General features: G+C 43.3%; 52 protein-coding genes and 2 tRNA genes (1 of these 54 running past the window's edge). 27 read left to right on the forward strand and 27 right to left on the reverse strand.

The window, feature by feature from the left end; all coding sequences use genetic code 11:
* The first annotated feature begins 361 nt into the window (after positions 1 to 361).
* Positions 362 to 2,767 carry a bacteriohemerythrin gene (locus WHS38_08750; protein MEJ5301061.1) on the forward strand — a complete coding sequence of 802 codons (2,406 nt, stop codon included), beginning with the start codon at positions 362 to 364 and terminating at the stop codon, positions 2,765 to 2,767.
* A 662-nt stretch (positions 2,768 to 3,429) separates the two neighbouring features.
* On the opposite strand, the gene WHS38_08755 is transcribed toward WHS38_08750, so the two are convergent.
* From WHS38_08755 to WHS38_08770, 4 genes are all read right to left on the reverse strand, one after another.
* Complete coding sequence (locus WHS38_08755) at positions 3,430 to 3,984, reverse strand: Slp family lipoprotein (protein MEJ5301062.1); 555 nt, start codon at positions 3,982 to 3,984, stop codon at positions 3,430 to 3,432.
* An 86-nt stretch (positions 3,985 to 4,070) separates the two neighbouring features.
* Entirely contained in the window at positions 4,071 to 5,360 is a 1,290-nt protein-coding gene (locus tag WHS38_08760; GenBank protein ID MEJ5301063.1) for a nitrate/sulfonate/bicarbonate ABC transporter ATP-binding protein, read from the reverse strand.
* 3 nt (positions 5,361 to 5,363) lie between these two features.
* Positions 5,364 to 7,076, reverse strand: coding sequence for an ABC transporter permease subunit (locus WHS38_08765; protein MEJ5301064.1), 1,713 nt, complete (start codon positions 7,074 to 7,076; stop codon positions 5,364 to 5,366).
* 283 nt (positions 7,077 to 7,359) lie between these two features.
* A complete protein-coding gene (locus tag WHS38_08770; GenBank protein ID MEJ5301065.1) occupies positions 7,360 to 7,686 on the reverse strand; it encodes a multidrug efflux SMR transporter in 327 nt (108 codons plus the stop codon).
* A 508-nt stretch (positions 7,687 to 8,194) separates the two neighbouring features.
* On the opposite strand from WHS38_08770, the gene WHS38_08775 reads away from it, so the two are divergent.
* The 7 genes from WHS38_08775 to WHS38_08805 all read left to right on the forward strand — a co-directional run bounded on the left by WHS38_08775 (position 8,195) and on the right by WHS38_08805 (position 16,529).
* The gene (locus tag WHS38_08775) at positions 8,195 to 8,773 is read left to right on the forward strand and encodes a hypothetical protein (protein ID MEJ5301066.1); all 579 of its coding nucleotides are present in this window, start codon (positions 8,195 to 8,197) and stop codon (positions 8,771 to 8,773) included.
* Between the two features lie 101 nt (positions 8,774 to 8,874).
* The gene (locus WHS38_08780) at positions 8,875 to 10,836 is read left to right on the forward strand and encodes an acetoacetate--CoA ligase (protein ID MEJ5301067.1); all 1,962 of its coding nucleotides are present in this window, start codon (positions 8,875 to 8,877) and stop codon (positions 10,834 to 10,836) included.
* Between the two features lie 184 nt (positions 10,837 to 11,020).
* On the forward strand, positions 11,021 to 11,920 hold the full coding sequence (gene zupT, locus WHS38_08785; protein ID MEJ5301068.1) for a zinc transporter ZupT: 900 nt from the start codon (positions 11,021 to 11,023) through the stop codon (positions 11,918 to 11,920).
* An 82-nt stretch (positions 11,921 to 12,002) separates the two neighbouring features.
* A complete protein-coding gene (locus WHS38_08790; GenBank protein MEJ5301069.1) occupies positions 12,003 to 12,845 on the forward strand; it encodes a rhodanese-like domain-containing protein in 843 nt (280 codons plus the stop codon).
* 229 nt (positions 12,846 to 13,074) lie between these two features.
* Positions 13,075 to 13,863 carry a hypothetical protein gene (locus WHS38_08795; GenBank protein ID MEJ5301070.1) on the forward strand — a complete coding sequence of 263 codons (789 nt, stop codon included), beginning with the start codon at positions 13,075 to 13,077 and terminating at the stop codon, positions 13,861 to 13,863.
* A gap of 650 nt (positions 13,864 to 14,513) precedes the next feature.
* Entirely contained in the window at positions 14,514 to 15,299 is a 786-nt protein-coding gene (locus WHS38_08800) for an MCP four helix bundle domain-containing protein (GenBank protein MEJ5301071.1), read from the forward strand.
* 33 nt (positions 15,300 to 15,332) lie between these two features.
* Positions 15,333 to 16,529: a methyl-accepting chemotaxis protein gene (locus tag WHS38_08805; protein MEJ5301072.1), complete on the forward strand. Its 1,197-nt coding sequence runs from the start codon at positions 15,333 to 15,335 to the stop codon at positions 16,527 to 16,529.
* A 264-nt stretch (positions 16,530 to 16,793) separates the two neighbouring features.
* Here the strand turns inward: WHS38_08805 and WHS38_08810 are convergent, their stop codons facing one another.
* The 3 genes from WHS38_08810 to WHS38_08820 all read right to left on the reverse strand — a co-directional run bounded on the left by WHS38_08810 (position 16,794) and on the right by WHS38_08820 (position 19,563).
* Positions 16,794 to 17,474, reverse strand: a complete 681-nt coding sequence (locus tag WHS38_08810; protein MEJ5301073.1) for an MBL fold metallo-hydrolase — start codon at positions 17,472 to 17,474, stop codon at positions 16,794 to 16,796.
* Positions 17,475 to 17,477: 3 nt separating this feature from the next.
* Entirely contained in the window at positions 17,478 to 18,458 is a 981-nt protein-coding gene (locus WHS38_08815; GenBank protein MEJ5301074.1) for an NAD(P)H-binding protein, read from the reverse strand.
* 157 nt (positions 18,459 to 18,615) lie between these two features.
* A complete protein-coding gene (locus WHS38_08820) occupies positions 18,616 to 19,563 on the reverse strand; it encodes a DUF523 and DUF1722 domain-containing protein (GenBank protein MEJ5301075.1) in 948 nt (315 codons plus the stop codon).
* A gap of 861 nt (positions 19,564 to 20,424) precedes the next feature.
* Here WHS38_08820 and WHS38_08825 point away from each other — a divergent pair.
* Positions 20,425 to 21,195, forward strand: a complete 771-nt coding sequence (locus WHS38_08825) for an RNA methyltransferase (GenBank protein MEJ5301076.1) — start codon at positions 20,425 to 20,427, stop codon at positions 21,193 to 21,195.
* 99 nt (positions 21,196 to 21,294) lie between these two features.
* Positions 21,295 to 23,370 (forward strand): formate dehydrogenase subunit alpha, encoded by a 2,076-nt coding sequence (fdhF, locus tag WHS38_08830; GenBank protein ID MEJ5301077.1) that lies wholly within the window; start codon positions 21,295 to 21,297, stop codon positions 23,368 to 23,370.
* Positions 23,371 to 23,487: 117 nt separating this feature from the next.
* On the opposite strand, the gene rnhA is transcribed toward fdhF, so the two are convergent.
* From rnhA to WHS38_08850, 4 genes are all read right to left on the reverse strand, one after another.
* A complete protein-coding gene (gene rnhA / locus WHS38_08835; GenBank protein ID MEJ5301078.1) occupies positions 23,488 to 23,943 on the reverse strand; it encodes a ribonuclease HI in 456 nt (151 codons plus the stop codon).
* A 5-nt stretch (positions 23,944 to 23,948) separates the two neighbouring features.
* Positions 23,949 to 24,959 (reverse strand): DHH family phosphoesterase, encoded by a 1,011-nt coding sequence (locus tag WHS38_08840; GenBank protein ID MEJ5301079.1) that lies wholly within the window; start codon positions 24,957 to 24,959, stop codon positions 23,949 to 23,951.
* A 22-nt stretch (positions 24,960 to 24,981) separates the two neighbouring features.
* Positions 24,982 to 25,056: transfer RNA gene (locus WHS38_08845), tRNA-Gly, on the reverse strand.
* Positions 25,057 to 25,520: 464 nt separating this feature from the next.
* On the reverse strand, positions 25,521 to 26,351 hold the full coding sequence (locus WHS38_08850) for a class I SAM-dependent methyltransferase (protein ID MEJ5301080.1): 831 nt from the start codon (positions 26,349 to 26,351) through the stop codon (positions 25,521 to 25,523).
* A 100-nt stretch (positions 26,352 to 26,451) separates the two neighbouring features.
* Between WHS38_08850 and arsB the strand changes: the two genes are divergently transcribed.
* Positions 26,452 to 27,531: an ACR3 family arsenite efflux transporter gene (gene arsB / locus WHS38_08855; protein MEJ5301081.1), complete on the forward strand. Its 1,080-nt coding sequence runs from the start codon at positions 26,452 to 26,454 to the stop codon at positions 27,529 to 27,531.
* A gap of 34 nt (positions 27,532 to 27,565) precedes the next feature.
* Here the strand turns inward: arsB and WHS38_08860 are convergent.
* The 3 genes from WHS38_08860 to WHS38_08870 all read right to left on the reverse strand — a co-directional run bounded on the left by WHS38_08860 (position 27,566) and on the right by WHS38_08870 (position 29,739).
* Positions 27,566 to 27,642, reverse strand: a tRNA-Arg gene (locus WHS38_08860).
* Between the two features lie 106 nt (positions 27,643 to 27,748).
* On the reverse strand, positions 27,749 to 28,726 hold the full coding sequence (locus tag WHS38_08865) for an oligopeptide/dipeptide ABC transporter ATP-binding protein (protein MEJ5301082.1): 978 nt from the start codon (positions 28,724 to 28,726) through the stop codon (positions 27,749 to 27,751).
* 17 nt (positions 28,727 to 28,743) lie between these two features.
* Positions 28,744 to 29,739, reverse strand: coding sequence for an ABC transporter ATP-binding protein (locus WHS38_08870; protein ID MEJ5301083.1), 996 nt, complete (start codon positions 29,737 to 29,739; stop codon positions 28,744 to 28,746).
* Between the two features lie 469 nt (positions 29,740 to 30,208).
* Between WHS38_08870 and WHS38_08875 the strand changes: the two genes are divergently transcribed.
* Positions 30,209 to 31,573 (forward strand): hypothetical protein, encoded by a 1,365-nt coding sequence (locus WHS38_08875; protein MEJ5301084.1) that lies wholly within the window; start codon positions 30,209 to 30,211, stop codon positions 31,571 to 31,573.
* Positions 31,574 to 32,090: 517 nt separating this feature from the next.
* Positions 32,091 to 33,749 (forward strand): fatty acid--CoA ligase, encoded by a 1,659-nt coding sequence (locus WHS38_08880; protein ID MEJ5301085.1) that lies wholly within the window; start codon positions 32,091 to 32,093, stop codon positions 33,747 to 33,749.
* Positions 33,750 to 33,802: 53 nt separating this feature from the next.
* Here WHS38_08880 and glgA read toward each other — a convergent pair whose 3' ends face one another.
* On the reverse strand, positions 33,803 to 35,293 hold the full coding sequence (gene glgA, locus WHS38_08885; GenBank protein MEJ5301086.1) for a glycogen synthase GlgA: 1,491 nt from the start codon (positions 35,291 to 35,293) through the stop codon (positions 33,803 to 33,805).
* Positions 35,294 to 35,522: 229 nt separating this feature from the next.
* On the opposite strand from glgA, the gene ispG reads away from it, so the two are divergent.
* Entirely contained in the window at positions 35,523 to 36,599 is a 1,077-nt protein-coding gene (ispG, locus tag WHS38_08890; protein MEJ5301087.1) for a flavodoxin-dependent (E)-4-hydroxy-3-methylbut-2-enyl-diphosphate synthase, read from the forward strand.
* A complete protein-coding gene (locus WHS38_08895; GenBank protein MEJ5301088.1) occupies positions 36,596 to 38,911 on the forward strand; it encodes a bifunctional (p)ppGpp synthetase/guanosine-3',5'-bis(diphosphate) 3'-pyrophosphohydrolase in 2,316 nt (771 codons plus the stop codon). Before ispG ends, WHS38_08895 begins: the two co-directional genes overlap by 4 nt.
* Here the strand turns inward: WHS38_08895 and WHS38_08900 are convergent.
* Positions 38,887 to 39,861: a hypothetical protein gene (locus WHS38_08900; GenBank protein MEJ5301089.1), complete on the reverse strand. Its 975-nt coding sequence runs from the start codon at positions 39,859 to 39,861 to the stop codon at positions 38,887 to 38,889. The two genes, WHS38_08895 and WHS38_08900, sit on opposite strands and share 25 nt — an antisense overlap.
* 175 nt (positions 39,862 to 40,036) lie before the next feature.
* Here WHS38_08900 and WHS38_08905 point away from each other — a divergent pair, with 175 nt between their 5' ends.
* The 7 genes from WHS38_08905 to WHS38_08935 all read left to right on the forward strand — a co-directional run bounded on the left by WHS38_08905 (position 40,037) and on the right by WHS38_08935 (position 43,700).
* Positions 40,037 to 40,213: a hypothetical protein gene (locus WHS38_08905; protein ID MEJ5301090.1), complete on the forward strand. Its 177-nt coding sequence runs from the start codon at positions 40,037 to 40,039 to the stop codon at positions 40,211 to 40,213.
* Positions 40,214 to 40,400: 187 nt separating this feature from the next.
* Positions 40,401 to 41,096 (forward strand): Crp/Fnr family transcriptional regulator, encoded by a 696-nt coding sequence (locus WHS38_08910; GenBank protein MEJ5301091.1) that lies wholly within the window; start codon positions 40,401 to 40,403, stop codon positions 41,094 to 41,096.
* A 5-nt stretch (positions 41,097 to 41,101) separates the two neighbouring features.
* Positions 41,102 to 41,710, forward strand: a complete 609-nt coding sequence (locus WHS38_08915) for a flavodoxin family protein (GenBank protein MEJ5301092.1) — start codon at positions 41,102 to 41,104, stop codon at positions 41,708 to 41,710.
* Positions 41,707 to 42,486, forward strand: coding sequence for a TIGR02757 family protein (locus WHS38_08920; protein ID MEJ5301093.1), 780 nt, complete (start codon positions 41,707 to 41,709; stop codon positions 42,484 to 42,486). Before WHS38_08915 ends, WHS38_08920 begins: the two co-directional genes overlap by 4 nt.
* Before the next feature lie 86 nt (positions 42,487 to 42,572).
* Entirely contained in the window at positions 42,573 to 42,824 is a 252-nt protein-coding gene (locus WHS38_08925) for a glutaredoxin family protein (protein MEJ5301094.1), read from the forward strand.
* Positions 42,821 to 43,141, forward strand: a complete 321-nt coding sequence (locus WHS38_08930) for a ferredoxin-thioredoxin reductase catalytic domain-containing protein (GenBank protein ID MEJ5301095.1) — start codon at positions 42,821 to 42,823, stop codon at positions 43,139 to 43,141. Before WHS38_08925 ends, WHS38_08930 begins: the two co-directional genes overlap by 4 nt.
* Positions 43,142 to 43,238: 97 nt before the next feature.
* Complete coding sequence (locus WHS38_08935) at positions 43,239 to 43,700, forward strand: ferritin family protein (GenBank protein ID MEJ5301096.1); 462 nt, start codon at positions 43,239 to 43,241, stop codon at positions 43,698 to 43,700.
* 14 nt (positions 43,701 to 43,714) lie between these two features.
* Here the strand turns inward: WHS38_08935 and WHS38_08940 are convergent, their stop codons facing one another.
* Positions 43,715 to 44,377, reverse strand: a complete 663-nt coding sequence (locus WHS38_08940) for a DedA family protein (protein MEJ5301097.1) — start codon at positions 44,375 to 44,377, stop codon at positions 43,715 to 43,717.
* A gap of 207 nt (positions 44,378 to 44,584) precedes the next feature.
* Here WHS38_08940 and WHS38_08945 point away from each other — a divergent pair, with 207 nt between their 5' ends.
* The 5 genes from WHS38_08945 to WHS38_08965 all read left to right on the forward strand — a co-directional run bounded on the left by WHS38_08945 (position 44,585) and on the right by WHS38_08965 (position 49,140).
* Entirely contained in the window at positions 44,585 to 45,721 is a 1,137-nt protein-coding gene (locus tag WHS38_08945) for a branched-chain amino acid ABC transporter substrate-binding protein (GenBank protein MEJ5301098.1), read from the forward strand.
* A 73-nt stretch (positions 45,722 to 45,794) separates the two neighbouring features.
* A complete protein-coding gene (locus WHS38_08950) occupies positions 45,795 to 46,700 on the forward strand; it encodes a branched-chain amino acid ABC transporter permease (protein ID MEJ5301099.1) in 906 nt (301 codons plus the stop codon).
* Positions 46,697 to 47,662 carry a branched-chain amino acid ABC transporter permease gene (locus tag WHS38_08955; GenBank protein MEJ5301100.1) on the forward strand — a complete coding sequence of 322 codons (966 nt, stop codon included), beginning with the start codon at positions 46,697 to 46,699 and terminating at the stop codon, positions 47,660 to 47,662. Before WHS38_08950 ends, WHS38_08955 begins: the two co-directional genes overlap by 4 nt.
* Positions 47,659 to 48,429 carry an ABC transporter ATP-binding protein gene (locus WHS38_08960; GenBank protein ID MEJ5301101.1) on the forward strand — a complete coding sequence of 257 codons (771 nt, stop codon included), beginning with the start codon at positions 47,659 to 47,661 and terminating at the stop codon, positions 48,427 to 48,429. The genes WHS38_08955 and WHS38_08960 overlap by 4 nt, the downstream gene beginning before the upstream one ends.
* Before the next feature lie 6 nt (positions 48,430 to 48,435).
* Positions 48,436 to 49,140 (forward strand): ABC transporter ATP-binding protein, encoded by a 705-nt coding sequence (locus WHS38_08965; protein MEJ5301102.1) that lies wholly within the window; start codon positions 48,436 to 48,438, stop codon positions 49,138 to 49,140.
* Between the two features lie 6 nt (positions 49,141 to 49,146).
* Here WHS38_08965 and WHS38_08970 read toward each other — a convergent pair whose 3' ends face one another.
* The 10 genes from WHS38_08970 to tpx form a co-directional block, all read right to left on the reverse strand.
* Positions 49,147 to 50,298, reverse strand: a complete 1,152-nt coding sequence (locus WHS38_08970; protein MEJ5301103.1) for an ABC transporter permease — start codon at positions 50,296 to 50,298, stop codon at positions 49,147 to 49,149.
* Positions 50,299 to 50,317: 19 nt separating this feature from the next.
* Entirely contained in the window at positions 50,318 to 51,472 is a 1,155-nt protein-coding gene (locus WHS38_08975; protein ID MEJ5301104.1) for an ABC transporter permease, read from the reverse strand.
* Between the two features lie 48 nt (positions 51,473 to 51,520).
* A complete protein-coding gene (locus tag WHS38_08980) occupies positions 51,521 to 53,506 on the reverse strand; it encodes an ATP-binding cassette domain-containing protein (GenBank protein MEJ5301105.1) in 1,986 nt (661 codons plus the stop codon).
* Complete coding sequence (locus tag WHS38_08985; protein ID MEJ5301106.1) at positions 53,500 to 54,612, reverse strand: efflux RND transporter periplasmic adaptor subunit; 1,113 nt, start codon at positions 54,610 to 54,612, stop codon at positions 53,500 to 53,502. Before WHS38_08985 ends, WHS38_08980 begins: the two co-directional genes overlap by 7 nt.
* A gap of 400 nt (positions 54,613 to 55,012) precedes the next feature.
* Complete coding sequence (locus WHS38_08990; GenBank protein MEJ5301107.1) at positions 55,013 to 55,456, reverse strand: flavodoxin domain-containing protein; 444 nt, start codon at positions 55,454 to 55,456, stop codon at positions 55,013 to 55,015.
* Positions 55,457 to 55,459: 3 nt separating this feature from the next.
* Complete coding sequence (locus tag WHS38_08995) at positions 55,460 to 55,651, reverse strand: hypothetical protein (protein MEJ5301108.1); 192 nt, start codon at positions 55,649 to 55,651, stop codon at positions 55,460 to 55,462.
* A 30-nt stretch (positions 55,652 to 55,681) separates the two neighbouring features.
* Positions 55,682 to 56,215 carry a hypothetical protein gene (locus WHS38_09000; GenBank protein MEJ5301109.1) on the reverse strand — a complete coding sequence of 178 codons (534 nt, stop codon included), beginning with the start codon at positions 56,213 to 56,215 and terminating at the stop codon, positions 55,682 to 55,684.
* 76 nt (positions 56,216 to 56,291) lie between these two features.
* Positions 56,292 to 56,828 carry a ferritin gene (locus tag WHS38_09005; GenBank protein MEJ5301110.1) on the reverse strand — a complete coding sequence of 179 codons (537 nt, stop codon included), beginning with the start codon at positions 56,826 to 56,828 and terminating at the stop codon, positions 56,292 to 56,294.
* Positions 56,829 to 56,832: 4 nt separating this feature from the next.
* The gene (locus WHS38_09010; protein ID MEJ5301111.1) at positions 56,833 to 57,216 is read right to left on the reverse strand and encodes a desulfoferrodoxin; all 384 of its coding nucleotides are present in this window, start codon (positions 57,214 to 57,216) and stop codon (positions 56,833 to 56,835) included.
* A 31-nt stretch (positions 57,217 to 57,247) separates the two neighbouring features.
* On the reverse strand, positions 57,248 to 57,671 hold the 3' portion of the coding sequence (tpx, locus tag WHS38_09015; GenBank protein MEJ5301112.1) for a thiol peroxidase. It continues 95 nt past the right edge of the window; the window shows 424 of its 519 coding nt (coding positions 96-519); the start codon falls outside the window, past its right edge; its stop codon occupies positions 57,248 to 57,250.

A 57,671-nucleotide genomic window follows, 5' to 3' on the forward strand; every position in this document is an offset into this window, starting at 1 on the left:
TGCGCTTCCCTTCGCTCGCTGTGATCAACTCACGGGAGGACTTTCACCTCCAGGAGCACGCCCATGCCGGGCGCACCAATTGTAGGGGTGACGCATGCGTCGCCCCGCATTTATTTCGGTGAATCATATATTGCATCGTCTTTTAACTGCCAAAATCTGGAAAGGTCTTACTTGTTGAGCTCCATACCTGCCTTTTCTATGCTTTTCCACCCCATATAGGAAACTTTCGAATATCCTCAAGTTTTATTTGAATCAGAATGATAAAATTGATATAAATTGCTATTGGTAATTAATTTAGATTCACTACTATCAGCACTAAAAAGTTGTAAATTCCCTAACATTACAGAAAAAGGAGGGTCCTATGAGGCTCAGTTCCAAAGTTATGGGAGGATTCGGAATTGCCGCTATTATCGCTATCTTCGTAGGAGTTGTAGGATGGATTGGGTTGCAAAGACTTATTGGAAACATCAGCGTCTTAAACGGTCAAGTTATCCCATCCATATCTGCCATAGAAGACGTAGGATCAACTTTGAGATCTCTCCAGATTGCCGTAAGAACCATTATGAACCCGCTGCTGTCTAAAGAAGACAGAGCAAGTCAGTTTGCAAATGTGGAAGAAGCTAAAAAGATTCTTTCCGAAGATTTGAAAAAACTCGAAGCCGTGCCAAATAAGACATCTACCAGAATAGATTTAGAAAAACAGCTCACTGCCAAGTTAAACGATTACATATCTACGGTAGATCGGTTCTTTCAAATGGCAAAAGATATAGAAGCCTCTGGAATTACAAATCCGATGGAATTGCTTGAAAGAATTGACCATTTTCGCCTTCTCCATTACCAAACCATGCTTAAAGTGAGCAATCTTCTTACACTAAAAGAAGAATTTGAAGGGGGAGAAGACGCTTCTCAATGTGAATTCGGCAAGTGGCTGGCTTCTTTCAAAACAGACAACGAGCGTATTTCAAAGTTGATAGAGCAGATAATTCCCGTTCACGAGGAATTCCACAAAGCAGTTAAAAAGATTAAAGATGCAGCAAAAAACGGAGATTTGGAAACTGCTAACATGGTCTATAGAACACAGCTTAATCAAACATCGAAAGTCATGTCCGAATATTTCGACAAGCTGGAAGAAATGCCAGCTCAGAGCGAACAGATTTATGAAGAGATGGCCAGATACCGCAAGGAAGTTTTATTAGTAAAACAAGGAGAAGTTTTTGACATTCTCTCAAAAATTACGAAAACTATCAAAGAAGAGGAAGCCACCGCCGTTAACAACTCAAAATCTGCTGTCAGGTCATCCAGAATGCTTCTTATAGCAGGGGTATTAATCGGCGCTATTCTAGCTATGTTAATAGGGAGTTATATTGTCATATCAACCACTAGAGTGCTCAGGCGAATTGCGGAAGGTCTTTCTGATGGAGCCAGTCAGGTAGCAGCGGCTTCGGCTCAGGTTTCTTCCGCCAGCCAGACCCTTGCAGAATCTACATCTCAGCAGGCGGCGGCAATAGAAGAAACATCATCGGCTCTGGAAGAGATGGCTTCCATGACTCGCCAGAATGCAGACAACGCTTCAGAAGCTGAAAGGCTTATGAAAGAAACTCAAGAGATAGTTTCCAATGCCAATGATTCTATGGATAATCTTGCTGCATCTATGGAGGAAATAAACCGAGCAAGCGAAGAAACATCGAAAATCATTAAGACCATTGATGAGATCGCCTTTCAGACTAACTTATTAGCCTTGAATGCCGCTGTGGAGGCTGCCAGAGCAGGTGAAGCTGGAGCTGGCTTTGCAGTGGTAGCCGATGAAGTGAGATCACTGGCTCTGAGAGCGGCTGAAGCGGCAAAAAACACGGCAGCATTAATCGAAGCCACAGTTACAAAAGCTAAAGCCGGCATGAGCGCAACGGAACAGACAAAAGCGGTTTTTGCAAAGGTGGTTTACAGCACAGAAAAAGTGTCCGAACTGCTTGGGGAAATTGCAGCGGCATCTCAGGAACAAAGAGATGGTATCGATCAAGTAAATAGAGCCGTATCAGAGATGGATAAATCTATTCAGGCTAATGCAGCAAATGCTGAGGAATCGGCTGCGGCAGCGGAGGAACTGAATGCTCAGTCAGAGCAGTTGCGCTCTTACGTGGGGGAACTTCTAGCTATAGTAGGAGGAAGAGACTCTGAAGTAGCTGAAGTTTCAAAGCTATCGACGGATAGACAGACACAAAAAACCATTAAAGAAGTTACGACGCTGCCAAAACCTGCAGGCGTTGTTAAAAAACTTGTGGCTCCAACGTCAAAGGCTGCGGCTCCTAAAAAAGCCACAGCAGTTCCAGCAGGAAAGGCAGTAAAGGTAAAACCTATCATGTTATGGTCGCCTGAATATGCTGTGGGAGTTCCTGAAATTGACGATCAACACCAAAGGCTTTTCAAGATGGTAAACGATCTCAACGAAGCCATGGCTACCGGGCGCGGAAAAGACGCACTGGATAGAATCCTTGCAGGGCTTGTAGACTACGCAGCCAGACATTTCAAGACAGAAGAATACTACATGGAAAAAGCAAACTATCCCGAACTTGAAAGCCATAGAGAATCTCACAGACGCCTGACAGATAAAGTTCATGAGATGGTTGATAGATATAAAACGGGCGAAACTGGTATTGGTATAGAACTTCTAAACTTCCTGACCGACTGGCTTAAGAAACATATCCTTGGAACGGATAAGAAATATGCTCCTTACCTGGCTGGGATGGATCTCAGGAGCGATATGTTCTAATAATAGTCTAAAACATACCGAGAAGTCAGAAATTATCGCCATAATGCAGGGGCACGTCACAACAGGCCCCTACAATTTAATGCACCCGGCATGGGTGTGCTTCCTGGATTTAAAAATCCTCCCGTGAGTTGATCACAGCGAGCGAAGGGAAGTGCAACTGCACGAGGGTGACCGAGTGTGGGGAGGAAGCGTGGAACGAAACTGCGAGCCGATGGACAAGAACCGGACTCCTCCCCAGCCCTCCCCGTCAACGGGGATGGAGTTTGTAGCAGGGCGAGCGGGCTGAAGTCTGCAAAGCTCTCGTGATCAAGGGAAGTGGCGTAAATTAGACGGTTGTGCAGTAGGGGCGCACGGCCGTGCGCCCCTACATGCGCCTGAAAGGGTGACGTCGGTCAAACTGACTGCGCCCCTATCCCAATGGTTTCTGCCAATCTGTTTTGTTTATCGTTCATCTCGGCAACTTTTCTTATGGCCACAGGGAATCGTGGAATTTCCAATGCATCGGTCGCCGAGGACGGGGACTCTCCCAATATTCTACCGCCGTCTTCGGCCAAACTGACCGCACATATCCCAATTTTACTATGACATAACTGCTTTCTAAAGAATCACAAAACAGTATCTATGCAGTAAAGCCATTCTAAAATGAACTCTTCTTTTTTACCTTACCAGCAACAATGACGATGCCATCTGAACCAGTAGGAAGTGTGGAAGCATACAACATCGTTACAGGATTCATACCAGGGGGAATACACAATTCTTTCATCTTCCCAGAGATGAACCTTTTCGGCTCTTATCATTGGCACAGAATGCTTGGTCTCCCCAATGGTTATCATCTCAAGGCCTTGAATACGTCCAGCAACAGTAACCAATCGTTCTTCCCGATAAATAGCAGGATCCAAGAAACCGGGATAAAGGGCTACGAAACGTCCTTCCGATTGATCACCCACCTTGGGTCTGGCGTCATAGGAAAGTGGAAACTGAAGAATCTCAAAATAGGTTCCATCCTGCCTGTTGGAAACTCTAACGATCTTTCCTCCCCATATGACCATTTCCCCCTTGTAGCGAGAAGGGTTCATCTTCGCCTGGGTTAGACTTACTGGTTCTTTAATCTGAGCCGCATACTGGTTAAAGATAGAGGGAGCGCAGGCGGCAAGAGCTAATAAAGTCACCATCGCCCAAATAAATTTAATTCCTTCTAGCCACTTCGTTCTTTTCATTCCCAAATCTCCTTAGAATTTTAGTATATTTTTCCATCGTTGACTTATTTCTGCAGCTAAGCAGAAGCAAGTCCTACGATGAAATTCTAAGGTTGAGTTTCCGGTTCTTCAAGGTAAAGCTCACCAGAATCGTAATCATAGGTAAAGAGTTCTGCGTAGCGCCCCCAATCGATAGCTGTTTCTAGCTGGTTCCATGCTTCTTCCGGGGTGAAATGATTTTTAAGAATATCGATAAAGAAATCTTCGGAAACTCTGTGTTTGGACATCGTTGTTAGAACCTGCATTATTTGCTTGATGAGCTGAATGTTTTCTAGCACAGCGTCCCGGAATATTTCCTTCTTCTTGAGAGCGTCGGCTTCAGCCCATTCCTTCCCTTTTTCTGTGAGTATAAAGTCACCTTCGCGAATCTCTCCAAAATTTAAAAACACTGCTGCTTCTATAAGGGGGAAAATATCGTCAACTTCCATGGTAAGTTCTGAACTCAAGGCATAAACATCCACCTGTCCACCCTTGTCGTGAACTAGCTCTACCAACCCTGCAACGGCTCCAACTTTGGCATGGGGAATGAACTGGTATCTTCCAGCCTCCAGTAAAAACGGCACTTCTTCAGCCGGCTTGGTTATCACGGTATAAATTTTATCAAGTATAAACTTAAAGTCTCTCGATGTTCGATCTCTCGGGTATGGCAACTGAATGGGGATTTCCGCCCTTATTTTACCGGGGTTGTGGCTCAATACTACCGCTCTAGAAGCCATATTTACGGCCTCTTCAATGTTGTGAGTAACCAGCACGATCGCTTTAGCCGGGAGCTTGCCGTCCCGCCACAGATCTATCAGGTCATTTCTGAGGTTATCAGCCGTTAACACATCCAGGGCTGAAAAGGGTTCATCCATAAGGAGCACTTCTGGTTCTACCACAAGGGCTCTTGCTATTCCTACACGCTGTCGCATTCCACCACTTAGTTCTCGAGGATAGGCATCCTCAAAACCGTCAAGTCCCACTAAATCTATGGCTTGAAGAGCCCTTCTTCGGATTTCTTCTTTAGGAAGTCCGCTTTTAATAAGCCCTATTTCAACGTTTTCAAGCACGGTAAACCACGGAAAAAGAGCAAAGCTCTGGAACACAACGGCTATCTTGGCATCAGATTCTTTCAGGGGTTTGCCCCGGTATAGCACTTCACCTTCGGTGGGATCCACTAATCTTGCAAGTATTCTCAGCAGAGTAGATTTACCGGCTCCAGATTGACCCAAAATGGCTACAAAGCTTCCGGTGTAAATCTTTAGGTCAATACCTTCAAGCACTACTACCTCACGACCTTTACCAATCAGAAAAGACTTTTTAATATTCTTTGCTTCCAGTATGACTTCCCTTTCCATTAGCTACTCCAGCACATACTTGGTTTTGGCGATGTAAAACAATCGTTTCCACACCAACCTGTTTATTCCTACTACTATAGCGGCCATTACACAGGTGGAAACAAAAAGAAGCCCGAAATCCCCGGAGGCGCTGGACTGACTTATCAGTGCTCCAAGCCCTTTAGTTTTCATTATATCTCCACCAAAGGAAACATATTCACTCACAATCGTTGCATTCCATGCTCCACCTGAAGCAGTAATAAGTCCCGTGACCAGGTAAGGAAAAATGCTTGGAAGAATGAGCACTCGCCACTTTTTCCATCCGGTAACATTGTAGGCTCTGGCTATCTCAATAAGATCTTTGGGAATGGCTGAAGCGCCCGCAATAATATTAAATAAGAGATACCACTGAGTGCCTAAAAGCATCAAAAAGATCGCTCCTATGTCCAGTCCACCTCCAAGTTTTATAAGGAAAAGAATGATAACGGGGAACAGGGCTGTTGCAGGAACACTTGCGGCTATTTGAACAATACCCTGAAGCACATTGGCAGCTCTTGGATTCATCCCTATATAAACACCTGCAGGAAGAGTCCATAAAAGAGCGATAAGGATCGCTGTAGAAGTTCTGGCAAAAGAATAACAGGCTGCCTCGGCAATCATTATTGCATCCTTAAAATTTACTGATGAAACCAGATCTTTGACCTTCGTAATTGCCCAGATAAGAATCAAGCCGATGGCCAGGAGTTCTAAAATTCCAGTCAGTTTACCGATCCATTGAAAAATCTTGCCAAAACGTGGTGATGGTAACCTGTAACTTGATTTTTCAATCCAATCAATGCCATCGCTTAACCAACCCCCGATTTTCCTCAAAACCACGGAAGTGTTAATAAAATCCAGAACAACTGACTCACGCTCTTCCTCTGGGGGTATAGTGTCCATTCTAAATCTCTGTGACCATACAATTAGAGGTCTCCAGATAAGCACATCTAAAACGACTATCATGGCGATCATAGCACCCAGACCGTAAAGCACACACTGTATGTTTCCCTGAGAAGCTGCCATCTGTATATAGGAGCCTATACCAGGAAGGCGGAAATCTCTATCTTCCAAAACAAACATCTCGCAAGCCATAAGAAAAAACCATCCACCAGAAACGGACATCATGCTGTTCCAGATCAGTCCTATAGCGCTTGCGGGAAGGTCAACACGAAGAAATTTAGAAAAACGGTTAAATCCGAAAACTACAGTCACTTCCCGAAATTCTCGAGGAATGGTGTTTATGGAATGGTAATAGCTAAAGGTCATGTTCCAGACCTGTCCGGTAAAAATCAAAACAATAGATGCTATTTCTATTCCGATTCTCTGTCCGGGAAAAAGATTTATCATTGCAAGCACTACAGCAGGAAGGAAAGAAAGAACAGGGATGGACTGAAGAATATCCAGCATGGGTATCATGAGCCGTTCATGCATCTTGCTTCGGGAAGCAGTGTAGCCATACCAGATAGAAAACACCAAAGACAGAGAATAAGCTAAAATCATTCTGACGAGGGATTGAACTGCGTAAGATGGTATGTTTCCTGGATCCAGGTTAATCTGAAGGGATCTCTCTACTGGATAGCTCCACTCGGAGGCGATATACACCACCAGCCCGAGAATTCCACAAAAGAATAAAAAAACAACCACATCAATAAATCTTATTCTGAAAGATTCAAAGGGTATAGTAACAGGAATCTTCACTTGGCTCCCCCCTATCGCACTCGCAATTCCAAAACACTTGAAATGCGAAAATGCTTTCTAAAATCAAACTCGTTAAGCGATGCACATTAGCATCTTGAGAGTTGAAAGACAAAAAACTTTTTAGGGTTTACAGTCAGCAAACCTTTAGCTGACCCATCAACATTATAATCTACCAGAAACTCTCCGTAATGCTGGAGTTTAAAACCCCAAGAAAATGAAGTAGCTTCCCTTTTGCCCAGAAAACCCTTAACTTCAAAGAACACTTCCTGGACCCAGTCTGGGGTTATTCCCTTGCTCCAGCCAGGTTAAGCCCCACAATCCCTATGATAATAAGGATTATGCTCACAATCTTCAGGACGGTTACCGCCTCGCGGAAGAAGAAAATGCCAATCAGGGTTATTAGAGCTGTCCCCAGACCTGACCAAATCGCATAGGCGACACTTACATCAATCTCCTTCAGCGCCAGGGTAACTCCCACAAAGGATGCCGCATAAAAAACAAACAACATAATTGATGGGACCAACCTGGAAAACCCTTCAGAAAGTTTCATTGAAGTGGTGCCGGCAACCTCGAAAATTATCGCCACAATAAGAAATATCCACGCCTTCATTAAAACCTCCCATAGATATTACAGCAACAGGCGTAATGAACAAACACGAACACAATGATATTGCTATTCCCTAAATCAAATTTTGTCCATTAAAGACTTTTGTCAACCTTCCGGGGAGGGTGTTCTAAAAAGTGGGTGATATGTTCGTAGCGCCGGCCATTATCAAAGGGGGAGGAGGAAGTTCTGGCCGTCTGTAGGGGCAGGTCTTGTGCCTGCCCTATTATGGGGCAACCACAAGGGGTTGCCCCTACAATGATGCCTCGAATGACGAAATTCAGCTTGGAAAATCTTCCTAGACTCAGGTGGCTAAAAAACAACTTCAATATATGATTCACCGCATAACTGTGGGACGACACATGGGTTGCCCCCACAATTTATTACGGAGTTTTTAAAACACCCTCACCTTCCAGAGATGGTATCCGAAAATTCAACCTAACCGCACCGTTGCAATAAAGTTAAATCTATCCTAAACAAACCAGAAAACCTTTGTTACAGGGGGTGACAAAAAATGATTCTCTCATCAAAAAGCATCCCCAGCATGGTTATTGAAGAACCAACCGTCATCCGGCAACCTCTAAACAGTAGCGAATGGCAGAAAATCAAGGAAACATTAGCCTTTCATTTCAAAAACGTTGATTCCTTCTCCAGAAGAATGCTCACCAGTTCAGCGATTGCGATAGAGGAACAACTGAAAAAACTCGACGAACTGATGGATTTGCTGTGTATCCACACCTGTCCGTCCTGTGCCGACATTTGTTGTCACGCAAAAAATGTTTTTTACAATGAGGTGGACCTGTTTTTCCTTACAATCCATGGATCTTTTTACCCACCTCATCAGACTCGCTCATCACCGGAACAAAAACTTTGTTCCTATTGGGAACCGCATCGCGGTTGCACCATCCCCAGGCTTTTTCGCCCTTACATCTGTACCTGGTTTATATGTGACAATCAGGTTAAAATCATGGAAAATATGCTAACCATCCGAGAACACCGAGAGGTCATCTCAAGTTATACAATCATCCGCCACCATCGATTAATTCTAGCTTCCTTTTTACCTCCTTTAGAGATAGCTTCAAAAAATATTTGACAAACTGAAACTTTAGGGCTGTTATGATAAAACAAAAGTCGAGAAAGTAGGGGATGTGTAATAGTCAGAACGGGAAAACTAGAGCTGGGAGGAAAAGGAAGATGAAGAAACCGTTATGGGTGCCATCAGAAGAGAAAATTGCTCAGGCAAACATCACTGCTTACATGAAATTTCTGAGCCAAAAATACGCAAAACAGTCCTTTAAGACCTACAAGGAACTCTACGAATGGTCAGTTAACAATATACCCGATTTTTGGGCGAGTGTCTGGGAATTCTGTGGGATCGTCTTCAGCAAACCCTACGACGAAGTGGTGGATGATCCTTTCAAAATGCCGGGAGCCAAATGGTTTAGTGGAGCTCGACTGAATTTTGCAGAAAACCTTTTGAGATACCGTGACGATCAGACAGCCATAGTATTTGTTGGTGAAACTCAACAAAGAAAAACCATAACATACCGTGAACTCTACAAGCTGGTGGGAAAAATATCCCGTGCTCTAAGAAATATGGGTGTTAAGCCGGGGGATCGAGTTGTAGCTTACATGCCAAACATGATTGAAACGGTGGCATTTATGCTTGGAGCCACCAGTGTTGGAGCGATCTGGTCGTCCTGTGCATCGGATATGGGACCTGAAGCTGTTTATGATCGTTTCGGTCAGGTAGAACCCAAGGTTCTTCTAACGGTTGACGGCTATTTCTACAAAGGCAAACAATTCGATACCTTCTCAAACGCTCTAAAGCTTGCCAGCAAAATGCCATCTCTAGAAAAGGTTGTTGTTGTGTCCTACGCAGGAAATCAAATAGATCTCTCACAGATGCCCAAAGCAGTAAGGTTTGAAGAATTTATCGGTGCAGAAGATGTGGATCCCGTATTTGAGCAACTTCCTTTTGATCATCCTGTTTACATCATGTTTTCTTCCGGAACCACAGGAAAGCCAAAGTGTATGGTTCAGAGCGCAGGTGGAGTGCTGATAAATCATCTAAAAGAGTTGATCATCCATTCTGATCTCAAACGAGAAGACAAAATATTTTATATCACAACCTGTAGCTGGATGATGTGGAACTGGCTTGTAAGCTCGCTCGCTGTGGGATCAACAATGGTGCTTTATGACGGCAATCCACTCTATCCAGACGCCTATGCTATGTGGCAGATGGCTGAACGCGAGAAAATAACCATATTCGGACTAAGCGCAAGCTATGTTAATGCACTTAGAAAAGAAGGCATAAGCCCTGGCAAGAAATGTGATCTTTCCGCTCTAAAACAAATTTCTCAGACTGGCTCTCCTCTATCAGCGGATGGTTTTGAATATGTTTACTCAGACATCAAGAAAGATCTTCATTTTAATTCCATTTCCGGTGGCACCGACATAAATGGTTGTTTTGCCATCGGAAGCCCCATTCAGCATGTTTATGCCGGTGAACTTCAGGGACCTGCTCTGGGAATGAGAGTAAAGGCTTATGACGAGAATGGGAATCATATATGGGATCGAGAAGGAGAACTGGTCTGTGAAGCTGCCGCTCCATCAATGCCGCTCTATTTCTGGAACGATCCTGATGGATCCAAATATCGAGGTGCCTACTTTGAGTTCTTCCCCGGAAAAAACGTATGGCGTCACGGCGATTATGTAATTTTCCACTCTGACACCGGTGGTATTACATTTTTAGGGCGATCCGACTCAGTTTTGAAGCCTTCGGGAGTCCGCATTGGAACCGCGGAAATCTACAATCAGGTGGAAAATATCCCTGAAGTTGCGGACAGCCTGGCTATAGGCCAAAACTGGCAGGGCGATCAGCGTATAATACTTTTTGTCAAAATGAAGGAAGGTTATAAGCTAACGGACGAAGTCAAAGAAAAGATAAAAACTGTTCTTCGCAAAAACGCCTCTCCGAGACATGTTCCAGCAAAAATTATTGAAGTGCCCGACATTCCATACACAAGGAACATGAAAAAGGTCGAAAGCGCTGTAACGAATCTAATTCATGGTCGCCCTGTAACTAACGTGGAAGCTCTTGTCAATCCGGAATGCCTGGAATTCTTCAAGAATTTGCCAGAACTTGAAAGTTAGAAAATTACTGGCTAAGGAGCAATAGGGGTGGACATTTCCTGTTCACCCCGATTTTTTTAGATCAGATTTATAGTGAAGATTTTGAAGAACTTTGTATAAAAAACAAGTTGCTTAGCTTTATAAGTTAGTTACATAAACAAGTGAGCTTTGGTATTCATCAAGGAGGGAAAAGACTTATCGCAGTATGAATAACGCGTGGATTGCATTCGGCCTGACAGCCTTTGCGGGCATGGCAACGTCAATCGGCAGTATCATAGCCTTCACTTCCAAAAAACCAAATTACCGGTTTCTCTCAATAGCAACAGGATTCTCAGCAGGTGCAATGATTTATGTTTCATTTGTGGAGATACTTTTCAAAAGTGCAAAATACTTATCAGAACGTTACGGAGATTACACAGGTAACTGGATCAATGTAGCTTCCTTCTTTGGTGGGATATTGCTGATTGGTCTCATCGACAATTTTGTTCCGTCCGCAGAAAATCCTCATGAAACCCACTCGGAAGCAGAAACTCAGTTGTCCCAAAATAAGTCCATCTCGGTAGTGGATCTTGAGTCATCAAAAGCTACGCCTGTGCTACATTGCGGATCCCAAGACCATGGTGTTAATCACCATAAGTTTATGCGTATAGGCTTTTTCGTAGCGCTAGCCATAGGAATTCACAACTTTCCGGAAGGATTCGCCACTTTCCTGGCTGCCTTAGAAAGCCCCAGCTTGGGTGTGCCAATTGCTATAGCAATCGCTCTTCATAACATCCCTGAGGGAATCAGCGTATCTGTCCCTATTCTACACGCCACCAGGAGTCGCATGAAAGCTTTAATATACTCCGCACTCAGTGGAATGTCTGAACCTATCGGAGCTGTTATTGGATACCTTGCGATTCGTTTCTACTTTGGAAGCGAAACTGTGGTGATCCCGTCGGAGATCATGGGCATCCTTTTTGGTGGTGTGGCAGGAATTATGGTGTATATAAGTTTGGATGAACTTATTCCGATAAGCAAAGCTTACGGAAAGGGTCACGATAGTATTTACGGAATAGTGGCTGGCATGCTGGTAATGGCCTTGAGTCTATCCCTAATGAAATGATCACATTAGCCAACAAAAAGAACTTGAGGTAAACTGCTAACATCGTGAGAGCACACAAAGCAACAACAAAGGGGGATAAACCATGACAGGTTCTAAGGCTGGCACAGCCATAGAAACCATGTTTATAGACGAACTGGAAGACTACCGGGCCAATCGCAAAGAAAAAGATTACGAACTAATAGATGTTAGAGAACCCGAAGAATATCTCGCCGGTCATATTCCAGGGGCAAGGTTAATGCCACTAAGTCGTTTTGAAGAACTTTTAGGGTCATTGGAGTCGGACAAAGACCTTCTTCTGTATTGCGGTAGCGGAAAAAGATCTATGATTGCCGCTTTAATGATAGCCGAAAGCGACCTGAAACCGGCTCGAACAATAAACTTACAAGGAGGCTACTCAGCCTGGGATGGTAAAGAATTGACCGGTTTCCCCAAAATAAACCTTTTTGCTGATAAGACATCTCTTCATGAAATATTGCAGGAAGCTATAAATTTAGAAAAAGGGGCTTTTCGTTTTTACACTCTATCCGCGGCTCAAGAATCTGCCTGGGCAGACACAGCCAAGAAATTGATTAACTGGGAACGCCACCACGCTCAAACCGTTTACCATATTCTGGAATCCTTATCCCCAAAAAAACCTCTGCTGCCCCCCTTTGAAGAACTTTTTGAAACCTTACCAGGTAATATTCTGGAAGGAGGAGAACCCCTGGAAGAAGCTATTAATAAATTGAAAGCTCTTCCCATCTCTTCCTGCTATGCCTTTGCTGAACTGGCTCTGGATATAGAATACCACGCCTATGACCTGTATAAAAATGCTTCAACATTAGCAAAGGATGCTAGGACTTCGGAAATTCTCAAAGAACTCGCAGACCAGGAAAAAAGTCATATTCTCTTCATAGCTAAAGTGTTCGCCTCGTGCAGGACCTGAAATAGTAATAAGGAAAGACATTGATCAACTGCAACAAGGAAAGACTTACGGAATCCCAGATAGAACTGTCAGAAGCCCAAAGAAAACTTAAAAAGGTCGAAGAACTCAATCTAAAATAAAGCGAACCAGCGAAAGCCTAGAAAAAAACTGATTTTATAATAGAATAACACTCTCATAGCTGGGAAATAACTGAGCACAGAGTCCAGAAACAAACAGAGGTATAAAAAGCATGATGAACTTGCCACAAGTTAACAAAGCAAGCCATATTACTGCCCTGCTGCTTTTAATTTTAAAAGGATTTCTCCTGCCGGTATCATCTTCGGCATCATCAAAACTGATTGATGATCTAATACGGGACCAGCGTAATTTTTATTCCGTAGATAGATTGTTCCGAATTGGAGTAGCCTTTGGCATAGGAGCCACAATGGCAAATTCAACCTTTGACGAAAAGGTTCAAAATTATTACCAGGATCATATTAGAAATAGTGGCAGCGATGCCTTTTCAAAAGGTGTGAGAATCTTTGGAGATGGAAAATACCTTGTGCCTATCTCCTTCGCATTGGCGAGCATATCTTTTATTCAGGAAGACTCTCTAATCGGCGATTTTGGTTACAAGATTTTTAGATCATACATTGCGGGTGGTTTGCCTCTACTGGCAACCCAGCGCCTTACCGGTGCAGGAAGACCTGGGGAGCATGATCACGGATCTAAATGGCGTCCTTTAGATGACGGCAACGGTGTAAGTAGCCATGCTTTCATTGGGGCTGTTCCCTTTCTTGTGGCAGCCAGGATGAACGATAATTCCTTTATAAAATACGCATTATACGCTATTTCCCTAGCCCCGGCATTCTCAAGGATCAACGATAATGCCCACTATTTTTCCCAAGCCGCTTTAGGATGGTATATAGCCTATGAGTCAACAGGAGCCGTATTTGATACAGAAAAAAATAAAAGCATTTCTATTGTTCCTATGATTGGCCAAAATACTTATGGTGTAACTTTTTTAGTTCCTTGGTAGAAATTTTTATTTTCTCAACACACATACAATACCCCCTCCTATGTAGATTTTTTGTTTTCCTAGAGAGCCCTACTTTATTTATCTAAAAAAATAAGCTTTTTAACGATTTTTCCACAAAACACATTCGATTTTTAATTTGCCTTGCACATCGTATTAGTTAAAACATTATTGCATTATAAACCTTTTCTAATAAAAGAATAACTTAGCAAATTTTAATTGAACTCTTATTAGGAGGAAAAATAAGGCAGGATGTATGATCCTTTTAGCAATCACGAAATGTCAGGCGAAGCAAGAGAAAGCTCACTCCATCAGCAACAGGTGATAACTAGGCTAAAAGGACTTTGAAATCATGCAGAAATACTTAGTTAACTTTATAACCTCTCTCATAACCTCTATCGCTGGAGAACGATTTTAGGTAAAAAATCATTTGCCTTTCTAACTGAAAATAAAACCAGGGAAGATCCGGAGATAAACGGGGGCCATCTAATTCTGATTCCCGAAAATCAAAAGCTCTATTCAAACAGAGTTTTAGTGGATCTATCCCATAAGGATTGTCTCACCCCAACGCCCTCACCCTTTCGAAGTTAACCTGCCTTAAGCGATACAAGTACCAGGTGTAGAGCTAACTTTAGAGAAAGGAGGGTAATGTTATGTTTAAAAGAATGAAACTGGGCGCAAAAATTGGTACCGGCTTTGGGTTTTTGATAGTGATCTCCCTGATAGTGGGTGCTGTTTCTGTTTTTAACATGCATTATGTTAGAGATGGAGTTGACAAACTCTCCAGGGAGTACACACCTGAGGCCATTTTAGCAAGCGAGCTTGAAAGGCGCGTTTACCGAACCATGTATAACATTAGGGGCTATGGGTTTACCGGTGATAAGAAATTTTACGAGGAAGGCATGACCGCCATGGCCCAGGTTAAAGAAACCATCGCAAAACTCGAAGACCTTGCCTCCAGGTCTGTCCATTCAGTCCGCTTAAAGGAATCTTTGGAAGAAATAAAAAAGAAGCTGAGTGAGTATGAGGGACTGGTAGAGAGAACCAAAAAACTCATAACTCAGCAGCAGGAAGCTGCTACACGTATGCGCAGTACGGCCGGTGTTTATATGGAAAACGTCTATAGAGTCTTAAATGATCAAAATAGCTCAATGGAAAGAGAAATTAACGAAGGAGCCTCCCAGGAAGCCTTAAAAGAGAGGCTTAAAAAGATAACCCTTGTTAACAACTTGATAGATCAGGGAAATTTCGCTCGTATAGCTAATCTTATGTCTAGGGCAAATCGTGACAGCAAGATTATGGAAGAAGGCATTAAGAAGGTCTTTCCTGAGATAGAGAAAAATTATAATGAACTGCGGCTACTTCTTCGGGTTGAGGCTGACAAGGAAGCTTTGGAAAAGGTGTGGCAGTCAGCTAGGACCTACAAGGAGAAAATGTAGGAATGGCTTTCAATTTCCAATGAACTGGAGCAAGTGCATACTGCTCGTACTGAAACTGGCACAAAGGTGCTTGAACTGGCTCGGGATCTTATGAAAACTGCCGGAGACCACACTTTAAATATTGCCAGGGAATCATCTTCTTTGCTTAATAAGGCATCCACAGTGACGATCATCGGTTTGGGTGTGGCATTTGTAGCTGGAGTTTTATTTGCTTATTTCATAACTCGTTCTATTACGAATCCCATCAACAGGGCTGTTGACATACTCAGTAGCGTGTCTAATCAGGTTGCGACAGTTTCAGCCCAGGTTTCGGAAGCAAGCCAGTCCTTAGCGGAAGGGGCAAGTGAGCAGGCCTCTGCCATAGAGGAAACCTCGTCTTCCCTGGAAGAAATGGCTTCAATGGTCAAACAGAATGCAGATAATGCGGTTCAAGCAAAAAATTGTATGGCTGAAGCAAGGGAAATCGTTTCGAAGGTTAACAGACACATGAACGACATGGCCGAAGCAATAGAAGATATAAGAAAGTCGAGCGAGGCAACAGAAAAGATCATAAAGACCATAGACGAGATAGCCTTTCAAACGAACCTGTTGGCTCTTAATGCCGCCGTTGAGGCAGCAAGAGCGGGAGAGGCAGGAGCCGGATTTGCGGTGGTGGCTGAAGAGGTGCGGAAACTTGCCATGAGGGCGGCGGAGGCAGCCAAGAGCACTGCCGAACTTATTGAGAAAATAATCAGATCTGTAAAGGCGGGTAGCGAGATTACTGAAGCCACTAAAGAAGCCTTTAAGGAGAATGTTGAGATAGCGGAGAAGGTTGGCTTGCTGGTGGATGAGATTGCCACGGCCTCGTCAGAACAGGCTCAGGGTATAGAGCAGATCAACAAGGCTGTCAGTGAAATGGACAAGGTGGTTCAGCAGAATGTGGCTAATGCTGAAGAATCAGCCGCGGCAGCAGAAGAAATGAATGCTCAGGCCGGTGAGATGAAAACAATAGTTCAGGAACTGGTGGCCCTCATAAGAGGGAGCTTAAATGTGACTGGGTTAGGAACATCCTTTGAGCGTGAGCGGGCTAAATTGCCTTCGAAAGCTTCTGAAAAGGGTCAGATAAAAGTCCTTAAGCCTAAAATGAAGGTTCTTGAGTCAAGTCATGATCACACCAAGGCCCTAGCAAAACAGGAGGTGAAGCCCCACCAGATCATACCTCTTGACGAGCAAGACTTTAAAGATTTTTGAGTTTAGAAAAGAGTTTAAATTGAGATCAAGCCTGGAGGGGGTGTTCTAGAATTTCTCTTATGAAGTGGCGAAATATAGAAAAGTCAGGAACGAAATTCAGCCTGGAAGACCTTCCCGGACCCAGGTAGCTAAAAAACGACCTCAATATACGATTACCCACATAACTGTAGGGGCGACACATGCGTCGTCCCTACAATTTATTACGGAGTTTTTAGAACACCCTCAAGTCTGGAATGGATCTATTAAAAAGTATAGAGGTGTTAATTATAGAAATTTTTCGAGAAAGCTCGCCGGAAAAGGATCGCCGTGGCCCGGATAAAGGTGCTTTGCTCCGGTATCAAGAAGAAGACGCCAGCTCAAAAGCAGGGCTTCTTTGTCCTCGGCAAAGGGAGGAAAGAGGGATCCACCTAAAAATGCGGGGAGATTCGCTGCACTGTCTCCAATAAAGCACATGCCGTTTTCCAGGATAACCGAAAGGGATCCAGCCGTATGCCCTGGCGTGGGCAAAACCAAACCGGGAAAGCCAAAGGGCTCCAGGGACAGGGGTCCCGATATGATAATGTCAGGATCAACGGGAGGGTATCGAAAAAAAGGTCTTAGAAATCCCCCGATCTTCGAAGCTAGCCTGCCAATCTTTGTCACACCCGGCGGAACTACCATCTCCCCGGAACGAACCAGAGGAGCCTCAGACTCATGAACACACAGAGCAGATCCGGTAAGTTCCATAACTTCTTTAAGTCCTCCCGCATGATCTAAATGACTGTGGGTCAGCACAATAAGTTCAATGGATTCAGGTGCAATGCTATATTTACGGAGATACCTTAAAAGCAGTTTTCTGCTTCCTCTTGGGCCAGCATCAACAAGAAGAGACCTCGATCCCATAACCAAAAGGTAAGCGTTGCCCATTATAAGATGAAGCCTGAAACACCGAATTCTTCCCGTCATCGTTTACTTCCAGCTTAAAAAACAGGACTGAACGGAAGGGAGTTTACCGGGACCCTGACTTTCCTCTGCAAGGGCACGGCAGATGGCTTCCTCCATCGTCGTCAGTGGAATTGTAATTAATCTTCGGATGGTGTCGTTCTGGCAGATAGCTTCGTTCTTCAAACCTTCCACCAGAGGGAAAACTATACCTGCAGGAACAGGGGTTACAAGCTTGATCCAGTAGGCCGAAAGGCGTGGCGTCAGAACTGGAACAGGAATGAGAATTCTCTTTAGATTCCGAACCTTACAATAGATGCGGATTAGATCGGCATAGGAGAGGATTTGAGGCCCCCCGATGTCTAGCCGAAGCCCCGCTGTAGCGGGATTTTCCAGGCACCCTAACAGATAGGCAATAACATCCTGAACAGCTATGGGTTGAGATCGTGTTCGAATCCACTTAGGGCACACCATTACAGGAAGACGCTCGGCCAGATACCGAACAATTTCAAAAGAAGCTCCTCCGGCCCCTATAATAATAGCCGCTCGAAGAACCGTTGTTTCAACTTTTCCCGATTGAAGAATGTCGGCTACCTCATTTCGACTTGCCAGGTGCTTAGAAAGCTTTTCATTTTTTGCACCCAGTCCGCCAAGGTAGATAATTCTTTTAACCCCTGCGGACTCGGCAGCCCGCAGGAAGTTCAAAGCAGCCTTACGGTCCTTCTCGGCAAAAGTGATGGTTTCTTTGATGGTCCTTCCACCCATGGAATGAACAAGATAGTAGGCGGCATCTATCCCCTCGAGAGCCGGTTTTAATGTCTCTGGCTTGAGAAGATCCCCATAGACAACATCGGGCATCTGCCGCAAAGGGGCGCCCCGAACCACAAGCTTCTCGCCCATACGGACAAGACAGCGGACATAATACCCTTTTTCATCAAGAGCACGAAGAAGACGACCACCGATAAAACCGGTGGGTCCCGTAAGAAGTATTTTTTGATCTCCAGCCATTTCCATCTCCTTTCATTCCTTAAAAACCCCGTGAGTGTTCAAAAATTTTGTCCATGCAGGGTTGTCATGGCAACAGGATCGCAGGTTTTAGGGGTGACGAATGCGTCGTCCCTACAATTCTTATCAAGGAAATTTTCATCCCCATACGCAGTCAAAATCAGGCGTGGTTTCTTAACTTAAGCTCCAGCGGATGGGGATTAAGATAGACCTGATCGGCCAGGTAAGGATCGCCGTATTTTCGCACATAATGCTTTATGAGAGTTACGGGCACAATTAGAGGTAGATAGCCTTTTTTGTATTCATCAATGATCTCAAGTAGTTCTTGTTTTTCATCGGAAGAAAGACTTTTTTTGAAATAGCCCATCATGTGCTGAAGAACATTGGCGTGTTTTCGGACGGTAGCCTTCATCTTAAGGGCCTGCATCAACAAATCTTCGTATTGTTCAAAGACTTCTCCTGCTTCGTATTTACCGGCGTGAGCAACGAGCTTTCCCATATCCCGACAAATCTTTTCACTGTGTGACATAATCAGAAATTTGTGCTGACTGTGGAACTTCACGAGACCATGGATATCCTTAGATTCCTGTAACACCTTACGCCATCTTGCCAGGGTGAAAAGGCGCTCAATAAAATTTTCTCGGATCTCATGATCTTGGAGGCGCCCATCTTCTTCAACAGGAATGCGTGGAAAGTGGTCCATAAAAACTCTTGCAAAGAGTCCCACCCCCTTTCTCGCGGGCATTCCTTTGTCAGAGTAAACCTTTACCCGCTCCATGCCGCTACTTGGCGAGTTGGACTTGAAGATAAAACCGCAAAGGTTTTCCCTTTCCAGTTCCCGAACCCGGCTCTTTGCCCAGTTCAGCAGTTGCTCCGTTACATCCTTTCCGGTATTTACGGTGACCAGGCGAGGATTCTGGGGATCACCTACAAGACGCATAGCTTCTCGGGGCACACCAAAGCCAGCTTCCACTTCGGGACAGACGGGAACAAATTCCATATACTTACCCAGGGTTCCCGTGATGTATCTATCATGGGCATGACCACCATTATATCTGACTTCCTGACCGAGAAGACAGGCACTCACGCCGATTTTTATGGAATCCATGGAAAACTCCTGAGGTTGTGACTTTTCACAGTTCTTTTAGAGCTTCGCTTTCAATTAAAACAATATCATAACAGGGAAAATAGACGAAAACAAAAGCATCTGATGGTGTTACCAAGGGCGTTCTTTAATTAGCGTCACTAAAAAAATTTCTTTTTCTCCATGAAGCAAAATATACGAAGGAACCTTGATTTTCATGGCCGGGGTGAACTTCCGCAGGCAGTCCTAGCGCAATAATCATATTGGGCCTGAACGCAATCCTCTGTAGGATTATCGCCACCACACAATCTTTGAACCCTTCTCATACAGCACCCTTTAAATGCGACGGGAACATTACAATTAAAGGGTATATAGTTACAGACAGTTCCCCATCCTTCACCAGAATTGCTTATTTTTGGCTGAACTGTCGGGGAAGATCCTGGTGCTCCCTGCCGAGCACTTGAAGGTCCAGATAAAACCACCAGTGAGATAACAAAAAGTGAAAACAATAAAATCCTTAACGTGTTTTTCATTTTTATTCCTTTATCATCTTTGAAAACTATAAATCAGCGTGTCTTACCCCAAATATTTATTGAAACAGTTTTTGCCTTTGGGTTTCCGGACTGGAACTCGTAGATATCTACATATTAAGCATCATAATCTATACGAGAATAATTAACAATGTAAAATCATTCTTGTAGCTTTTTAGCAGTTTCACATCATATTGGGCATTCCCCATTAGAATCCCATTCTACGTGAGTATCAATTTCTGGGGCATTGAGGCTGATCATTATTGAACATCTCCAAAAATCTTGATTTCCTCTTACTCAAAACTTACAAGAAATCTTTACCCAAACACTTCTTGAAAAGAAAGGAGAAATTTAGGTGAGTAACGGCACGCATCTGGCTATACTGGAAAATTTTGCTGTGGTGCTGCACAGACCACATTTTCCAGAAAATATCGGCTCAGCGGCAAGAGCATGCAAAAACATGGGCATATCCAGGCTTGTCGTAGTAGATCCTCTAAACTGCGACCTCACAAGAATCCTCACTATGGCAACTCATGCTGCCGAAGACATTGTGGCTAACATGGAAGTCTATGACGATCTTGAAGAAGCCCTCGGAAATTTCCAATACGTCGTTGGAACAACGGCTCGTCAGGGATCCAATCGCCCTACTATAAAAGACGTCAGAGTTCTCGCTAAAGAGCTTGTTTCCATTAGTCAGAACAATCAAATAGCGCTCCTTTTTGGTCCTGAAAATCGTGGGCTTGCAAATCGAGAACTTAAATATTGTCATGCCTTGTTGACCATCCCAACAGCAGAATTCGCATCCCTTAATGTGGCTCAGGCTGTGATAATAGTGCTTTATGAGATATTCACTGCGTCTCTTGAACGCCCACCGGAATTCGTGCCCAGGTTGGCCAATGTGGCAGAACTTGAAAACATGTATCACCACCTTGCCACCACTCTGGCAAAAATACATTTCATAAACCCGGAAAACCCTGAATACTGGATGATGAACATACGTCGATTCTTTGCAAGGATGCAGCTTAGAGCTCGCGACATAAAAATAATTCGCGGTATATGCCGACAGATAGAATGGTATTGCGAAGAACAGAGAAAAACCAGAGAGCGTAACGGCCAACAGTTATAAAAAATCTGTGCAGATTTGAAAGTATGTGATATACGTCAGTTGAACACAAAAGAATCATTCTAAAGTCCTTAAATAACCTATCAGGAGGGGGATAGGGAGATGGATTATCGTTTAGTGCCAACTATTTGCACCTACTGCGGATGTGGATGCGGAATAAATCTGGAAGTTATTGAAGGAAGAGTGTCTAGGGCTCTGCCTGCAAAAACAAACCCCGTTAATGAAGGGAAATTATGTATCAAAGGATGGAATATCCACGAATTTATTCACCATCCCGACCGCCTTACAAAGCCCTTACTTCGACGCAATGGGCAATTTGAAACTGTTTCATGGGATGAGGCTCTAGATTACCTCGCAAAAGAACTGGCTCGAATTAAAGAAACCTATGGACCAGACAGCATCGGTTTTCTCGTAAGCGCAAAATGCACTAACGAAGATAATTACGTGGCTCAAAAATTTGCTCGAGCCGTCATCGGCACAAACAACGTCGATCACTGTGCCAGGCTCTGACATTCCTCCACAGTGGCAGGTCTTGCCACAGCCTTTGGAAGCGGAGCCATGACAAATACATTTAAAGAAATAGAAGATGCTAAATGTATATTTGTCACAGGATCCAACACAACCATTGCGCATCCACTTGTAGCCACAAGAATCTACAGAGCAAAAGCCAAAGGAGCAAAGCTCATTGTTGCAGACCCAAGAAGGATTCACCTTGCAAGTTTTGCAGACGTTTATGTTCAGCCAAAACCAGGCACAAACATAGCCCTCATAAACGGCATAATGCATGTAATCTATAAAGAAGGATGGCATAATAAGGAATTCATAGAAGAGCGGACGGAAAATTTTGAAGCCCTTGTTGAAGTCATAGAAAAATACCCACCATCACTAGTTTCCCGAGTTACAGATGTGCCAGAAGAAGATATCGTAAAGATAGCCGAATACTACGCTCGATCTGAAACAAGCACAATACTTTACTGTATGGGAATAACCCAACACACAACGGGGGTGGATAATGTAAAAAGCCTTGCTAACTTAGCGATGCTCTGTGGCCACATTGGAAGACCATCTACAGGAGTAAATCCGCTCCGAGGACAAAATAATGTTCAAGGAGCTTGTGACATGGGCGGGTTACCCAATGTTTATCCGGGGTATCAGGCTGTCAATGTTCCAGCCAATAGAGAAAAATTCGAAAAAGCCTGGGGCGTAAGCCTATCTCCCAACGTCGGGCTTACGCTGGTTGAAATGACCAACGCTATTTTGGAAGGAAAATTGAAAGCCCTGGTTATAATGGCAGAAAATCCCATGGTAAGCGATCCCAATACACACCATGTGGAAGAAGCTCTAAAAAAAGTAGAACTTCTTGCCGTGATAGATATTTTCCCAACCCCCACCACAGAGCTTGCTCATGTAGTTCTCCCAGGGGTTTCCTTCGCTGAAAAGAACGGCACTTTTACCAATTCAGAAAGGCGAGTCCAACGAGTTCGCAAAGCTGTTGAACCCGTTGGGGAAGGTAGATTCGAATGGGCTATATTCCAGGATCTGGCGAACCGGCTTGGCTATCCCATGAATTACACTTCATCAGAAGATGTGTTCAAAGAGCTGGCTTCTCTTACACCATCTTATGGAGGAATTTCTTATGAACGACTTGATAAAGAGCGAGACGGCTTGATGTGGCCATGCCCAACTCCGGATCATCCAGGAACACCGATTCTTCATCGAGGACAATTTGCTCGAGGGAAAGGGCTCTTCCACGCCGTCGAACACAAGGGGCCTGCAGAAGAAATCGACGAAGAATACCCATTCTGGCTTACAACTGGGAGAATTTATGTCCACTATCACACCGGTACCATGACTCGTCGATCCTTTCATCTAGTTCGAGAAATTGACGAGCCTTACATGGAAATTCATCCGGGAGACGCTGCTCGGTTGGGTATTTCTAATGGGGAAATGGTGAGATTAGAAAGTCGCCGTGGAGCTATAGAAACTCGAGCCATTATTACCAACTCGGTAAAACAAGGTCTTATCTTCATGCCTTTCCATTTCGCCGAGGCGACAGCAAACAGGCTTACAAATGCGGCTTTAGATCCTGTAGCTAAGATTCCAGAATTAAAAGTATGTGCAGTGCGAGTGGTAAAGATTGAAACTCAAGAAGGGGAAGTTGTAGAAGCAACGGCTTAGCTTACTTACCACAAAAACCAGAGGCATCCATTCTGCGGGTGCCTCTACCAATTTATAAGTTCTTGCCCGATACATAAAAAATCAGCCAACAGGTTTGAAAAATTGCAATTAGATCCGCTAGTTTTTCTTGAGAGCCTCTTTTATTGCTTTTCTAGCAAGTTCGTCACAGCGAGTGTTTTCAGGATGGTTACTGTGTCCGGGAATCCAGTGCCATTCAATATGGTGAGGACGAATGAGTTCGAGAAGGGACTGCCATAAATCCTTGTTTTTTACAGGTGTGCCTGATGATGTTTTCCAGCCTTTTTTTTGCCAGTTATAAATCCAGGAAGTTATACCATCTTTGAGATAGCGAGAATCTGTGTATATGGCTACTCGACTTGACTTCTTGAGTCGCTTCAGAGCTTCAATAACCGATGTTAGTTCCATTCTGTTATTGGTGGTTTCTGGATCGAATCCCCACAGTTCTTCAATCTTGTCCCCATATTTGATAATGGCTGCCCACCCACCGGGACCTGGATTACCACTGCAGGCTCCATCAGTATAGATTTCTACTTCGGGCAACCGTCTTTCCACGACTCTCACCAATCCATAGATGAGAAAAGAAACTGCTGAATAATGCGACGACCACACCTGGAAACAGAATATTTTTTCTTTATATACTCCAGAGAAACCTCGGCTCTTCCCATTGCCGCATGACCACCGGCAGATCCAGCGTTGCCAAAGGCTTTCTTCAAAAATTCCCCTATATGCCTCTTGCCATCACTTCTACCGACAATAACAAGAGTACTATCAACTATTCCAGCCACGATGCTGAAGGAAATCTCATGAAGCTTCAAAAAAAATTCGGAAAGAATTACCAGAATATCATGGGAGGGCACCTCATCAAGACACACCAAGACTCGGTGCTTAGAAATTGTGTAATATTTGAAAGCGTCATCGAAATATTTTAAATCTTCAATTGAGAGGTCAGAAATTTCAATTTTATTAAGGATATACCGATTAACAAAAGGATACAAAAAAAGAAAGGCCCGAATATCCTCTTCAAGGGTCTGCCGCTCGAAATTCCTGGTATCCGTCTTGATACCGTAAGCAAGAGCTGTGGCAAGGGACGTGGATGGCTTTATACCGTTGGTTTTCAAATACTCCGTAAGAATAGTCGATGTAGATCCATAGGAAGGTCGTATGTCCACAAAAGGTTTTCTGTCAAGACTACATTCAGAGGGCACACACGGATAGAAGACATCTGGTAAAGGGTGATGATCAATAATGACGTCATAGAAAAAAGACTTAAAAACATCAGAATGGTGAGGCTGTCCATCTACAAGGACGAACTTTGAATAATCATCTTTTGAGATAGAGGATATTTCCTGGAGTGGAATTTTCAGGAGTTTAACCATCGCTATGTTGTTCCAGCGTTTTATCGGCTTTATGTTGGCGATAGCTGTATGAGCAACACGGCGCCACAAAAGCCTTTTTACAGCTAAAGCCGATGCTATTGCGTCTGGATCTGGATCAATGGTTATAAGGACTCGATCATCAGGCTGGAAATGCTGATAAAAGCGGCGAAGACACTCTTTTTTGCTTAACATTCCGACATGCTTTCTTTAGAACTGGAGCGGGAAACGGGATTTGAACCCGCGACTTCAACCTTGGCAAGGTTGCACTCTACCGCTGAGTTATTCCCGCTCCCTAATGTCGCTAATTTATTAGCTCACTGTTTTACAGAAGTCAAGACTTTTGTGAGAGGGTGTTCGGAAAAGATCGTGCCGATAACCATAGCGGTTGCTCTATCGTATAGACATGACATGCCATACCCCTACTCATAAGGCACTACTCCAATGATCTTGTTCCAACATCCCTAAAACGTAGGGAATTAAAAAGATCTCAAACTTTTAAGAGATAATTTCCTAATAGCATCAGGTTTTTATTTGCACCAAATAAAAATGCTAACCGGCGGGGCTAAACCGGTTAGCGAGACGAGGAGGAAAGAGTTTCGTTCCTTCTTCTGCATAACTATTGGAGCAAGATCTATGCCATTGTCTCGCTCTCTAGCGAAAATTAGAAAGATCTTGCTCTCGAATTGAAAAAACCATGCGCTACAGACAGAATCACGACATAATCACGATTTATTGCGACTTATTGTGACGTGATTAGGCTTTAACTGTGTAAACAATTCGTCCACTTCCTTTAATAAGCTCACCTCCTCCAAAATACCGCTCATTGAGTTTTACCGAATCAAGATCTTCCTCCACGCGCCATCCTATCGATTCCATGGCTTTTCCAAAAACTTCAGGATCTAAGTTACTTCGAATTGGTTCCCCGATTTGTTCAAGGCGAGCTTTAAAAAAAGCATAAGCCGGTGACGAAGCATGCTTAGAGGAAATATAGTCAAAAACAATACCCACTACACCAGGTAAAGACACAACAGTTTGAAGGACTTTCATGATCGAATCTTCGGAAAGATACATCGTGACTCCAAGCCACGAAAAAAAAGAAGGTAGCGAAGGATCAAACTCAAAATTTAAAAGAACTTCTCCAAGATCTTGAGATTCAAAATCCATTGGAACAAAGGTTAGATTGGATGGTATCTGGATTGAGGAGTCTTGTAGTCGCTGGAGCTTAAAAACTTGAGTCTCGGGATGATCAACTTCAAAAACTTTTAGGAAGCTCCAGGGATTACGATAGGCAAAAGTATCCAAACCAGCCCCAAGAATTACATACTGTCTAACACCTTTTGCAATGGCATCCTTCAGTTTATCTTCGGCATAGCGGCTTCTTACAGCGACAAAAGATCTGAGAATAGCTGGAAGTCCTTGAGAAGCTGACCATCGAACATCTTGTTTCAAAAATGTTTTTTCATCAGGATAAAGAATCCGTATAGATATTGGGTCTCTAAATATTATGATTTCGTCAAATAACTGGTGAGCTGCCCGATAGAGTGCTGCACGTAAAGCGGTAAAACTTTCGCCTTTTTCTTTCATTGTTTTACTCCTTATCTTGACAATTACTGGCCCATCATATATTGCCATTTATGCATACAAACTTAGTGAACAAAAATAGAAAAGTGAGGAGGAATCTCTCATGGAGAAAAAACTTTCGTTACTGGATCGTTTTCTTACCCTCTGGATTTTCCTCGCCATGATTGCTGGTATCGCCATCGGTTACTTCGCTCCTATGGTGACTCAGTTTATAGCAGAGCTACAGTGGGGTACCACTTCTATACCAATAGCTATTGGGCTCATACTTATGATGTATCCACCGCTTGCAAAAGTAAAATACGAAAAAATGGGGCGAGTATTTCAAAACAAAAAACTTCTGGCGATCTCACTCATACAAAACTGGATCGTTGGGCCCATCGTAATGTTCCTCCTCGCCGTGTTATTATTAAAAAACTATCCCGAATACATGATTGGGGTTATTCTCGTAGGACTTGCCAGATGTATTGCTATGGTAATTGTGTGGAATGAGCTTGCCGAGGGAGATCGAGAGCTTGCCGTGGGTTTGGTAGCTTTTAATGCAGTCTTCCAGGTTTTGTTTTATGCAGTCTATATTTATATCTTCATTACTCTTGGGCTTAACTGGCTTGGCTTGATTAAAGGACTTCAGGTTTCCATATCCATTGCCGAAGCGGCCAAAACCGTTTTTATTTACCTTGGTATACCCTTCATAGCAGGCGTAATAACTCGCTTCACGCTTATTAAGGCGAAAGGTTACGACTGGTATGATAATGCCTTCATCCCCAAGATCAGCCCTATAACTCTAATTGCTTTGCTCTTTACCATCATAGTCATGTTTTCTCTCAAAGGTGAATACATCATAAGGTTACCTTTTGATGTAATCCGAGTTGCCATACCTCTCACCATTTACTTTTTCTTCATGTGGTTCATTACCTTCTTCATAACTTACAAAATGAGGGCAAATTATGGGCAGGTTACAGCTATGTCTTTTACGGCTGCAAGTAACGACTTTGAACTTGCGATTGCTGTGGCTGTAGCAATTTTTGGGATTGGATCGAATCAAGCTTTTGCAACGGTAATCGGTCCTCTGCTTGAAGTGCCTGTTCTCATAAGCCTCGTTAATGTTGCTATGTGGCTTCGCCGCAAATTCTTCCCTTACGCCGTCGAAACTCCTGATGGAATATGCTATTTAAGTTGCAAATAGGGGGGACAGAAAAATCCCTTAGTCTGAAAAAGTTTGGCGCGCCTGGGAGGATTCGAACCCCCGACCCGCGGATTAGAAGTCCGCTGCTCTGTCCACCTGAGCTACAGGCGCGCATCAAAGAATCCAAATTTTTGCCAAAGTTTATGAAAAATCTGCGATAAAGTCAAGCAATTCATACCGGCCGATGCTATCATGCAGTTATCATTCATACGAATAGCTAAGCCATCACACATCGAACATAGTGGTAAGGAGATATTTCCCTTAAGCTAGGGACATTTTCTCTGCAAATCTTTTGCCGCACAGGACAGCGCGGTTCAAATGGGCAACCAGCAATATTTTGATTCTCGGAAGATGGACGCAGAAATTCCGCTGGATCATACCGAAAATTTTCCCTAAAAGCTGGATGACTCACAGGAATAGAACGTAATAGAAGTTGCGTGTAAGGGTGGATGGGATGTGAAAAAAGTTCTTCTTTTGGGGCTTCTTCTACCACATATCCCATATACATAACCACTATTCTGTCCGCAAGGTGTCGCACAACTGAAAGATCATGACTTATAAAAAGATAAGTTAAGTTGTAGCGCTCCTGAAGGTCCAGAAGCAGGTTGATAATTTGAGCCTGGATTGAAACATCCAGAGCCGAAAGAGGTTCATCACAAATTAGAAATTCCGGCCTAAGAATGATTGCTCGAGCAATACAGACTCTTTGACGCTGTCCCCCACTTAGCTCGTGAGGATAAAGTTTAAGTTGATCGTAACTAAGCCCCACTACTTCAGCCATTGCTCTAACTTGCTCTCGCCTTTCTCTACGAGATCCCAGATTATGGATTACAAGCCCTTCCTCGATGGCGGTCCCCACGGGTTGTCGAGGATTAAGAGAAGCGGAAGGATCTTGGAAGATTATCTGGACTCTCTTCCGAAAAGCCTTCAAAGCTTTACCTGATAGTCTGGAAATATCTTCGTCCCGAAACAAGGCTCTACCACTTGTTGGATGTTCAAGAGCCACCAATAGGCGTCCCAGAGTCGACTTCCCACAGCCGCTTTCTCCTACAACTCCGCAGATTTCTCCCATCTTTATCCGAAGATTTACATCGCTTACAGCCTGAATAACTGCCTTTTTTCGAGAAAAAATGCCCTTCGAAAATTCATACAATTTCGAGAGACCTTCTGTAGTAATGACAATATCAGACATCATGAATTTTTCCTCTTTTACTATCCTGCGGACATATTTTCTTTAAGATAAAGCCAGCACTTAACAGAACGGCTTCCACTACGGAAAAAGGGAGGGTCTTCGGATCGACAAAGAGATAACGCTCTCGAGCAGCGAGAATGGAAAGCACACCCGGAAGGGAGGTCCAAAAGATTTGGAACAGATCCGGGAATAGCTTTTAAATTTTTCGTTTCGCTAGCAGATATTCCCGGAATGGAATTCATGAGAGCTTGAGTGTAAGGATGTAAAGGGGAATTAAACAACTCATTTACTGAGGCATACTCAATAACTTTCCCTGCATACATAACTGCCACATCGTCTGCGATTTCTGCAACTACTCGAAAGTCGTGAGTTATAAAGAGAATAGCCAGATTATTTTTCTCTTGCATATCCTTAAGAAGTCGAAGGATGTGAGCCTGGACGGTAACATCAAGAGCCGTTGTAGGTTCATCAGCTATAAGCATTCTTGGTTGGCAAGATACAGCCATAGCAATAAGGACACGCTGCCGCATACCACCACTAAGCTGATGAGGGTAGCTTTCGTAAACTCTTTGGGGAGAGGAAATGCCCACCTGTGAAAGCAGATCAATTACGCATTCTTTCGCCTGAGTCTTGCCAATCTTACCATGACGGATGATACCCTCTGATATTTGATCTCCTATCTTAAAAACAGGATTTAGAGCCGACATAGGATCTTGAAAAACGACGCCTATTTTGTTGCCACGAAAATCTCTCAATTGTTCCTCTGGCAAGGCAAGAAGATTCACCCCGCAAAACCAAGCTTCCCCATCTATGATCTTTCCCGGAGGAATGGGTATTAGACGAACCAAAGAAAGAGCCGTAACACTTTTGCCGCAACCGGATTCACCAACGAGAGCCAGAATTTTTTTTGGCGGAAGAGAAAAATCTACTCCATCTACGGCTTTAATAATCCCAATTTCTGAGAAAAAGTAAGTTTTGAGATTTCTAACCTCTATAACCAACTGCTGTCCTTTCATCTTTATAAATTCAGATTTGAGCTTAAATTAGCTTTTCTCCGTTGCCATATTCAAAAAAATTATTCTAGAATTTTTTAGATTTGCCTGAAAGGATTTTTGTCTGGTCTTTGTCGGGTATTTTCTAAAGAAGGGCTAATTAAACAAAAACCTACGAGACTTTTCAAAAAGTCTCTCTCATTTTGGACATACAGGAGAATAGTCAAATGCACTCCTACGATATGGGTACCTACATACAGATGGCCACACATCAACAACTTCATTTATTTTAAAGCACCATCAAAAACTTATTGACAGACTAAGTTATTGCAAGATATAAAAAAGCGATTTTTAGAGTGGGTCTCCAGGCAAAAGTTAAATTTTGGAAGGAGGTGAAAGGGGCAAAAATCAAGGCATTTTGAATGCTTGAAAGTGCGTAAATGGTTTCGCAAGAAGCGAAAGGGCTGAACGGTAAAGAGAGGAGGAAAGGGCTATGAGAAAGTATTTAATTAGTTTTGTAGCTATTCTGGCAGTTTTAGCGTTGGTAGCGCCCAGTTTTGCCGTTGAGTTTAAGTATGGCGGTATGTATCGCTGGCGTATCCAGGACAAAGACAACATGATGGATGCTAATAGCGATGTAGATGACACGGCATGGTGGATCGATCAGAGAATCCGTATGTATTTTGACTTCATCGGAAGTGAAAACCTTAAACTTGTAACCAAATGGGAAGCTGATACTCAATGGGGATTTGAACGTGCTTATAGTGGGATGGCTGGTCGTCACGGCGGTGGTGATATTGGAGCAGACGCTGTAAACCTCGAAATGAAAAATGTTTACATCGATTTTGCGATTCCTAACACTCCAGTTAGAACCCAGATGGGTGTGCAGGGATTATCTCTTTTGAGCGGCTGGATTATTGAAGATGATTTTTCGGCGGCTGTTTTCAATGCATCTCTAGATCCCGTTAAGGTTCGTTTCGGTTACATTGCAGCTCTTAATCAGGACGTTATTAATGACTTCAACGACATGGATGATTTCTTCCTGGAATTGAAGTATGCTGAAGGCCCATTGAGCCTGGCGGGTGTGCTATTTTATCAGAACGCACACGATACTGATTTTGGTTATCCTAACTATATTGGTTACGCTGGCAATCAATCCATTTCTGGAACCCCTGTTGTTAACAAGAAAAACAACGAGCTTATAGACCTTGGTTTTTCAGTTAGCTACAAAATGGATTGGCTTGCTGCTTACCTCAATTTCGTTAAAAACTTTGGTGGTTACGACATAGCAGGAACTAATAATGATGAAGACTACGAAGGCTGGTTAGTAGAAGGAAATATTGATTACTTCATGGCTCCATTCACTTTGAGCCTGGGCGGTTTCGTAGCAAGTGATAAGTTTGCTTATCCTGCTGGTCGCTCCCATTATTGGTCTGAAATTGCTGGTATCGGAACGCTCGATGACAATGTTGGTGGTGCAAGACAGCCTTACTGGAGTGAAGGTTCTTCTTATCAGATGGGTGGTGGCGTTGCAAATCGCGGCAACTACGATATGGGTGATGCTCCCAGGAACCTCTGGACCATCAAAGTTGGCGCTGCCTGGCAGGCACTTGACACCACAAAAGTTACTCTAAACTACTACTATCTTGGAACATACAAGAAGGTTGTCGCCAATGAAAGAGGCGAAAGAGATGACTCTCTGGGACATGAACTCAACCTCTACATCGACCAAAAGGTTGTTGATGGTCTCGAATTGAGACTTGTTGGTGCTTATCTTATTGCTGATGATGCTCTTACAAGATCTTCTGACGATGACAATATCTATGAAATTGGTGCTCAGCTTCTCTGGAAGTTCTAGATTGATTTAATCTAATAAAGAAGTTCTCGGGGAAATTCGTAATTCCGCGAATTTCCCCTTTTTATTTTTAAAATGTTCTGATATGTCAAAAACACAGGGTTTTTCAAACATCATCTAACAATCTACTCAAAGGAGGAAGCAGTAAGAAAATCTTCGTGAGAATCTTTGATCATACTTCTATATGCATAACTTTATGTGTTTAACCAACTTGGACCCAGCATATAGTCCCCCTTTGAATTAGGATAAATTTTTCCAACAACCCACAGTTTTGCTGAATAACATCATTGGTAGTGGCTAAGAATGCGGCATTACTAAAGAGATAAGGACTTTTTCAAATACCTTTTTCAATTTCTTGACTTAATGTGAAAATTTTTATAAAGCCAGTAAGGGTTGGGGAAGGAGAAGGGGAAATCTTATATCTTTTTTAATAGAACATACCTTTGCCTTTTACCATTTCCCCACAATACATCAAACTAACTCTTTACTTTGTCACAATCAAACCAAGAGGGAGGGAACTATGCCACCTAGGATCATCACAAAAACCGCTTCCGCTTATGATTTTCCGCTTATTATCAAACACATTTTAAACACGCCAAAGCGTATAGCAAAAGACACGGAAATTGTCTACAGGGATCTTAAACGAATGACCTATGTCGAGCTCTTTGAAAGAATTGGACGTCTCGCTAATGTGTTATCTTCTCTTGGAGTCAAACCTGGAACGGTCATCGGCGTAATGGATTGGGACTCGCATAGATATCTGGAATGCTACTTTGCAATCCCCATGATGGGAGCAGTGCTTCACACAGTGAATATCAGGTTATCTCCTGATCAGATTCTCTACACTATAAACCACGCAGAAGACGAAGTCCTTCTTGTCCATTCGGACTTCCTTCCCATAGTTGAAAAAATAAAGCCGCAACTCCAGACTGTAAAACATATCGTACTGCTTCAGGATATTCCTCAACCGGTTCAGACATCTCTTGAACTTGCGGGTGAATACGAAGATCTTCTTTCCAAGGCATCACCCAACTATGATTTTGAAGACCTTCCCGAAAACACAATGGCAACCCTATTCTATACCACCGGAACGACGGGTCTTCCGAAGGGCGTATATTTCAGCCATCGTCAACTTGTGCTTCACACTCTTGGAGCTTCCGCTCAGGCTATCCTAAAGCCCGGTGGAGATGCCTTCCATAGAAAAGACGTTTACATGCCAATAACTCCTATGTTTCATGTTCACGCCTGGGGACTTCCTTATGTTGCGACAATGATGGGATGTAAACAGGTTTATCCTGGTAGATACGAACCTGAAATGCTTCTTAAGCTTATAGAAAAAGAAAAAGTTACTTTTAGTCACTGCGTGCCAACTATATTACACATGCTTCTTTCTCATCCAGCGTCTAAAAATGTTGATCTAAGCCAGTGGAAAGTTATCATCGGAGGTTCTGCTTTACCGGAAGCGTTGTGTAAAGCAGCTATGGAGCGTGGTATAGATGTGATAACAGGATACGGCATGTCCGAAACCTGCCCTGTGCTGACTCTTGCATACCTTCAGCCCCACATGCTCAATTGGGGTGTAGATGAACAGGTAAAAATCCGAACAAAAACCGGTATGACAATACCTCTTGTAGATATTCAGATCATCGACCCTGAAGGCAAACCACTTCCCAACGATGGCAAATCAACTGGTGAAGTGGTGGTTCGATGCCCGTGGTTGACTCAAGGATATTTCAAAGATCCACAAAAAAGTGAAGAATTATGGACCGGAGGATGGCTCCACACGGGAGACGTTGGATATATCGACCCACAGGGTTATCTTAAAATAACCGATCGCATAAAAGATGTTATAAAAACAGGCGGGGAATGGATTTCATCTCTAGACCTTGAAAATATCATCCTGAAACACGAAGCCGTAAGCGAAGCTGCAGCCATTGGAGTTCCCCATGAAAAATGGGGTGAACGTCCCGTGGTGCTAGTGGTCTTAAAACCTGAATATGCAGGAAAAGTAACAGAAGAAGACCTCAAGAAAGTATATATGGAAGCAGTTGAAAAAGGCTCAATATCCAAATGGGGAATACCTGACAGGATTCTTTTCGTGGATGCTATACCCAAGACCAGCGTAGGAAAACTGGATAAAAAGGTTATGCGTCAGCATGTCCAAGAAATGATTAAATAAAAAGCTTATATCTTCCCCATCCTCGCCGTTCTTAAGGTGAGGATGGGAATTTTTTAAGGCTTTCTTCGTATAGCTTCATAAACTTCCAGATAGGACCTAGCAGATCTATCCCATGAATAATCCTTTTTCATACCGTTAATCTGGATCTTTCTCCATAGAGTCTTATTCTCATAAAGCTTTAATGCATCCTTTAACACTTCCCAGAAAGATTCAACTCCGTAAGCGTAAAACTTAAACCCCGTTCCGCCTTCCGGGTGAAGCAACACATCATCTACAGTATCGTCAAGTCCACCTGTAGCATGGACTACCGGCACGGTTCCGTAGCGAAGACTATACATCTGGTTTAATCCGCAGGGTTCAAATCGAGAAGGCATAAGGAAGATATCGGCTCCAGCTTCGATCTTATGAGAAAGAGGCTCATCAAAGTCAAACACAGCAGCGCATCTGGTGGGATATTCCTGTTTCAGGCGAATAAAAAGTTCCATAAGCTCTCGTTCACCTTTGCCGAGGATAACCAGAGCTCCATTATGCTTAAAAAGAAGAGGAGCAATTTCGTAAATTAGATCGTAACCTTTCTGGCGAGTAAGTCTGCCAATGGTGGCGCAGAGAGGGACATCCATCAAATCGAGCGGAAGTCCAAGAGTTTGCAAAAGATCTTTCTTACAGGCTCTTTTGCCTTCAAGATTGTCAATACTGTAGTGAGCAACAACAAAGGGGTCGGTTGCAGGGTTCCATAGATCTGAATCTATACCGTTAAGAATTCCCACAAGTCGATCACGCCGATTTCTAAGCACCCCGTCGAGTCCGTAACCGTGTTCTGCGGTTTGAATCTGTTCTGCATATCGAGGACTTACCGTTGTCACAAAATCACTGTAAACAATTCCCGACTTGAGAAAATTGCACTGTCCCCAATATTCCATACCTTCCATTGTAAAAACATGGTGAGGAAGGTGAGTAAGAGAAAAGAAAGTTCCAGGAAATATGCCCTGAAAAGCTAGGTTGTGAATCGTAAGAATACATGATGTCGTGGCAAATCGAGGGTCGGAACGCCAGTGATGAACTAAATAGGGTGCTACGAGAGATGCTTGCCAGTCGTGTATATGAAAGATATCAGGAAACCAATCGGTATGAACACAAAGGGCATAAACAGCTCTACAGAACAAAATAAAGCGTTCAGCGTTATCTTCATAATCACCACGTTGAGGATCGGGATTTCCGTAAAGGTAAGATCGATCGAAGAATTCATCCTTTTCCAGAAAATAGACTTCAATGCCCGGATCAATAACAGTTCTCCAGAGATAAACGGTAAAGTGATGGATGCCCACAGGAATAAAAATTTTATCAGCTATCATTTCGACGTTTCTATATTGTTCAAACCACTGGGACTTAACCTCTCTATAGAGCGGCATAAATACCTTCACTTCACACCCAAGCTTTCTCAAAGCCTTAGGGAGACTTCCCATAACATCAGCTAGTCCACCAGTTTTAGCAAATGGTAGCATCTCCGATGCACACATTAAAACCTTGATCGGGTTTCTCTTCATCGGCACTCCCCCTTCACAAGTCCTTCGCTTCTGGGTTTTTCTTCTTTACGATTTTTCATCTCTAGCACACAATAAAGATGAAAGAAAGATAAGGAGTGTAGTTGCAACGAAATACTGGATTAAAGTAAACATGGAAGCCCAACAAATTCTGTTACAGTCTACTAGTTGTAAAAAAGTGAAAAGGGTTGCTCTTTAAAACCATACTTGTTTAGCAATGGAGAATAAAAGCATGATCGGAAACGGACGTCGGCAGAGCTTAAAAATAAACATCGGAGATGTTGCTATAGGAGGCGATGCACCGATTGTTGTTCAGTCCATGACCAACACGGACACCAGAGACTGGAAATCTACTGTGGATCAAATAAAAAGGCTCGAAGAACGAGGGTGCGAAATTGTGCGAATTGCCATCCCCGATATGGAAGCGGCTGAACAAATTCCTAAAATAAAAAAAGCTGTTTCTATACCGATCATAGCCGACATACATTTTGATTTTCGCCTTGCCTTAGAAGCTCTCAAAGCTGGAGTCGATGGTTTAAGGATTAATCCTGGTAACATTGGAGGCTTTGAACGAGTCAGAAAAGTAGTTGAATCAGCTAGAGAGCGACAAGTTCCCATAAGGATTGGGGTAAACAGTGGATCTGTCGAAAAGGATCTTATAGAAAAATACGGAGGACCTACGCCCGAAGCTATGGTTGAAAGTGCTATCAGACATATTAACATGCTGGAGGCTCTAAACTTTAATCTCATAAAAATCTCTCTAAAATCATCCAGCGTGCTTGATACTATAGAAGCATACAGACTGCTGGCAAAAAAGATCCCCTACCCTTTTCACCTCGGTGTTACAGAAGCGGGCTCTCCTGTCCAAGGAGCAATTAAATCTGCTCTCGGAATTGGTATCCTCCTCTATGAAGGCATAGGTGACACAATTCGAGTGTCCATCACAGGACCACCAGAAGAAGAAATTCCCATAGCTTACGGTATCCTGAGGGCTCTGGGACTAAGAAAACGAGGAGCAGAAATAATCAGTTGCCCAACCTGTGGCCGAACAGAAATTGATCTAATACGAATAGTTAGAGAAGTGGAAGAACGACTAGCCAAAGTAAAGACGCCTATCAAGGTTGCCATTATGGGATGCGTTGTAAATGGACCTGGAGAAGCTCGAGAAGCAGACGTTGGTATAGCCGGGGGGCGTGGCAAAGGGATTATTTTTAAAGAGGGAAAACATATCCGAAGCGTCCCAGAAAGCGACCTTACAATCGAACTTATTAAGGAAGTAGAGAATATTACAGGGGAGAAGATTTTGTGAAACAAGAATCCGTTTTTTTCTTCCAAATCGTTGACAAAATTCTGGACTACCATCCAGAAGCTAACACTCGTCTTCTAGAAAAGGCTTATGTATTCTCCGCTCGGGTTCACAGGCATCATTTTCGAACAAAAGATATTAAGTCGCTAAACGGTAATAGATCCAGCTTCCTGGTTCATAATCTTTCAGTAGCATCAATTCTTTCGGATATGAAACTTGATGAAGAAACCATTGCCTCGGGTATATTACACGATGTGGTTGAAAAACTTGGAACCGGGGAAAACGATCCACTGACGGTTTTAGGCTCCACCTTTTCACCAGACATTGCTCGCATTGTGGACGGAGTCACCAGACTAAACCGCCTGAACTACGCTCAGAAAGGAGATACAAAGGAAAAAGAAGAAAAAGAGCACCGAGCAGAATACTTCCGAAAAATGCTTCTCGCTATCTCCAAGGATATTCGGGTCATCTTCGTAAAACTTGCAGATCGTCTTGACGAAATAAAAAGAGCCGTGAAATTCTTGAACGATTTTCCAGACAAAAATCTTCGAACGCCAGATATTATTAATCTCGCTCAGGAAACCCTGGATGTCTATGCACCTCTCGCCGCTCGACTCGGCATAGAATGGTTAAAAAAAGACCTGGAAAATATTTCCTTTCGCATTCTTGAACCCGAAGCCTACCGTAGTATAGTGCAGAAGTTAGCAATAACGGAAGAAGATCGGAATCGTTATATAGAAGAGGTCAAAAGGCTGCTCTACACCATTCTAGCACATCACGGTATCGAGGCTCAGGTTTTGGGACGCCCCAAGCATATTTACAGTATTTACAGGAAAATGCTCGCCCAGCGGATTGATCTCAATAGAATTTACGATCTCATCGCTTTCAGGATCATTGTAAAAAAGGTTGAAGATTGCTACGAAGTTCTGAGCATTATTCAGAGCCATTGGGAACCTGTCCCCGGAAGATACAAGGACTTCATTGAACGCCCTAAACCAAACGGCTACCAATCCATTCACACAACAGTTATTGGACCTTACGGCGAACCAATGGAAATTCAGATTCGCACCGAAGAGATGGACAAAGTAGCAAATGAAGGCGTGGCGGCTCACTGGCTTTACAAAGAAGGAAAAGCTGATCCTTCCAGGATAGCCGAGCAAACATGTTACCTCACTCTTCGCAACATTCTCGAAGCTCAAAATACACCGGAGCACTTGAAGGAAGCTTTCCGTCAACTCGTAGATAAAGAACTATTCCCAAACGAGGTTTACGTTTTTACGCCGGCAGGCGACATAAAAGTTCTTCCTAAAGGTTCAACACCTGTGGACTTTGCTTACCATATACATACAGAACTCGGGCACAGATGTATTGGAGCGCGAGTAAACGGCGAGATCAAACCTTTAAGGTATGAATTACAAAACGGCGATGTAGTGGAAATTATCACATCGAAAAAGCAAAGACCCAGTAGAGACTGGTTAAACTTTGTTAAAACTTCAAAAGCTAAAAGCCGCATTCGTCAGTGGCTTAAAGTTGAAGCTTATGAAAGAGCTCTTATTGAGGGAAAGGAACTCTGCGAGCGGGAGTTCAGGAAAAAAGGAATCTCCCTGAACGAGTATCTCAATTCTCCAAAATTACTCGAAGTGGCTCGAAGTTTCTCTCTTGGATCCGTCGATGACCTGCTGGCTAACGTGGGATTCAAGAAAATAACACCCTTACAGATCCTTGGGCGTCTTGCTCCGGAAACACGGGATAGGAAAGGTGCAGATGATGTTCGGGTTCAGCCTGAAGAAGCTATCCCGCTAAAAAAAGAAACACACGCCCAGGAAGGAAGACTCTCCAAATCCTTTGTAAAAATACTGGGAAGTGGGGATTTACTCACGCGGTTTGCTCAATGCTGCAATCCTTTGCCTGGAGAACCCATAGTGGGCTACATAACGCGAGGTCGAGGTGTCACAATACATCGCAAAGACTGCCACAACGTAAAGCAGGCTGAAAAGGAAAGGCTCATTGATGTGGAATGGGATCCTCTTCTCTGGAAGCATCATAACGCAAAAACTAAAACTCCAACTGAGCAAACCCCATACATTGTTCCTCTGCGAATTGTTTTCTCCAACAAGAAGGGTTCTCTTGCAACCATTAGCCTGGCTCTCGGTTCTATGGATGCAGAAGTTGTTGACGTTCATGTCCGTCCACTTCCGGATGGAACCCACGAAGGACATCTCAAAGTTGCTGTAAAAGACGTTGAACACTTAAAGAAAGTGCTCTTATTGCTTAGAAGTGAACGGGAAATTTACGAAGTAGAACGTGTATCCTGAAGAGGCTTCTTTCCTAAATAGATTTTTACTATTTCTCTGGCTTCTTCGGGATGTCGGAATTTTACAGTGTGCCAGAGTTTTCGGCAATCATCCCAGGAGAGATTTTTCGTCAGGAGGTAAGCTGTAGCTTCGTCATCAAGATGGGGAAAAGATCCTTTCTGGGGTTCTAGTTCATTTTTATTGAGTAATTTAACAAAAATTAGACTCTGGGCTGCCAGAAGATCCGCGAGAGGCTCATTCCAATTCGGATGAAACATAAAAAGTAGAGTCAACCGATCGCCGGGACCAAGCACCTGTTTTAATCCAATGCGTTCTTCTGTCTCACGGCGTAAAAGGAAAACAATCTCAATTCGGTTTCGACAATGAATGAGTTTTCTAAGGTGTCGAGGCAAAGCAAAATGGATATAGCCTGCTTCCACATAAAGCTTTGAAGTGGTTGTTGCTCTAACAGCGAGAGATTCAGCTCTCATCTTATCTCTCAGGCTGATCCGCTCTGCATCAGCTTTAGCAAAGGTTTTTACCGATTGCACCACATCCTCAAAAGTGCCGATCAATGACATGCGGTAAAAATTAAGTAAAGCCGCCGTGGTTTTTCTCTCAATCTGGTATACTTTGCAGTGAGTGCTAGATGGATCAATACCATCGGAGGTTCCTCCGCTTGCGAAAAATTCATGAATCCAGGCGAGATGTTCCATATAAGGATCCACTTGAACAATAGATTTACCATGACAATAAAGCCGACGGTAAAGTTCACAAGAGGCTCTGGCAAATTCAGGAAACTCATATTCTGCTTCTCTAACATAATCCTTGACAGACACTTCACCCCGCAACATAGCATCAAAAAGCGGATGGGGTGGTTCTTCCAATGCAATGATATCATGTTCCCACATAAGCTTTTCTGCTCTACTCAAAACCTCTAACCTGTGAGTAGAAAAAGCTATGGTTATCATTTTATGTTTCCTTCTTGTTTAACAATATCCTGACACTACAACTTAGCTCCTCAATTAATCTTTTACATTTTGACCCAGTTCAAGTTATTGTGATAAAAATTGCATGAAAACCTGCACGTTATAAAAAAGATAGCGACTAACTCCATAGGAACAGACTCAAAAAAGGAGGCATCCCATGAGAGAAAAAAAAGCAGAGATTCTCGAAAAGATTAAAGCTAAAGGACTAACCATCGATGCAGTTGCAGAACAAATGAAGTTTGATCCAAACATTCTTAAGCTTTATCTCGCAAGCGACGACTATCCAATTCCTTCGCGAATTATCGAAAAGATTGAATCTGTCCTGGCAGCGTAAAGAAAAATCCAAAACTTAGTAACTGAGCTCAGGGTTTCAAATCAAGGGGCAACATCTGTTGCCCCGAAAAGATCGATTCATAGCGATATAGTTTAGCTTTTCAAAAACAATTGGCTTGCGTTTATAACTAAGACAGACTCGTGTTAAGTGATATAGTAAAGGATTACACCGTAAAGGCAAAAATTAAGTGAAAGTAAAAGACGCTATTCAACTTGTGCCAATATTTGCTTCCCTTGATCCTAATTCCAGAGAAGAGCTGGCTGAATTTTGCCTTATAAAACACTATGGGAAAGGAGATATCATATTTCACGAGGGAGAAAAGGCTGGCGGTTTTTTCGCTGTTCTTTCAGGTTTGGTAAAAATTTTTAAAACCTCTTGGGAAGGAAAAGAACAGATACTCCATGTATTCGGTCCCTATGAAATTTTCGCCGAGGTGCCCGTTTTTCATGGAAAAACTTACCCGGCTTCAGCCGAAGCGCTGGCAAATACCGATTTACTCTTTGTGCCCAGGGATTCTTTTATTAACTTTCTTCGCCGACACGGTGATGCGGCAATTCAACTTCTTGCAATTCTTTCAGAACGGCTTCGCATCTTCACACGAATAATTGAGGATTTGTCATTAAAAGAAGTTCCTGCGCGGCTTGCATCCTACATTCTTTATCGTAGTGCTCAAGAGAAAGGAAGCAACACAGTAAAACTTGACATCCCTAAAAATCTTCTAGCTGGTCTTTTGGGAACAACACCGGAATCTATCTCCCGCGTTTTTACAAAGATGAAACAAACTGGATGTATTGATATATCCGGACGTAATATCATTATCCAGAACAAAAAATTTCTTGAAAGACTTGCTCTTGAGGGAAAGTGGATAGAGGAAGAGGACTAAAAACCATGTCAGAGATTCGTATAACAGCCATTTATGGAAGCCCGAGGCGAGAAGGAAACACGGCAAGGTTACTTCGTTCTGCAGTAAAGGGTATGGTAGACAGCGGTGGACTGGTTACGGAATTTTTCCTGCGTGATATGAATATCAGTCCCTGTCTGGAAATTTACGGTTGCAAGCAAAATGGGCGATGTGTCATACAGGACGATTTTCAAAAGATCGCTGATGCTATTGAAATATCCGACGGCATTGCTATTGCCTCCCCGATATTTTTTTACACCGTAAGCGCGCACACAAAGGCTTTTATGGACAGATGCCAGTCCTTCTGGGTTAAGAAATACTGGATAGACCGCGTGCCCTTCGGAAGCCGAAATGACAGAAGAGCCGGGCTTTTCATATCCGTTGGAGCCACAAAAGGGCAGAAGCTCTTTGAAGGGGTTCTTCTTACTGTGCGATATTTTTTGGATGCTGTGGATGCAACTTTATGGAAAAGTCTTCTCTATCGCGGTCTTGATGCTCCAGACGACGTGCTTAAAAACCCTTCCTACCTCGATGAAGCCTACGAAACAGGAAAAGCTTTTGTTGAGTTTCTTCGCAACAAAAAGAAAAATCCATGAAGACTGAACGCATTTCGGAGGTTCTTGCTCTTATTCCCAGAGTTTATCGGGTGTATCACCATCGTGAGTTTATAGGTTTTGATCCTGTAGGTTTTTTACAGCTTTATGCCAATAAAGAAGACAGAGAGATTGTGGCTTTAGTTGCGGCTTTGCTGGCGTTTGGTCGAGTTGAACAGATTCACCAAAAAGTGGGAAAGATTCTGGAACTAATGGTGCCAAGTCCAAGAATATGGGTAGAACGGTTTAAATCTTCCAAATGGCAACACATAAACTTCTGCCACAGATTTGTTAAGCGAAACGATCTTTTTGGATTGTTTGAAGGAATGAAAAATATCATCAATGTTTGGGGAAGCCTTGAAGCATGCTTTGGGGAATGCTGGACAAAGAGTGAGTCCAATCTAAGCAAAGCTGTTAGTCTCTTCAGAGCTATCCTTATTGGAAATAACGGCGGCTTAAAAAATCACATGCTTCTACCCGATCCATCTAAAAAAAGCCCCTGTAAAAGATGGATGTTGTTTCTGAGATGGATGGTGCGCTGCGATGAAATTGATCCTGGAGGATGGAAATGTCCTGCTCCAAAAGACCTTATTGTTCCCGTGGATGTTCACATGGAGCGAGTCGCACGCAGACTTGAGCTTTCAAAACATAGAACCATAGATTGGGTTATGGCTGTAGAGATTACTGAAACACTCAAACTGCTAGACCCCGAAGATCCCGTAAAATATGATTTTTCTCTAACGCGATGGAGCATGGACGGATTTCCAGAACTGGAATAGCTTTTAAGAAAACTATACTGACAAGTGTTTCGAGAAGTCCTATTGTTAAATACCACACGGTAACCCACAAACCAAGGAGGCTGACCATGGCTAAAAAAGTTATGCTTTATGCTCTGAGCACCTGCATCCATTGTCGAAATACCAAAGAATTTTTGAAAGAATGTGGAGTAGAGTATGACTGTATTGACGTGGATACCTTAAGCGGTGAAGAACGAGAACGTGTTGTGGAGGAAGTGAGAAAGCTCAATCCCAGCCTTACCTTCCCTACTCTGGTCATTGGAGATGAAGTAATCGTTGGCTTCAGAAAAGAGAAAATTGAGGAGGCGCTGAACAAATGACCCCTGAAGAACTTTACGAAAAACTCAAACCTATTCAGGAAGCCAAGGGATATTTCTTCAACAAAGATAAAAATATGGTTATGCAACTTCTTGAAGGACTCCTTATAAACAAGGAGCGTTATGGATACATGAGCTGTCCATGCAGGCTAGCTAGTGGAGATAGAGAAAAGGATAAGGATATTATATGCCCTTGCATTTATAGAGAGCCTGACGTTAAAGAGTATGGAAGTTGTTATTGTGGGCTCTATGTATCTAAAGAATGGAATGAGGGGCTGATTCCTCATGTTTATGTGCCAGAAAGAAGGCCTGTAAAGTAGCAAAAATCAAGAAGGTCGCTAATACCATTTGTTAAAAGTGGTAAGCGACCTTTAATCAACTTATAAAATTTGGTGCCAAGAGAGGATACAATCAGGTATGTATACTCCTGGTGAAATACTAAACCTGGCGATATTAATTGAAGAAAACGGAGAAAGTTTTTACCTGGACGTAGCAAAACTTGCTAAGGATCCTCAGACAAAGCTTCTTTTAGAAAGACTGGCGAGAGAAGAACGCATTCACAGAGAGCGGTTTCTCGAGCTCAAACGAGAGATTGACAAAGCTTATAAACCCGACGCCGTGGAAAAAATATCCCGCTTTCTCACGGCGGAAGCTATAGGAACAAGGCTGTTTTCTCTGGAATCACAAAAAGTAAGCTCTATCTCAAGTATCGAGGAAGCTATCCAGCTTGCCATAACTCTGGAAGAAGATTCTTTGATTTTCTACGAACTTCTAAAATCTCTATCCGATCGCACTGATTCTATTCAAATACTTGATCGCATAATTTCAGAAGAGCAATCTCATATGGTTACTCTTAAAGAGATAGCCAAAAGTCTGTAAGCAAATTCTAATTTTTAACTGTCGCTGACTTTACAAGAAACTGTCTTGCTTCTGTCAGCACGAATGGTAAGAGCTTTAAACAGTGCAGGAAGCAAAGATACAACAATTATGCCAACTATGACGACTGAAAAATTTTTCTTCACAAAAGGAAGATTTCCAAAATGATAGCCAATCCAGGTAAGGGATAACGTCCATAAAAGACTTCCAAGAGCATTGTAAAACATGAACTTTGCATAGTTCATGCGCCCTATACCAGCTACGAAGGGAACAAAGGTTCTAAAGATGGGCAAAAACCTTGCGATAACTACAGCCTTTGCTCCATAACGTTCATAAAAAGCATGAGTAGAATCAAGATGCTTTTTGTTAAAAAAAAGCGATTTTTCCTTTGAAAACACTTTAGGACCAACAAATCTCCCAATGTGATAATTTGCCACATTACCCAATATAGCGGCGACGCTCATAACAGAAGATGCTACCCATGGATCTAGAAGCCCCCGAGCTGAGAGAGTTCCAACGGCAAAAAGCAAAGAATCCCCCGGCAGAAAAGGCGTTACTACAAAACCCGTTTCAGAAAAGATTATAAAAAAAAGCACTACATAAATCCATATCCCAACTGACTGTAACAGTTTTTCAAGATAGACATCCACACGAAGAATTAAGTCAATAAAATCAGACATCTTTACCTCCACATCAATCGCAAAAATTTTCTAACATTGTGCATCCTATCATTTCAACCTGATCATAAAAAGCTCTATTTAAATGGCACAAGTATTTTTGAATAGACCACCTTCTCTGGTTGACAGCGCAAAATCGTTTTTGGTTTATTAAGACGGTCTAAACGTAGGGGAATTTCTGTAAATAAAACCAAAAAAGGAGGAAAGGTTATGGCACGACGGTGGTTTTACGCTTTTGTTGCAATTCTAAGTGTTTTTTTGTTGTTTAAGCCGTCTTACAGCGCGGACAATATTAAAATAGGTCTCATGGCTCCAATGACTGGAAAGTGGGCAAGCGAGGGACAGGAAATGAAGCAGGTGCTCGATCTTCTGGTTGAAGACATCAATTCCAAAGGTGGTATTAATGGAGCCAAGGTTGAGCTTATAACGGAAGATGACGGTGGGGATCCTCGCACGGCAGCTCTTGCCGCTCAAAAACTCGTAACCCAAAAGGTAGTTGCAGTCATAGGAACTTACGGCTCATCAATAACAGAGGCTTCCCAGGGTATTTTCAATGAAGCCAGGGTTATTCAGATTGCAAATGGTTCAACTGCTATAAGACTCACAGAAAAGAAACTCCCTTATTTCTTCAGAACCTGCCCAAGAGATGATGAACAGGCAAAGGTGGCTGTCCAAACCATTAAAAAGATAGGTGCTAAAAATATAGCTATTCTTCATGACAACACCACCTACGCAAAGGGTCTAGCAGAGGAAGCAAAGGCTATTATTGAAAAGGAAGGTGGAAATATAAAGGTAGTATTTTTCGACGCCTTAACACCAGGAGAACAGGATTATACGGCAATTCTGACAAAGCTTAAAAGTGCAAATCCCGATATGGTTTTCTTTACCGGATACTACCCAGAAGCAGGATTGCTTCTCAAGCAGAAGAAAGAAATGAAGTGGGATGTGCCCTTTATGGGAGGAGACGCTACAAATAACCCGGATCTTGTAAAAATAGCAGGAAAAGAAGCGGCGGCTGGGTTTTATTTCCTGAGCGCGCCTCTCCCAAAAGATCTTCCTGGTGGAGAAGCTAAAACGCTACTCAATGCTTTCAATCAAAAATATGGACATCTTCCAAACTCAATATATGCTGTCCTGGCTGGTGATGGTTTTAGAGTAATCGCAAAGGCGATTGAAGCAACAAAGTCAACCAATCCAGACACACTGGCAAATTACCTGCACAAAGAACTAAAAGACTTTCCAGGGTTCACCGGAACCATTGCCTTTGACGAAAAAGGCGATCGTGTTGGGGAAGTCTATCGTGTGTATAAGGTTGACGAAAACGGTCAATTTGTTTTACAGCCATAGTGCTTTGTAAGATCCCGTAGGGCGAAAATTTTCGCCCTACCTAATCCTAAATAAAGGGGAATGCCAAAAAATAATGGAAAATTTCCTCCAGCAGCTTTTGAACGGTCTATCTCTGGGCGGAATTTACGCGTTGATCGCTCTGGGCTATACCATGGTTTACGGCGTTCTGAAGTTAATTAACTTCGCTCATGGCGATCTCTTTACTATCGGATCCTACATCGGATTTACTCTTTTGGTCTCATTTGGTCTTGCTAATGTTGCGGGACCTATAGGCGCACTTATCGCGATTTGTGCAGTCGTCATGTTGTCAGTTGCTTTCCTGGGGGTTTGTCTGGAGCGAGCAGCTTACAGACCGCTCCGCCACTCCCCCAGACTTTCTGCTGTTGTTTCAGCCTTAGGAGCATCCATATTTCTTCAAAACGCTGTAATGCTCATATACGGAGCCAAATTCCACGTTTATCCTCAGGGGCTCATCGCAAGATCAAGCCTATCATTGTTTGGACTTTATTTGCCCCTTGTTAAAGTTTTTGTGCTCCTTGTCTCCCTGTTAGTTATGGCTTTACTTTACATCTTCATTCAAAAGACCTTAACAGGTGCTGCCATCAGAGCTGTGGCTATAGATCATAGAGCTGCTCAACTGGTGGGAATAAACGTGGATCGAGTCGTAACACTGGTTTTTCTTATAGGTCCCGCGCTTGGAGGATTAGCCGGTTTAATGGTTGGGCTCCTCTACGGTCAAATTACATTCACCATGGGTTGGCTTTACGGACTCAAAGCCTTTACAGCAGCAATTCTCGGTGGAATTGGAAATATTCCTGGAGCAATGCTTGGAGGAATCATCCTGGGGATAATCGAATCCATGTCATCGGCTTATTTATCGGTAGCATGGAAAGATGCTGTCACTTTCTTTGTGCTAATTCTCATACTCACCGTTAGACCAACGGGAATTCTCGGTGAACGAGTAGCGGAAAAGGTATGAAAAAACTATCGATATCTGTTTCTCCACTATACATCGTTCTGGCGGCTGTTTTAGTTTTGCCACCATTCTTAGATCCCTACTGGGTCGATCTTTTTAACAATATAGGACTTTACGCCACACTGGCGATAAGCCTTAATATCATCGTCGGGCATACAGGGTTATTTAATCTGGGTCATGCTGCTTTTTATGCCATCGGAGCCTATACGGCCGCAATAATTAATACCCACTACCATATTCCCATGTTGCCTATGATACCTCTTTCGGGCATAGCTGCAGGACTTTTTGCCTTCGTTGTTATGCGTCCTATCATTCACCTTAGAGGAGACTACCTGTGTATAGTCACTATAGGGATTGGAGAAATTGTCAGAATAGCTCTTATTAATAACATCTTCGGCATAACGGGTGGAGCTAACGGAATATTTGGCATATCAAGACCCGAAATCTTTGGCTACGTTATAAGAACTCCCCACCAATTTTTTTACCTGATCTGGGCATTTCTGCTGATTACTATTGTAGTTTTTAAGCGACTGGAACATTCAAGAGTTGGTAGAGCTTTAAATTGTGTCCGGGATGACGAAATTGCCGCTCAAAGTAGTGGCATCAACGTGGCATCCTATAAGCTCACAGCCTTTGTTATCGGGGCTATCTGGGCTGGCATGACCGGAAACATCTTTGCTTCAAAAATGACCATAATCTCCCCGGAATCTTTCAGTTTCTGGGAATCGGTTATTATGTTTGCCATTGTTATTCTGGGGGGAGCTGGAAGTATTGAAGGGGTTATAGTTGGATCCCTCCTGATAATCGGTCTTCCGGAAATCTTTCGTGGGCTTTCAACCTCAAGAATGCTTGTTTTTGGACTGGCGATGATTGTAATGATGATTTTAAGGCCCCGAGGACTCATCCCACCGAAGCTAAGACGTTACAACCTGAATGGATTAATAAAACAGGACGCTTCCTCATGACGATTTTAACTGTCCAGCGTATAACAAAAACCTTCGGAGGTCTTGTAGCAGTAAATAATGTCTCCTTTGACATTGAAACAGGTTCTATAGTTGGGCTTATTGGTCCAAACGGAGCCGGCAAAACCACGGTTTTTAATATTATAACCGGAATATACAAACCAGATAAAGGAGATGTCGTCTTTAACGGCCAGTCTCTCGTGGTTAAAAAATCTCACGAAATTGTCAAACTCGGTATAGCAAGAACCTTTCAAACCATTCGCCTGTTTTCCCAGTTGAGTGTTTTAGAAAACGTGCTTGCCGGCTTTCACTGCCGAACAAAATCGTGGGTTTTTGGAGCCATACTGCGTCTGCCGAGACAACAAGAGGAAGAACGACAGAAAATAGAAGAAGCTTTCAAAATATTACAATTTGTCGGTATCGAGCAATACTACGATCTTCCGGCTGGAAGTCTTTCTTACGGCAACCAGAGGCTCCTGGAAATAGCCCGTGCTCTCGCCACATCACCACGCCTTCTCATCCTTGACGAGCCTGCAGGAGGAATGAACGAGAAGGAAACTGCGGAATTGATAGAACTTATCCGTAAGATCCGCGATCATGGCATCACTATTCTTCTTATAGAACATGACATGAACGTTGTTATGGACGTATGTGAAAAAGTAGTGGTTCTGGAATATGGTTCGAAAATCGCCGAAGGAACGCCCGAAGAGATCAGGAGCAATCCAAAAGTCATCGAAGCCTATCTGGGAACAGGCGACAACGGAGCCTAGAAAATGCTGCTAAAAATAGAAGAGCTGGTGGTCAAATACGGGCATATTGAAGCGCTTCACGGTATTGACCTTTACGTTGAAGAAGGCGAAATAGTGGCAATTCTTGGAGCCAACGGAGCAGGAAAGTCAACAACTCTTCTTACCATAAGCGGTCTTTTACGTCCGGCGAAGGGATCTATCTTCTTCAAAGACATCCCGATTCATAAGCTTCCAGCCCACGACATTGTTCGGCTTGGCATTGCTCAGGTTCCCGAAGGAAGACGAATCTTCGGAACGCTTACCGTGCGAGAAAACCTGTTACTCGGAGCTATCACCCAGAAAAACAAATCAAAAATTACCGATATGGAACAGCGTATTTACAAACTGTTTCCCATTCTCGAAGAGCGTCGCTCCCAGCTTGCAGGCACTCTAAGCGGTGGTGAACAACAGATGCTGGCTATTGGTAGAGCTCTTATGAGTAACCCAAAACTGCTTCTTCTGGATGAACCAAGTCTTGGTCTTGCTCCTCTCCTGGTAAAAAGTATATTCCAAACCATAAAGGAGATAAACCAGGAGGGTGTAACGGTGCTTCTTGTTGAACAGAACGCTCGAGCGGCTCTAACTATTGCTCACCGAGGCTACATCATGGAAACGGGCCGCATTGTGCTCACCGACGGTGCGAAAGCTCTGTTAGCTAATCCCGATGTAAAAAGAGCTTACCTGGGAGGCTAGGTTTTCTTACCTAAACTGACGTCTAAACCTGTAAGCTCCAAAAACGAAAGATATGGATCCAAGCAAAGAAAGTCCTAAAAAGGAATCCCACAAGGCACCAAAACCTGCGCCTCTAAGCAAAATCCCGTAGCTCATTTCAATGAAGTAATAAAGCGGTGATAGATGAATTGCTCTACGGAGCCATACCGGCATGGCTTCCGGTGGAGTCCACGCACCCGAAAGCAACACCACGGGCATAGCAACTACAAGAACTAACATCGCCACTTGAGCCAGATTTCTGGTAAAGGTTGATATAAAAAGCCCCATTCCGGAAACTGCCACAGTGTAAAGAGCTACAGTTAGAAAGAAAAAACCGAGGTTGCCCTTAACGGGTATGCCAAAAACGCCTTTTATGACTCCAAAAAGAGAAAAGGCTGTGCCGACAATAACAACAAGAGTCATTGAAACAACCTTTGGAATCATGATCTGAGCCGGAGTAAGCGGGGATACAAGAAGCTGTTCAATGGTGCCTCGTTCTTTCTCCCGCACCGCTGCAGCAGCAGGAAGCATAAGACCAAGGATGGTAATTACGGTAAGAAGTTCCGAAATAGGCAAAAACCAGAAGTCTTCCTGATTCGGGTTATACCAGACTCTAACACGCACATCCACTCGTGGAACAGTTTCCAGTTTATCAGGATGAAACTTTATTCTCTCCAGCGCTCTATCCAGCCCATATTCACCAATAATCCGACCGGCATAATTTGAAGCGAGAGTTCCAATTACGGTATTGCTTCCATCCACCATCACCTGAACATCTACAGTCCTTCCAGATCTTAAATCCCGCATGAAGTTTTCTGGAATGTCGAGCAAAACTATCGCCTCATTTCGATCGAGCATCCATATGCCTTCTCGCTCATCGAAAACTTCACCACCAAGCTTAAAATAGGGATATCGGAAGTTAGCAATGAGTTCCCGTGATACTTCACTGTGGTCTGCATCACGCACAATAAGAGTAGCTCTGTGAAGTTCAAGATGAACATTACCACTGAGCCAAATATCAAGAGTGAACATGTAAACTATAGCAATAATCAAAAAACCATCTCGAGAAAGCTGGAGCAATTCCTTAAGCGTAAGTGACCATAGCCTTATCCACCAGAGCTTAAATTCTTCACCTAACATATATAGCTTAATCCCCGTTTTACGATTTAGGTCGCTTAGAAAAAAGCATAAAACTTATCGCCCACAAAATAGCGGCATAAATTGCCAGAGCAACCACTTTTCCCCACAGTTCCTTTATGCCTACACCTTTGAGGAAGCTACCGAGGGCAATATCGGTAAAATACATTGCCGGGAAAAGATGAGCTTGAAACTGCCCCATTGGCTCCATTGAAGAAATAGGAATAAGAAGCCCTGAATACAACACGGCCGGAACAACAGTTAAAACTACAGTTATCATCATTGCGGCAACTTGAGTTCGAACCATGACAGAAACCAGAAGTCCGATACCAGTTGTGCATACGACATACACAACGGATGCGAAGAAAAAGAAAATCGGATCACCTTTAAAGGGTGCACCAAAGAGAAAAACCGACAAAGCCCACAGTATGAGACTGTTTATAGTGGAGATAATTACATAGGGCGTAAGTTTTCCCAGAAGAAATTCGGTCCGAGTTACGGTTGAACAATAGATGTTATAAATAGACCCGCTTTCCTTTTCTCTCACAATACCCATTGCGGTTAAAAAAGGTGGAGAAACCATTAGCACAAACATAATCATAACGGCGGCAACAGACCATGTGCTACGAAGTTCCTGATTATAAAGGTAGCGAAGTTGTATATTTACAGGCTGAGCCAGCTTCTCTGCCTGATCCGGAGGAATTCCCACATGCTTTGAAAAATAGTCCGTAAGAAGCTCTCCGTTGAAAGCTGTATTCATAGCCAGCACATATCCCTTGCTGGTAGTAGCCCTGAAGGGAAAGACACCGTCTATTAAACTTTGAACCGTTACGGACCGCCCCGCTCTTAAATCTCGTTCAAAATTGGGTGGAATAATTAAAGCAAAACGAATTTGGCTTCTTTCAAAAAGGGATCTAAGCTTCTGTTCATGTTCTACTTCGCCCTTAAAATTGAAATACCGTGATCCTATAAACCTGTAAGCATAATCACGGCTTAAAGGCGTTTTATCGTAATCTACCACGCAAAAAGGGATGTTTTCCACATCAAGAATCAAGCCGTAACCGAAAACAAGAAGCATCACAGTGGGAACAACAAAGGCAAGAGCAAGAAAAAACCGGTCACGAACGATTTCTCTCCATTCTTTATGAGCTATAGCTAAGATGCGTTCAATGTTCACAGTGCTACCTCTTCTGACATAGCACAACCGGCATAAAGCAAATTTTTGTTAGTTACCACGTTCAAGTTCGGTAATTCTAAATACAAAAACATCCTCAAGAGTTGGAGTTTGCAGAGTAACACTGATAGGTCCAAAATCATTACACAGTTTCTTTATGCGCTCCATCTCCCGCTCTACATCTCTAGCAAACAGATGGATTCGATCCCCAAAAATTGTAGATTTGGGATAAAACGGGCGAAGAATTTTTATGGTTTTACCGGGATCACGGGAATAAACAACAAGAAGCTCTCCTTCTCGCCTTCTCAGTTCATCTTTAAGAGCCGCCGGTGAATCATTAGCTACAATTCTCCCGGCATGCATCAAAGCTAATCGGTCGCAATGCTCTGCTTCGCTCATATAATGAGTTGTAATGAGCACAGCCACACCTTCGATGCGAGCAAGATAAGTCAGAATATCCCAAAAGCGACGCCTTCCAAGAGGATCAACGCCAGAGGTTGGTTCATCTAAAAAGAGAATTTTCGGAGAATGAACTATGGCGCAGGCAAGAGCAAGCCTCTGGCGAATGCCCATAGGAAGCTTACCCGCAAGATCGCGTTCATATTCCCTAAGACCTGTAAGTTCAATAACTTCAGGAATGCGATTCTTTGCCTTCTGCCCCGTAACACCGTAAATACCAGAAAACAAGCGTATATTCTCAGCAACTGTGAGGTCCTGATAAAGGGAAAAGGACTGGGAGACGTAACCGATCCGTTCTTTAATAGCTTTACCAGCTCGACGCATGTCAGCTCCAGCAACCTTTCCTTCGCCTGCGGTGGGAGGAAGAATGCCTGTCAGCATCTTTATAAGAGTGGTTTTGCCAGCTCCATTGGCACCAAGCAATCCGAAAATTTCTCCTTGATGAACAGCAAAGCTCGCTTTATCAACAGCGCGGAAAGTTCCAAAATCCTTTGTGAGTTCTCTGGCTTCAATAACAGCTTCTTTATGCAGCGTCCCCGTCTCGCCAAATCTATTAAAAGAATTTTTAACCGTCTGAGCATTACTGCCTGCCATCTTATCATCAAAAGACTTATCGTTTCGGTCTGCCTGTTCCAGCCTTAGCATAGATACAAAAACATCTTCGAGAGTGGGATCGGTTTCTTCCACGCTATCAATCTTCATACCTTCCAGCGCTTTTATTACCTGCTCTCGAGGATCAACACCGTCTTTTGCTTTATCAATAAAGATTCTAAGGCGATCTCCAACGCTATCCACCTGAGGAAAAAGAGGACGCAATCTGTCGAGAGCTTCCATCTGATCCAGAGTAACTACCTCGACAACCTTTCCCGGAGCAAATGAAAGCACAGTCTCTGGATCACCACTTCCGAGTATCCGTCCTCCATACATAAACGCCAGTCTTTGAAATCTCTCGGCTTCATCAAGATAAGCCGTAGAAACAACTGCTGTAATGCCACGAATATATACAAGTTCGGAAAGGATTTCCCAGAAGTCGCGACGTGATACAGGATCGACTCCAGTAGTGGGTTCATCAAGAATTATAAGGTCGGGTTCGTGGATAAGGGTGCAGATGAGCCCAAGTTTTTGCTTCATGCCTCCAGAAAGATATTTCATAGGGCGGTCTGTAAAACGATCAAGCCTGGTCATAGCAAGAAGTTTTTTCTTACGATCAGCAAGTTCCTGCCCTTTTACGCCTCTAACTCTTGCGAAAAAGTCAATATTTTCTTCCACCGAAAGTTCGGCATAAAGATTCAATCCCAGTCCCTGCGGCATAAAACCAATGCGATGCTTGATCAGTTCTGCAGAAGCTTCCGAATTCACAGGCACATCAAAAACTCTAATAATGCCTTCGTCATAGGAAAGCACGCCCGCTATGGCTTTCATAAGAGTGCTCTTCCCTGCCCCGTCAGGACCAATCAATCCAAAAATCTCACCCTTGTGCACCTCAAGGCTCACATTCTCAACAGCCCTGTAACGGCGGTATCTTTTGCTAACTCCGTCAACTTTAACAACAACAGAGTTATTCAGTGAGGTTACCATCGCGGTTTTGCCCAGGGTGCGTCATCCTTCCATTTAATAACTGCATCGGCAGGAAGGCCAGGTGTAAGACAATGATTGGGGTTTTCATCCAGATAAAGCCTCACGGCAAAGACGAGTTTTACGCGCTCATCAGGCGTCTGAACCTCTTTAGGGGTAAACTGAGCCCGAGACGCAATATAACGGACTGTAGCTGTAAAAAAGGTATCGGGAAAAGCATCAGTGTAAATCCGAGCAGGCAATCCAAGGCGGACTTTACCAATATCTTTTTCAGGAACATAAACCTGCAAATACAGTCGATCCAGATTTACTATGTCAAAAATAGGTGCTCCAGCAGTTATCACTTCGCCTACATCAACCATACGTGTGGTGACAACTCCCGACGTGGGCGCTCGGATAGTCATATCATTCAGAGTTGCTTCGGCTTCCCGAAGAGATGCTTTTGCTTGAGCCAACTGAGCAGAAAGAGCCTCTATTTCAGCTTCTTTTGCTTTAATCCTATCGTGGCCAAGCATAGCTTGAGCTAGTTGTTTTTCAGCGGCTTTCACAGCTTCTTCGGCGGATCGCAGTTGATTTATAGCAACTCGACGGGCAAGATCAGCCTGTTCGTATTTGCGTTTATCAATTGCTCCCGCATTAAAAAGTCGTTCCAATCTCTCGGCATCTCGTTCAGCCTGTTCGCTCTGGCTTTGAGCAGATGAGCGATTAGCTTTAGCCTGAGCTAAAGCAGCTCGAGCAGTTTCGATGGCTAGAGGCACGTCCTTTTTAAGAACGTCCAGAGCAAGACGAGCAGTCTTCAGTTGAGCTTCCAGAGTCAAAACAGCTTCCCTGGCCTGATCTACTTTTGCCGAAATTTGAGCATCATCCAGCCTGGCAACAACCTGACCTTCTTTAACAGAATCGCCTTCCCGGACAAGAAGTTCTATCACTTTACCAGGGACTTTGCTTGAAACTGTAAATCGATCGCCTTCTATGCGCCCGTTTGCCTGAATAAGCCCTTCAGGAAGGTCAAAACGGTTAAAACGAACAAACCACAAAATCACAGCAACCAAAACCGCAGCTGCGACAATCGATATTACCAGCGAAGCTTTAGAAATGCGCGTCCCCATTCTTGTTTGTCCTCCTGATTGAACCCAACAAATCCCAATCCGTAATGACAATGGTCAGCCAAATCAAACATTGAAGAATATAGCACATTATGCGAGATCGAGAAAACCGCCACAACCAGAATTTAGAAAAGGTGTAAATATGCGAAGCCCCGGCATTTAAAACGCCAGGGCTTTTCATAGTGATTTGCTAGGCAATCAAGTTATTTTGAATACAATGAGCATTTGGTGAAATCAACAGGTTTCCCACATTTAGAACACTTGCGAGGCTTATCAAATTCGTCCGAAAAGATTTCTATCTCCTCATCGCATTCCGGACATCGGCATAAAAAAGATTGAAGATTTTTAAATTGTTCAAAGCCAGGGCAATGTTTTGGGGTTGTTGTCATAGCTCTACTCCTTTTTAACTCATGACCTTCTTGGCTATTTCTTTACCATAGGCTTGAGCCATCTGTATTCCACCACCAAGGTCTGCTGATTTTAGTCGCAAACCATCACTAACCATGTTCATCTTAAGCACGTGGAGCATGGTGTTATAGATTCGATCGATAGCCTCACCGCTCCAGCCAAAAGCACCAAAAGCGCCGCCAACTTTTCCCTCAACGCCGATGGACTCGAGTTTGAAAAGAAGCGTCTTTATAGACTGAACCATTTCTCCATGATAGGTGGGAGAACCGATAACTATAGCATCATATTCCTTAGGATTATCCTTTTCAGGATCAAAATCATTAACGTTAACAACTTTCGCCTCAACACCGCCAAATCTGATACCTTCTGCTATGAGTTCAGCAATCCTTTGAGTCTGGTTAGTTCTGGTTGCGTAAATAATAAGAGCTTTCTTGCTCATGATTTATTTCTCCTCTACTTCCTCGACATGTTCGACCTTAGCGGCGTGCTTTGTGCCACACATAGGGCAAAGAACTTCAATTTCCTCCTCGGGTCCTATGTATTTTTCTCGCAGTTTTTCGGGACCTAAAAAGCTCACATCCCCACAGGCACACTGCGGACACTGCCCTCTTACTTTGTAACGTTTCTTGCTCATGTAACCACCTCCTTTAGTTTTTGCGTAAATTCAGGCTCCATCGAGCCCTCCTCGACCTTTTTCCATCAACCATCCCTGAGGATCTTCGTAATAAAACTTCAAATCAGCGAGCAGTCTCAGATGTTCTTTCTCTTCGGCAATGAATGCCTCTATAAAGTTTTTCTCATCTTCGTCCTGAGCAATTTCAAGCTGTTTTTTGAACAGAGCTATGGCCTTTTCCTCAAGTTCACGACCAGTATCTAAAGGAAGCTTCACGGATCCACACTCAATATTGCCGGCCTTTTTGTGATGCTGTCGAACTTTTTGAAGAATCGCATCAGCAATCGAAACACGTTCCGGGATATAGCGACAGGCACTGCTCCACTGATTGGTTTTGGAGAGTTCTTCCTGAGCAGACTTCAGCCTCTCAATATCGCGAATTTCGGCTTCTTTAAGAACTTCAAGAATGTCGCGACCAACGGAATCATCACATTTCTTAGCCCAATCTTCATAAAATTTTGCCTTTTTTTCTTTAAGCTCCAGAATATCGCAGAAAAAACTCTCTAAATGTTGTTTAAGACTCATTGCTTTACTCTCCTGATCAGATTCCCTGCAGGAAGCTTTCTGCATAAACTTCCTGCAGGGTAAAATTCAAAGGGTGTTAATCTTTAGATGGTCTGAGATTTACTATGGTGGTTCCAGGAGGAAGGGTGAATGTCCGCTGAGCCAGTTCGCGATCTAACATAAAAAGGCCATGGCTACCTTCTACAAACCGAACCTTATTGAGGACATCGGCGGCACTGGCTTCTTCTTCAACCTGTTCAGCCACAAACCACTGAAGGAAATTATTGGTAGCGTGGTCTTTTTCTTCAATAGCCTGATCTACAAGTCTGTGGATCCGTTCTGTAACATGTCGCTCATGTTCAGCCACATGCTCAAAAACGGCTGTAACTGACTGCCATTCAGTTGGAGGACCATCAATAGGCTGAAGATCAACCTTAGCTCCTCGCTCGTTGATATACGAATAAAACTTCATCGCATGGGAAAGTTCTTCCAGAGCCTGCACCTCCATCCATCGGGCGAATCCCTCAAGTCCTTTGCTTTTTAAGTAAGTTGCCATGGAGAGGTAGAGGTAGGAAGAATACAATTCCCATTTAACTTGATCGTTAAGGGCTTTGGTCATTTTTTCAGAAAGCATCGTATCACACCTCGGCTTTCCAGAGTCCGTGGAGGTTGCAATATTCTCTCAAGGTATATTTCCCCGGTGGCAAACAAAAGACCGCTTCTGGAGCATCGCCGGGTTTAAGAAATTGTTTATAAGCCTTGCCTTGTTCATCAATCACTTCGATCCACTCAATATAGTGCTTTTCTTCCATCGGATGAGCTACACTTCCGACTTTGACCTTGAGCCCTTCCGTTACCTGTTCAGCAACCGGCACATGCTTTTCCTTTGAGGCATCCACGGTGTTCTCAACAAACAGCTTCATGGGCTGTCCGCAGCAAACCAGTTCACCTTTGCCACCGTGTAACACTTCAACGATGTTCCCGCAAACTTCACATTTGTAAACCTGGAGCTTCTCTGCCATTTTTTACCTCCTTATTTTTCAGTGGTTCTAATTAGACACAGGCTCTGGCAGCCGCCAAAGCTGCTTCATAATTTGGTTCGTGACTGACTTCTGGAACGAGTTCTCTGTATTTTATAATCCCATCACGCGAGATTACGAATACAGCACGAGCAAGGAGTCTCAAATCTTTTATAAGCACGCCGTAATTTTTGCCAAAAGAAGCAGAACGATGGTCAGAAAGGGTTATCACCTGAGCCGATTCAGGATCAATACCTGCTGCTCCACACCATCTCTTTTGGGCAAAAGGAAGGTCCATGCTGATGATTAGAACTTTAACATCCTTTCCTAGTTTGGTAACTTCTTCATTGAATTTTCGTCCCTCGATATCACAAACGGGCGTATCAAGTGATGGAACGGATGCAATAACCAGGACTTGTCCAAGAAAATTATCAAGGCTAACCGATGATAAATCCGTT

The organism is Thermodesulforhabdaceae bacterium (genome assembly GCA_037482015.1).
GTDB lineage: Bacteria > Desulfobacterota > Syntrophobacteria > Syntrophobacterales > Thermodesulforhabdaceae > JAOACS01.

Bases quoted from the DNA above. Each gene is read 5' to 3' on its own strand.
- WHS38_08750 (MEJ5301061.1), top strand. From the start codon at position 362: ATGAGGCTCAGTTCCAAAGTTATGGGAGGATTCGGAATTGCCGCTATT.
- WHS38_08755 (MEJ5301062.1), bottom strand. From the start codon at position 3,984: ATGAAAAGAACGAAGTGGCTAGAAGGAATTAAATTTATTTGGGCGATG.
- WHS38_08760 (MEJ5301063.1), bottom strand. From the start codon at position 5,360: ATGGAAAGGGAAGTCATACTGGAAGCAAAGAATATTAAAAAGTCTTTT.
- WHS38_08770 (MEJ5301065.1), bottom strand. From the start codon at position 7,686: ATGAAGGCGTGGATATTTCTTATTGTGGCGATAATTTTCGAGGTTGCC.
- WHS38_08775 (MEJ5301066.1), top strand. From the start codon at position 8,195: ATGATTCTCTCATCAAAAAGCATCCCCAGCATGGTTATTGAAGAACCA.
- WHS38_08780 (MEJ5301067.1), top strand. From the start codon at position 8,875: ATGAAGAAACCGTTATGGGTGCCATCAGAAGAGAAAATTGCTCAGGCA.
- zupT (MEJ5301068.1), top strand. From the start codon at position 11,021: ATGAATAACGCGTGGATTGCATTCGGCCTGACAGCCTTTGCGGGCATG.
- WHS38_08790 (MEJ5301069.1), top strand. From the start codon at position 12,003: ATGACAGGTTCTAAGGCTGGCACAGCCATAGAAACCATGTTTATAGAC.
- WHS38_08795 (MEJ5301070.1), top strand. From the start codon at position 13,075: ATGATGAACTTGCCACAAGTTAACAAAGCAAGCCATATTACTGCCCTG.
- WHS38_08800 (MEJ5301071.1), top strand. From the start codon at position 14,514: ATGTTTAAAAGAATGAAACTGGGCGCAAAAATTGGTACCGGCTTTGGG.
- WHS38_08810 (MEJ5301073.1), bottom strand. From the start codon at position 17,474: ATGACGGGAAGAATTCGGTGTTTCAGGCTTCATCTTATAATGGGCAAC.
- WHS38_08815 (MEJ5301074.1), bottom strand. From the start codon at position 18,458: ATGGCTGGAGATCAAAAAATACTTCTTACGGGACCCACCGGTTTTATC.
- WHS38_08820 (MEJ5301075.1), bottom strand. From the start codon at position 19,563: ATGGATTCCATAAAAATCGGCGTGAGTGCCTGTCTTCTCGGTCAGGAA.
- WHS38_08840 (MEJ5301079.1), bottom strand. From the start codon at position 24,959: ATGTTAAGCAAAAAAGAGTGTCTTCGCCGCTTTTATCAGCATTTCCAG.
- WHS38_08850 (MEJ5301080.1), bottom strand. From the start codon at position 26,351: ATGAAAGAAAAAGGCGAAAGTTTTACCGCTTTACGTGCAGCACTCTAT.
- arsB (MEJ5301081.1), top strand. From the start codon at position 26,452: ATGGAGAAAAAACTTTCGTTACTGGATCGTTTTCTTACCCTCTGGATT.
- WHS38_08865 (MEJ5301082.1), bottom strand. From the start codon at position 28,726: ATGATGTCTGATATTGTCATTACTACAGAAGGTCTCTCGAAATTGTAT.
- WHS38_08870 (MEJ5301083.1), bottom strand. From the start codon at position 29,739: ATGAAAGGACAGCAGTTGGTTATAGAGGTTAGAAATCTCAAAACTTAC.
- WHS38_08875 (MEJ5301084.1), top strand. From the start codon at position 30,209: ATGAGAAAGTATTTAATTAGTTTTGTAGCTATTCTGGCAGTTTTAGCG.
- WHS38_08880 (MEJ5301085.1), top strand. From the start codon at position 32,091: ATGCCACCTAGGATCATCACAAAAACCGCTTCCGCTTATGATTTTCCG.
- glgA (MEJ5301086.1), bottom strand. From the start codon at position 35,293: ATGAAGAGAAACCCGATCAAGGTTTTAATGTGTGCATCGGAGATGCTA.
- ispG (MEJ5301087.1), top strand. From the start codon at position 35,523: ATGATCGGAAACGGACGTCGGCAGAGCTTAAAAATAAACATCGGAGAT.
- WHS38_08900 (MEJ5301089.1), bottom strand. From the start codon at position 39,861: ATGATAACCATAGCTTTTTCTACTCACAGGTTAGAGGTTTTGAGTAGA.
- WHS38_08905 (MEJ5301090.1), top strand. From the start codon at position 40,037: ATGAGAGAAAAAAAAGCAGAGATTCTCGAAAAGATTAAAGCTAAAGGA.
- WHS38_08915 (MEJ5301092.1), top strand. From the start codon at position 41,102: ATGTCAGAGATTCGTATAACAGCCATTTATGGAAGCCCGAGGCGAGAA.
- WHS38_08920 (MEJ5301093.1), top strand. From the start codon at position 41,707: ATGAAGACTGAACGCATTTCGGAGGTTCTTGCTCTTATTCCCAGAGTT.
- WHS38_08925 (MEJ5301094.1), top strand. From the start codon at position 42,573: ATGGCTAAAAAAGTTATGCTTTATGCTCTGAGCACCTGCATCCATTGT.
- WHS38_08930 (MEJ5301095.1), top strand. From the start codon at position 42,821: ATGACCCCTGAAGAACTTTACGAAAAACTCAAACCTATTCAGGAAGCC.
- WHS38_08935 (MEJ5301096.1), top strand. From the start codon at position 43,239: ATGTATACTCCTGGTGAAATACTAAACCTGGCGATATTAATTGAAGAA.
- WHS38_08940 (MEJ5301097.1), bottom strand. From the start codon at position 44,377: ATGTCTGATTTTATTGACTTAATTCTTCGTGTGGATGTCTATCTTGAA.
- WHS38_08945 (MEJ5301098.1), top strand. From the start codon at position 44,585: ATGGCACGACGGTGGTTTTACGCTTTTGTTGCAATTCTAAGTGTTTTT.
- WHS38_08950 (MEJ5301099.1), top strand. From the start codon at position 45,795: ATGGAAAATTTCCTCCAGCAGCTTTTGAACGGTCTATCTCTGGGCGGA.
- WHS38_08955 (MEJ5301100.1), top strand. From the start codon at position 46,697: ATGAAAAAACTATCGATATCTGTTTCTCCACTATACATCGTTCTGGCG.
- WHS38_08960 (MEJ5301101.1), top strand. From the start codon at position 47,659: ATGACGATTTTAACTGTCCAGCGTATAACAAAAACCTTCGGAGGTCTT.
- WHS38_08970 (MEJ5301103.1), bottom strand. From the start codon at position 50,298: ATGTTAGGTGAAGAATTTAAGCTCTGGTGGATAAGGCTATGGTCACTT.
- WHS38_08980 (MEJ5301105.1), bottom strand. From the start codon at position 53,506: ATGGTAACCTCACTGAATAACTCTGTTGTTGTTAAAGTTGACGGAGTT.
- WHS38_08985 (MEJ5301106.1), bottom strand. From the start codon at position 54,612: ATGGGGACGCGCATTTCTAAAGCTTCGCTGGTAATATCGATTGTCGCA.
- WHS38_08990 (MEJ5301107.1), bottom strand. From the start codon at position 55,456: ATGAGCAAGAAAGCTCTTATTATTTACGCAACCAGAACTAACCAGACT.
- WHS38_08995 (MEJ5301108.1), bottom strand. From the start codon at position 55,651: ATGAGCAAGAAACGTTACAAAGTAAGAGGGCAGTGTCCGCAGTGTGCC.
- WHS38_09000 (MEJ5301109.1), bottom strand. From the start codon at position 56,215: ATGAGTCTTAAACAACATTTAGAGAGTTTTTTCTGCGATATTCTGGAG.
- WHS38_09005 (MEJ5301110.1), bottom strand. From the start codon at position 56,828: ATGCTTTCTGAAAAAATGACCAAAGCCCTTAACGATCAAGTTAAATGG.
- WHS38_09010 (MEJ5301111.1), bottom strand. From the start codon at position 57,216: ATGGCAGAGAAGCTCCAGGTTTACAAATGTGAAGTTTGCGGGAACATC.